The following is a 57,671-nucleotide window of genomic DNA, read 5'->3' as shown; positions in this document are numbered from 1 at the left end:
GATTTAATCCATGATTGGATAGTAGCACATCCTCAAATTGATGAACGTCCAAGCACCCGTACACTGGATACAGCAATGCGTCTTGTTCATTGGTATGATGCACAAAAATTCTTTGAATACTATGGTTTCGTTGATGAAAACCAAACGGTTGAAGTAAGTATGACGATGCAATTAGAATCACTACGAACCCGTTACATTCCCAAATATACACTCAGTAACTGGGGAAGTATCCAAACCGCTACGATAATCTACCTTTTGGGTCAAAGAAATCGTAAGGATGATGCATTATTTCAATGGGCATTGTCTGAACTTGAAACGCAAGTCGCAATTCAAATTTACGATGATGGTTTACATTGGGAACAATCAACCATGTACCATGTCGAAGTCATGATGTACCTCATGAAAGCCTATAAAGGGCATCAAGTACCCTGGCTTTATGAAGGTATCGAAAAAATGGCAGATGCTTTATTAATGCAACGGACGCCAGAAAATAAGATGGAGATGTTTGGAGACAGTGACAACAGCTCACTAACTGGAATGTTTACCTATTGTGGATTGTATCTTCAGGATGGACGATTCTTGAAGTTTGGTGATATTGAGACAGAAACATATTCGTATTTCTACGAGCATCTGGAGTTGGATGGATTACACACCCATCCCATTGATCCACAATCAATGCATTTTGATGGTGTTGCGAGTGGCATGTTTACATCCCGATCCAGTTGGGATACTGATGCTAACTTTACACTGTTTACCAACGGTTCCTTAGGGAGCGCACATGGTCATGCGGATAATTTACATGTATCTATGATTTATAAGGGCGATCCCGTTCTTATTGACTCAGGCCGTTATACATACCGCGAAGACGATTCCAAGCGTATGGAACTCAAAGCGATGGCTGCTCATAATAGCGTCATTCTTGATGGATACGAAGCGTCGATACCAACAGGGTCCTGGACCTACTCGAAGTTTGTCAATCCACAAAAAACCTATGTGCATCATATCGATAACGTTCATTACTATGAGAGTGGCTATGATGCAAAAGGGTACAGTCATACTCGGAAGCTGCAGATACATGATTCAGGAATTTGGCAAATCGTGGATGAATTACATGCTAAAGGAACTCACACTGCTACCATTCGTTGGCATCTTGACCCAATGTGTACCTATCGGGATGGTATTATCACAACCAAGCATCACCATTCCTTAGCAATCCAAAGCGATATCCCACTCCAAACCGAAGAAACCGAAATGTCATATCACTATAACGAACTTACCATGCATGATGTGTTAATAGGCAGTGTTGCGTTTGAAGATCACTGTATTCTTACAACGTTCCTGTATCCAAGTGATCAGACATTTGAACAATCGGAAATCATACAAGGCGCTGGCACCATTGCGGATGCCACCGTTATTTCAGCGTATCAAATTGGTGATTTAACGTTTGTGATGGGTCATCAAGAGATTATTAAGGGCAATAAAATACTTTATAGTGCGGGAAGACCATTCCACGCAAAAGCGATAGTATTCACTCCAGATAAACACTATCGCATGAAAACGTAGGTGGGGATATGAAATCAAATGTACGACTAACGATTAATGATATTGCGAAATTGGCAAATACTTCCAAAACAACAGTATCATTCTATCTAAATAACAAAACGGAAAAAATGAGTGATGAAACGCGAGAGCGTATTCGAAAGGTCATCGAAGAAACAAATTACACACCAAACCCTGTTGCCCGGTCATTGAACTCCAAGAGTACGAAACTTATTGGGGTTTTAATTGGGGATATCACCAACGATTTTGCAAATAAAATCGTTAAGGGAATCGATGATGTTGTGCAGCAACATCATTATCAAGTTCTGATTGGTAACACGAACTATAACCATGAAACAGAAGTTGATTATGTATCGCGAATGCTTGAAATGGGTGTTGATGGTTTCATCGTCCAACCAACGGTCTTGTTTGGCGATTTAATTGAAAAAATTCACAAAAGTGGAAAGTTTCTAGTTTTTATTGACTCACAAGTTGAGACACTCAATCTCAATGTGATCAAAGCGAATCATAAGGAAGCAGTCTACGATACAACCAAGACCCTGGCAACTATGGGGTATGAGTCTTTTGTCATGATTACTGCAAATCCTAAGATCTTGAGTACACGAATCGAGCGGGTGGAAGGATTTACGGAGGCGGTTAAAGAACTTGGTGTAGATCATCAAATTCATGTCATCGAGGAGTCTGAATATAGCCAAGACAAGCTAGAAACGGTAATAAAAACATCTGTTGATACACGTAAAAAAACGCTGATCTTTGTAGCAAACTACTGGCTCCTTCCAGAAGTGTTTTTAGTCGCACGCGCCTTAGAATTACCGCTTGCGAAAAACGTTGGGTTAATCGGTTTTGATAATACAGAATGGACAGAATATGCAACGCCATCCATCACAACGATCGTTCAACCTGCCTATAAAGAAGGCCGCCGTGCTGCCGATTTGTTAATTGCATCGATTGAAAATAATACCCGTGGCCGTGAACATACGACCTTACAATGTACCGTAAATTGGCAAGATTCCACAAAAATATGTGACTAAATGTACAAATATCGTGCATTAGAAGACATCAACTTGTTTCTCCCATTTTGAAACATTATAATTAAGCTAACTTATGTTTTATGGGAGGTGCCTATTTATGGCTAAAAAGCCAAAAGTTACCATTAATGATATTGCACGTTTAGCACAAACATCCAAAACAACCGTCTCATTTTATTTAAACGGAAAGTTTGACAAAATGAGCGCTGAAACCAAAGATCGTATTGCTACGGTTATTGAGGAACAACAATATCGACCAAGTGTCGCAGCCCGATCATTGAATGCGAAAAGTATGAAGCTCATTGGTGTTTTAATTGGAGATATCACCAATGATTTCGCAAACCAAATCGTCAAAGGTATTGATGAAATTGCGAAAACTCACAACTACCAACTTATTGTGGGGAATTCAAACTATACGTTTGAAAGTGAATCGGATTATATCGACCGGATGTTGTCGATGGGTGTCGATGGTTTTATCGTGCAACCAACCATCCAATTTAAAGCCTTAATTCCAAAGATTAGAGCTAACGGTAAATCGTTAGTGTTTATTGATTCTCAAACAGATATGGAAAGCAACGCATGGGTCAAAACAAATAATTATGAGGCAGTGCTCGAAACAACATTTGAACTGGTGGACAAAGGCTACAATGACTTTATCCTTCTTACAGCTGATCCCAGTGTCCTCAGTACACGAATGGAACGCAGTCGCGGCTTTACCGATGCCCTGACAATCCGAGAACAACGCCACCGTACCCATATCGTCGATTACGATATGAGTGCTGAAGTCATTGAAGCATCACTCAATGAGATGATTGATCCCAATCGCAAGACATTAATCTTTGCGGCAAACTGTTGGTTGCTGGGAAATGTCTTCATGGCGGTAAAAGCTCAAAGTGAAAAGATTCCAGAACAAATTGGGTTGCTCGGATTTGATAATTTGGAATGGACCAAATTTGCTTCTCCAACTGTCACAACGATTGTGCAACCATCTTATGAAGAAGGAAAAGTTGCGGCATCAATTTTGATTGACAAGATTGAAGGTAAAAATGAAATAGTTCCCACCCAGATTCTCAAATGTGATGTGAATTGGGAAGAATCAACCCAACTAAAAGTATAATTTAAAACGAGATGCATCAATGCCATGGTGAATCTCGCTTTTTTTTATGAAATGATATTTTGTTGATTTATGGTATTGCCTAAAATATCACATGATTGGTGGTATAATAATGCTACGGAGGTTCGTTTATGCAAGAAAATGTAAAATTCGCAATAGATGTCGTTTATGAGGCAGGTAAACGAATACGCCATATGATGCAAGAAGACATTAAAGTCGAAGAGAAAACGTCAAAAAGTGATCTTGTCACCAATGTGGATAAACAAACAGAAGCTTTTATCGTTGCAAAGATTCAGGAACGGTATGAAGGCCAAAACTTTTTAACCGAAGAATCAACAGTAGATATGCATGGATCTGATCATTTGTGGATCATTGACCCTATTGATGGAACCACTAATTTCATTTATCAGAAACAGCATTTCTCGATTTCCGTCGCACATTATCATCAAGGGGCACCGATTTTTGGGATTGTCTATAATGTAATGGCAGATGAGATGTTTGTAGGAATAACAGGAGTCGGATCGTTCTTGAATGGGGAACGTTTACCACAACTCAATCAAGATCAAGGGTTGTCAGATTCCGTTATTTTCGGGGACGTATACCGTCCAGACTTCTTTAAATTAAGTCCCGCGGAGTTAAAGAAAGAATTCATTACACACCGTTTTTACGGTTCTGGTGCAATTGAAATTGCTGAAGTCGGAGCCGGTCGTGCCCAAGCCTATGTCTTTCCTAAAATCAAGACATGGGATATCGCTGCAGCATTGATTATTCTAAAAGAGGTAGGGGGAACCTGGTATTTTGGAAGTGAAATTGATCATCTGACGATTGATAAAAACCCTAAAGTAATTATTGCTGCAAGTAATCAGCATGTGCGGGATAGATTGGTGAGTTTTTTATGATGGAAGTTCCAGTAACAAAATTAGAATTTACGAAAGAGTTAGTCCGTGATACCGGACGTTTAATTCAAAGTTTGATGTCACTGAATTTGAACATTGATACCAAACAAAATGCGCATGACTTTGTCACCAATGTGGACAAACAAGCGGAAGAGTTTATGGTTGCAGCCATTCAAGCAATGTACCCAGAGCAAGGCTTTATTACCGAAGAGAAAATGATTGATAACGAAGTTAAACATGATATGTGGATTATTGACCCCATCGATGGGACAACAAACTTTATCTTTCAAAAGCGCAATTTTGCGATTTCTGTTGGCTATTATGAAGAAGGACAACCCAAATTCGGGATTGTCTATGATGTCGTGGGTGATGAGATGTATGTGGGAATTACGGGTGAAGGTGCATTTCTTAACGATCTAAAACTACCATCATTAGAGCCCAATGTTGCACTCAAAGATGCGATTGTGAATGCAGATAATCGCATGTTCAAAACATTTAAAGTCGATCTGGATGAGCATATTATGGTTCAACGCTATTTAGGTTCTGCTGCACTTGAAATCGTTGCCGTTGCAGCGGGACGTACCAATTCATACATGAGTCGCCGCTTAAAGCCTTGGGATATTGCGGCAGCCGTCATTGTCCTAAAAGAAGTTGGTGGCACATGGTACTTTGGTGATAATCATGATGCGATTGCATACGATGACAAACATGAAGTATTTATCAGTGGTAGCAATGCCACGATTCTTGAATCACTCATTGCACTTCGTTAGGAGGTTAGTATATGTATTTAAAATTAGACAACACAGTAAGCTTGTGGTATCAAGTAGACGCTGTTGCAAATGCTAAAGCAGTGGTCGTTATTAATCATGGCTTTGCGGAACACACAGGCCGTTATGACTACGTAACACACCGTCTTAACAATGCAGGATACAGTGTATATCGTTATGACCTTCGCGGTCATGGACGCACCCTTGGACCGAAAGGTGATATGGATTCATACCGTGATTTTATTAATGACGCGGATCGGATTGTTGAAATTGCACATCGCGAAAACCCTGATTTACCCATATTCATGCTCGGTCATAGCATGGGTGGCTTAGTCACTGCCATGTATGGCATTACACACCCCGACACACTTCGTGGACAAATCTTTTCAGGACCTGCAGTGAATACATTGCCGAAAGCAGAAGGCATCAACAATTATATTCTTAAGATGGCCGGAACCTTGTTCCCCAAACTTAAGATAGCGAATCCGGTTGAGGATGATGTGTGTTCAGTACCAGAAGTGGTAGAAGCGTATAAAAATGATCCCATGGTCTTAAAAAAAGCAACAACGCGCTTCTTGAAAGAATTCCTGATTGAAGCACCTCATTTTGTTCGTATGAATATTCATACGTATACGTATCCCATGTTTTTAGCGCACGGTGAAGCGGATAAAATTGTTCCCGTAGCTGTTGGGGATTATCTATTCCAAAATATTGCGTCTGAAGATAAAACCCAAAAGATTTATCCGAATTTGTATCACGAAATTCTAAACGAAAATGAGAAAGATACCATCTTAGATGATATGATTCTATGGATGGATAAACATCTATAATCACAGATATTGAAAAGGATCCACGAACTGTGGATCCTTTTTTTGTCTACGTTTCATGAATCGTAAAACTCATGAGGTTTTTTATAATTTGTAATGCTTGCGAACAATATATCGTGTGAGAAGCATGATGAGAGTGGGGATGTTCGCCATAAAAAAAGCAGAAAGTGCAAACGTAAGCATAACCTCAATAGGGCCACCAAAGGTGATGAAAATCATGAACAGGGTCACAATTATGGCAGAAATGAAAAATAACAAGGGTAACATCAAACTGTACCGGCCATTGTCTTCTTTCGCTAACTTAGTTTGAAGAAAGATTGCTGCACTCATGACGATAACACTGAGAATTGGAATTAACATATTAAGGTTTTCTCCCTTTCACGACAAGGGTATGAATTCCCAATAGCATTAATGAAGGAAAGTTCGTAATGAAGAACAATTTGACTAAATCAAAATATTGAAAGTTTGCACGGTCGGCTGCCGACATGGAAGGTAAGACAAGGGTTAAAACTAATAGAATCCAAAAGATGCTCATGGTGGAAATAATTCCAGGGAGAATATACCCCATCTTTGGATTACTGCCTTTCGACAATAACACTTGAACCCAGATCAAGAAAGCAACAGCGCCAACAGGAATGAGAACGTCTTTAACGAGTGTAATCATGTGCCGCTCCTAGTATTTCAACAATTTCTGTCTGTTGAGAACTTCGAGGTTTTTCATGCGGTTCGGACCTTTAATATTCATGCGTGCAGTCATTTGGTTGGTAAAGGAATCAACACGCGTATTGCTATCGCGTAAGTCATAGTATGTCGTGACAACGGCATCATAATCTTTGAGTGCCTCGTGGTAATTTTCGAATGTTGTATAGCTGTTTTCAAAGTGCATGAAGGTTTCGGGAAGCTTTGGTTTAAGTTGCGGTTCTTGATCTGGTTCACCAATCGCAATGCCTAAAAGTGGGAAAGTATACTCGGGAAGCTTTAATAAATCAATCATTGTTTGAGAGTCGTTTTGGATACTTCCAAGGTAAACTGTACCCAAACCAAGACTTTCAGCAGCCGTCACAATATTTTGGGCCATCAAGCCACAATCCATAGCAGCCCCTAAGAAACGATCAGTACTGCCTAAGACTTCCGTATCCGTATTTGCTTTGGTCGCAATTGCGTGATTTCGGTACATGTCTAAGACAACGATAAATAGATGCGAAGCCTGTGCAACATACGGTTGTTTACACACACGTGCAATATCGTCTTTCAATTTCGTATCAGTCACACTAATCAGCGTTGCAGATTGCGAAAAATTGCTCGTCGCAGTGTGACGTGCAACCTTCACAAGCGTATCAATTATTTCCTTGGAAATAGGTTTATCTTTGAATGCACGAATTGAGCGGTGTGATAATTGTTTTTGGATGGTTGAATTCATAAGTTGAAGCCTCTTTTCTATAGGGATTATATCATAGATACGAGCATAAGGTTTTCAATCAAAATTAAAAAGTCGTACAATGTCACCGAGGTGAATACTATGAAAATACAAGTATGGTCAGATTTCCGATGCCCATTTTGCTACATCGGGAAAAAACATTTAGAAGAAGCAATTCAAAAATCAGGTCGTGATGTTCAAATTGAAATGATGAGTTTTGAGTTGGATCCAGAACACACACCAAATCCTGGTGAATCAATGACGGAACACTTAGCTGCAAAATATGGTATTAGTGTTGCGGAAGCTGAGGAAAATAATGCCCGTGTTGTTTCAATGGCGAAATCTGCAGGCTTAAACTATGACTTTGATCGTTTAATTGATGTCAATACATTTGTTGCACACAAAGTATTCCAACTTGCAAAACTCAAAGGCGTTGGCAATGAATTTGTGGAAGTCGCTATGTCAGGGCATTTTGAAAAAGGCAAAGATCTTTCCGATCTCGAAACACTGATTACGATGGGTGAATCTGTTGGATTAGAACGTATCGCTATTGAAAATGCTGTCAATTCAGACGATTTTGCAATTTCGGTCCGCCAAGAAGAGCAGTTTGCTCAAATGGTTGGTGCCAAAGGTGTGCCACATTTTGTGTTCGACAACAAAGTTTCGTTATCAGGAGCACAACCTGTAGATACATTTATGCAAGCAATGGATTATGTTGAAAACTTAGAACCAAAAGTTGAAGCGATGGACACATCTGATAATGACGATGTAACGTGCACGGATGGTTCATGCACAATCTAAATTTAAATTGCATCGCAATCGTGATGCTTTTTTTATGAAATCCGGTATTGAAGGTCGTTTCGTGGTAAAATTGATTTATTTGGAGGGTTTATGGATAAAAAAGATAAAATTACGTGGATAAGTGTTGTACTCCTTGTATTTGTCGTAATTGACCTATGGAATGGAAATACCTATCACTATACAAATGTGGCATCGATGCTTTATCTAGCATTTGTGGTCTTGGTCATTTTAGGAATTCTCTTTCTTGACCGACAAAATTATAAAAAGTTTACAACGTCATTTAGTGTGATTGCGATTGGCTTCGCAGTTGTCTTTGTCATAGGAGGCTTGATGTCATCCAAGATATTTAATGCGAAATCATATGCTAATGTCATTGGACCAGTTAAACAAGTAGAGTTTGCGGATTTATACAGCAGTGACCATCAAATTGAAATGTCTTATGTTGATAAGGAATCTGCGATTCTTGCTGCTGAAAAGAAAGTCGGGGAACTCTCGGATTTGTCATCGCGATTTGAGCTGGATGTAGCAGAGTTCTCGCAGATTAACTATCAGGGCGAAATGGTTCGAATCGCACCATTCCAGTATACTGATATCTTTAAAGAGTACTTAAATTTTGGTGCGGGCGTACCGTACTATGTCATTGTGAATACCGGTGAAGGGAATCTCAATGCTCAAGCTGAAATTGTAACGTTAGATACGCCGATGAAGTATTACCCAGGGGCACCGCTTCAATATGACCTACACCGTCATGTCGCGATGCGTCATAAGTTTAGCTACATTGATGACTGGTTCTTTGAGATTGACGATGCCGGACATCCATACTGGGTCGTACAAGGTATTACCAAACGCGTGGGGCTTTGGGGTGCCAAAGACATGAATAATTTAATTGTTGTCGATGCTGTTACCGGCGAAACAACAAACTATGGTCTTGATGAAATTCCCGATTGGGTCGATTCAGTGTATCCGACGGATATGTTGATGGATCAAGCAAAATCACATTATACATTGAAAGGGGGTTACTTCAATTCCATATTCCAACAGCAAGGTGTAATGGCTGTTGATAGTGATGAAGGTGCCTATAACTACGTCTCGATTGATGATGAAATCTATATTTTTGCAGGGATTCGTCCCATCAAACTTGATTCATCATCGACGACTGGATTGCTGTTTATGAACCGTCGAACAGGTGAAGCGATGGAGTTATCCCTTCCAGGTGTCTCACTCACAAGTGCTCAAGATACAGCGGTCGGATCAATTCAAGAAAAAGGATATGTTCCTACAACCCCGACCTTGCAAAACGTTGGGGGCTTCCCGACCTATGTTATGTCACTGAAAGACCAATCTGGTGTGGTTCGTGGTTTAGCCTATGTCAATTATCAAGATTATACCAAATCCGCTGTTGGTGATACCCCAGCACAAACTGAGAAGCTTTATCTCAGTGTGATGGGTTCACAAACAGGATTAGTGCCAAGTGATGTGGAGACAATCACTGGTACACTGACGGATGTTCGTCAAGTGATGATTGATGGCAATACACAATACCTCTTTAAAATAGAGGGCAAAGATTCAATCTATCAAGCCAGCTTTATCCTTGATGATCGTCTCGCATTCATGAATGCTGGAACTACCATCACGTTCGAAGCAACCCAAACGAAAGTTACGAAAATTGTAGCACTGCAATAATAGCAAGCAGCGTCCGTCGAGGGCGCTGCTTTTTTGTGAGAAGGGTAAGTTTACACAATCTTAATGCATGCTTATTGGATTCCAAACATAAGGATGCTAAACTGTGTAAAATTGGAGGACTGTCTGTGAAATCGATGAGTTTGTTGTTTTTAAAATTGGGAATCGTGGCATTTGGAGGACCCGCAGCACATACGGCCATGCTTGAGACAGAGGTTGTGGCAAAAAGGAATTGGCTCAGTGCCGACTCATTTCTTGAACTAATGTCGATTACGAATCTTATACCAGGACCGAATTCAAGTGAGTTGGTTATGGCAATTGGATACCGACGGTATGGCATTAAAGGACTTTTTGTCGCAGGATTATCATTTTTACTTCCGGCCATGATGATGGTCATTGCAATTACCATGTCACTATCGTGGTTTGATTTTGATTTACTGACAAACATTGGCATAGCACTTACACCCGTGATTGCGATGATTATCTTAAAAGCATTGTTAAATCTGATTAAAAAACAAGAAATGGATGTCAAAGGGATTACGATACTTGTCACTGCATTGATATTGAAATATTTTAATGTTGATGAGTTTTTAATTGTTATTGCGGGTGCCGTAATTTATATTACATGGAACCAGTTGGGAGCGAAACTATACAGTGTGGAACCTTTTAGTCTGGGAATGCTAACGTTAGCGTTTCTAAAAATAGGATCAACTTTGTATGGCAGTGGTTATGTGCTTTTATCGTACTTAGAGACAACGTTTGTCCATCAATTGGGATGGTTGACGTATCCTCAAATAATTCAAGCCTTCACAATCGGCGAGTTAACACCCGGACCGGTCTTCACAACTGCAACGTCTGTCGGAACGATGTTAGGTGGGATACCTGGTGGAATTCTTGCTACTCTAGGAATTTTCGCACCTTCCTTTTTGCTTATGATTCTTATCATGCCGATAAGTCATCGTCTCTTAGCAAACACGTGGGTAAAACAAGCACTTAAAGGCATTGCTTTTGCATCTTTGGGCTTAATGTTCTATGTTGCCTTAACACTCGCATATCAAAGCATGGGGTCATTAGCCCTTATCATAGTGTTTGCAGTCAGTGCTATCGCAATTTTAAGGTTTCAAGTGAATGCAATGTATCTGATTCTTGCTATGCCAATCTTATATAGTGTACTCAAGATGATAAGTCTATAAAAAAGTAGTGCATCATGCACTACTTTTTCATGTCAATGTTAGAACTAGAGTTCCATTTCCAATTGTGCTTCCTCGCGAAGTTCTTCAGCAGCGAGGTTTGTGAGCCATTTTTCTTTACTTACAAAGCGATACGCGATGAACATTTTGAAGATATCTGTTGATTGACCCACAAGGTAAAGACCAATGATACCAAGACTTGTAAAGTGTGTTGCGAGACCAACAGCGACTAAGTTAACCGTCCACATATAACCAGAATCGAGCATGAGTGTTGACCGTGTGTCACCACCTGCACGAAGGATAAAGTAACAGGTTGTGTTCATAACATAAATGCTAAATAACGGTGCTTGAATGCGTAGGAATGACTGCGCTGTCCACATTGCGGTATCAGACACAGAATAGATATGGGGTATTACAAATGTTGATAACATCAATAAGGTTCCAAACACAATACTCAATACGACACCAAAACCCATGAGATGATAGCCGTTCTCTCGTGCTTCATCCAAACGGTTTGCGCCAAGTGCCTGTGATACGAGAATCGTTGTTGCGACGGACATTCCTGCGTTCATCGTAAAGAACATATCAGAAACGGTGGTCGCAATTGAATATCCAGATATTACATCAGCCCCACGTGTTGCGTAAAATTTGAGCAAGAGTGCCATTCCGCTAGCCCATAATACTTCGTTAAGTGCGAGGGGCAACGCTTTTTCAACAATACGTTTAACAAGCGTTTTAGAAACTTGAAATAATTCGCGAATTCGAGTTTTAAATGCATAGCTTCCCGTAGCTAAGAAATAACCGATAAACGCCAATTCAACAATCCGTGCGATGAGTGTCCCTAAAGCACCCCCAGCAACGCCCAATGCTGGAAAGCCCATGTTTCCATAGATAAATCCATAGTTGAAGAATGCATTGGTAAACATTGAGATAACACTCGCAACTAAAGGTGTTCTTGAATCACCGGTAGCACGCATTGAACCTGCAATTGCTAATGTAATCATATTTGGTATAAAAGTCAGTGCAGCAATATAAATATAGCTGAGACCTTCTTGGATGACCAAATCATCCTTAACAAAAAATCTTATAATATTCTCAGGGAATAGTAATGCAATAACCACAAAAGTTGTCATGATAACACTGGAGGCGATCAGCACAAACCGGAAGGTTTGTTGCATATGTTTCTTATCATCTGCGCCATAGAATTGCGCCATAAAGACTGACGCGGCAGCAATCACTCCATTTGTTCCAAAAACTGCAATCATAAAGTAACGGTTAACCGTTGCGACACCTGCTAATGAGTGATCCCCCAGTTGTCCAATCATAAGATTGTCCAAGAGGTTAACAGATGTACTGATGAGTTGTTGAAGCATCAAAGGAACTGCAATCCAAAGCGCTTTTTTGAAGAAATCACGATCGCCAAAAAACTTACTTAAAACCATGGCAATTTCTCCTCCTTAAACCACTACGATAATAGTATAGAAATTGGTGTCAATAAGCAATTCAAACGCGATTAAATATATTTAATGCGGGTCATAAATAATGCAATTATCGATTTATTCGTTATAATAATTGACAGGAGGCTAGAAATGATAAATCTGAAAATTATGGTTGGTTCAATCAGTGAGAAGAATAGCAGTAAGAGTTTCGCACATCATATTCAAAAACGATATGCAGATACACTTCATGTTACGATTATTGATTTGGACTTACCTTTGTACAATGGTGATGTCGACAACGACGCCAAACGTCCTGAAAAAATTCAAGCATTTTACAACGAATTGGAAAGTGCTGATGCATTCATGATGATTACACCAGAGTACAACAACTCCGTTTCAGGTGTGCTTAAAAATGCCATTGATTGGGCGAGTCGTTCTCCACATTTTCCAGAAAAAGTGGGTTTGATTGCGACGACATCAATGGGAATGACAGGTGGTGCACGGGCTTATACCCACTTGCACGAAATTCTCCAACGCATTCCAATGCATTTGTTACCAGGACACGAGATCTTGGTATCACGCATACACCAAAAAATAAATGATGAGGGAGTCTTAACGGATCAAGAAACAATTGAGCTTGTTGATAGCGTTATGGATGCCTTTATCGCACATTATCATATGGTCAAAGCATAAGATGCCAGCGAAAGCTGGCTTTTTCATAAAAGCATAAATAAAGACAACATTCATAGGCATGGTATAATGTAAATGAATTGAAGGAGGCATAATATGATTAAAGTAGCAATGTTAGTAGGAAGTTTGCGAAAGGATTCATCATCGCTAAAACTCGGCAAGTATATTCAAAATGCGCACCGCGATAAATTTGATATCGAGATTGTAGATATTAATTTACCGCATTATAATGGCGACTTTGATACTCCTGACACACGTCCAAAAGCAGTGACGGAATTCTTGGAAACCATGAAAAATGCAGATGCAGTATTCTTTATTACACCAGAATACAACAACTCAACCTCTGGTGTTCTAAAAAATGCCATTGACTGGGCAAGTCGTTCCCCTTATTTAGCGAACAAACCAGGTTTGATTGCGGCGCAATCAATGGGGATGACCGGCGGTGCACGTGGATTCTTAAGTTTACATAGTATTTTGAATCGTTTACCAATGCGTATTCTTCCGGGTAATGACATTCTGTTGGCTGCATCCCATACAAAATTTGATGAGAATGGCAACTTGAATGACGAAGGAACCGTAAAGTTTATCAATATGGTTATGGATAACTTTGTCGAATACTATAATAAAGTTAAATAGTTTAAAAGATCAGCGAAGCTGGTCTTTTTTTTAGGGGTATGAAGATGTTGTGCGTACTTAGTGTTGAGAAGTCAGTCTCAAGAAAGGTTTGATTTAATGGAACTCGCTTTACCACAACACTACACGATGTTGGATGAATTAGAAACACACAATCTGAATGGAGGAAGTTGGGAACGCGCAGCTTTGTACGGTGCAGTCATTGCAGGTTCAATTGCTCTTGGAGCGGCCCTTGTTTATGGGCAGTATTGGCTTGCTGCACGAATGTTAGGACATTCTGTGCGTTATGTTGTTCGAAAGCACGGTATCAACTCAGTAATGCGTGTTATCGCTGCCGCGAGTGGTGTTTCAATGGGGGTTGCGTGGAAGTTTCTCGACTACATCACTTAAATGAGTTTGCGATTTTAGTTGCACAAGTTGCTGTATATACTCTGCTAAGCGTCCTTGCGGTTTTGATAAATTGGACGCAGTACCAAGAAGGACATTGCTTTGGGTTATCAATGTTTGGTTCAATCCAGATCTATATTTTATGGATCTATACGTTAATTCGGTTAATCCGCTTTCCCAAAAAGGAAGTGTTTCAACATGATTGAACAGAAACTGCCGCTCCATTACCCTTCGCGTCTTAGCCTTAAAAGTGGCATCAAAGAAACACATTTAGGTTTAGATGTGAACGATCTTCAGGGTGTTATTTACCGTTTTCTAAGTCGCTTGAAAGCATTGAAGGTAGTGGTCGATGGTCCGTTGTGGGTCAAATCATGTGGTAACGTTACTGCAGAAAATGACACAGTATATATGGACTACGTTTTTTATGTAGAAACAACGATGGCAACAGCTTTCAAATCCCAATTTCAACAATTTGAAAAGTTTGAAGTTTCACCATGTGTACAGGTTGACTATGTCGGTTCGGTTGATACGTCTCATTTAGCGCAAAGTAAGATGGATGTGTTTAGCTTTGAACGCAAACTTATGGAAAGTGGGGACATGTATACCGCAATTCATTTTGACGATGGAAAATACATCAAGGCGACCTACTTTAGAAAAATCTATGTGCAGTAAGAGGACGAGCTATCGTCCTTTTTGGTGCAACGGAAGAAATAGACCTTTTCAATGACGTTTTGACCCAAAATATTGACAAGTTAAACCGATTCTCATCTTCTTCAGGTTTGCTTTCATATAATAGGATAAGGAGGATTTGATATGGATGCAGTGATTTTTGGAGCAGTCTTTGGCATTATCGTTACAGCCATTTGTTACTTAGTTAAAATTGATCGCGATCTACAGAAGGTTCGCAAAGAATTGAGTGACCTGAGACAGCAGATTCAAGTAAAATCAATTACAGAAAAAATATGAGTTTATTATAAAAAAAGCGTGAACCACATACGTTCACGCCTTCTTAATATTTAGAAATACGTCTAGTTTAATGCAGCAATTGCAGCATCATAATTTGGCTCAGTTGCCATATCTGGGACGATTTCGACATATGTAATTGTACCTGTTTCGTCAAAGACGAAAATTGATCGTGCTAACACATTAAATTCAGGCATGAACAGTCCGTATGCTTTCGCAAATTCAAGATTTGCATCACTGAGCATTTCAGCTTCGATTCCTTCAGTTGCACACCAACCACCGAGTTGATCGATTGTATTGTTTGAGATATTCACGATATTTACGTTTGGTAGCTCTTTCGCAATTTGGAAGAAACGACGCGTTTGTAAATCGCAGACACGCGTATTGATATCTGGAAAAACCGAAACAATTGTTTTCTTACCTTTTAGAGTATCGACAGTAACTGTTTGACCATTGAGATTTGTTAGTGCAAATGCGGGAGCAGTATCACCAACTTTTGGCTGGACCCCTTCAATTGTTGTTGGGACGCCTTTACGAGTAATTTCCATATTTAATCACAACTCCTTTTCTAGCTTCATTATACGTTGAAAAGGGAACTGCCTCAAAGCATATACATCAATCTTTTCGCTTTCGCTCGCTCATTTTTCCACAAAGTTTAAAGAATGAACGATTGAGTTCATTATTTGTTATAATGAAAACAGTGAGGCACATTATGACAAAACGTATTAAAACAACGAAGCAACAAATCGTAGATTACTGGGAAACACAGATAGATTTTTCAGATACTAATGTAAGTTTGAAACAAGCCACAACCCATTGCTGGCGCTGTGGTGTAAAGCGACGTCTGGATCGTTGTCATATTCTTGCCCATGCGTTAGGTGGCTCGGATAGTCCTGAAAATTTTGTCCTACTGTGTAAGTTTTGTCATATCGATAATCCCAACATTGACGATAGTACAATCGTTTGGGATTGGATTAAGGCGTACAAATTGCCGGATGGCGTCGATTTTTGGTATCACCAAGGCCAACGTGAATTTACGTTCATTTATGGAAGTAGTTTGGATGCCATGCTTGAAACCAAAGGCTACTTTGATCGCGACGAATTTGATCGTGCATTTAAACACCAATTGACCTTAATGACGCACCATTTTGGTCAACCACGCTATAACCGTGCGACTGTTGCGGGTGCCATAAAGCGGGCACTCGATTCTCTTGAGAATAGAAGGTAAAATTTATGATTAAATTAAAAAAGAACGATACATATGATGTGGAAATTATCGACATCACTCATGAAGGTTTCGGTGTTGCGAAAATAGAAGGGTTCCCTATATTCATTGAAAATACGTTACCTGGTGAAAAAATAAAGATGAGTGTTACGAAAGTACTCAAGAAGTTTGCATATGGTCGTGTTATCAATTTCTATGAAACGTCAAAGCATCGTGTCGCGATTACTGATAAAGTAGGGACTCGAATCGGTACAATGCCCCTGCAGCATATGTCTTACGAATATCAGCTTGAATTTAAACGCAAGCTTGTTCATGACACGTTGTCGAAGATGGTTGATATTTCACATCTCGAAGTAAAACCAACACTAGGGATGGAGAATCCTTGGGGATATCGCAATAAAGCGCAAATACCGGTTCGTGAAATTGATGGAATACTCGAAACAGGATTCTTCAAACGAGGGTCTCACGATTTGATTCCTATTGAAAATTTCCATATCCAAGATCCAAAAATTGATGAAGCAATCGTTACCGTTCGTGATATTCTTCGTAAACATAAGAGTGTCGCTTACAATGAACAAGCACACACAGGTTTCATCCGTCATGTTATTGTCCGACGTGGACAAATAACGAACGATCTGATGATTATCTTGGTAACGAATGGTCACAAATTTTCCCAAGGGGAAGCAATAGTTCAAGATATTGTGGAAAATATTGATAATGTCGTAAGCGTCGTTCAAAACATAAACGATCAAAAAACGAACACGATTATGGGCCGTGAAAACAATGTTCTTTATGGTAATGATTTTTATACTGATAAATTGATGGGGAAAACTTTTAGTATTTCATCACAGTCTTTTTATCAGGTCAATTCAAAACAAACGGAAGTCCTTTACCAAACTGCAATTGAACTTGCGAACGTAACCAATAAAGATCATGTGATTGATGCTTATTGCGGAATTGGATCAATTTCGCTCAATCTTGCGGACCACGCAAAGCATGTTTATGCTGTAGAAATCGTCCCCGACGCCATTGTAATGGCTAAGTTTAATGCGATGGAAAATGGCATTGATAATGTCGATTTCGAAGTTGGAAAAGCAGAGGATGTTATGCAGCAGTGGGTCGCCGATGGCTTAAACATTGATGTGTTAGTTGTTGATCCACCGCGAAAAGGCTTAGACGATCAGTTCATTCAAGCATCCATAAAATCAAATCCAGAGCGGATTGTATATGTAAGCTGCAATCCTGCGACACTGGCACGGGACCTCGTAAGTTATACGAATGCAGGATATAAAATAGAAGCGGTGCAACCCGTGGATATGTTTCCACAGACGGTGCATGTGGAAACGGTAGTATTGCTTACGAAAAAGAAATAAAGTATCACTTTGAAATATTTGATATTTGGTTTTTTTTGCCTAATATAGTTCACTAGCAATTTTAAATAGGGGGGGCAATTACGATGTACGAAACAAAAAATGTATTAGATGCATGGATTGCAATAGAGCAGTTTTCCGAAGGAGATATTGACTTAAAAGAAGGAGGAAATGTAAAGTATAAACAATTACCGACTTCATGTGAAAACTGGACTGTTTTTTTTACAAATAAATTAAATGAGCTTAAGGAACGTAAAAAACCATCAGAGAAAAAAGCAAAAAATATCGGCTTCACTATTTTCTTTGATGTTTTTAAATTTGATGATTTAATAAATGAGTTGTCTGATAAATTTGAGTTACCTGAAGAGTATAGAGACGATAGTAATTTGAAAAAATTTACGTACTGCGTATCGTTTATAACTAGTGATGATAGCTTCAAGTTAGTTGATGAATCTTTATTTTACACAATAAGCGGATATGCGCATAGGATGGAGAGTTTCCATCTAAAATTTCAAATGAAGAAGACGCTTTGAATAAGCGTTTGGCGGAATTATTTGAATATGATTTTGAAGAAGGGATGTCCAAGCTAATTGAGCAAGAGGCTAGTCTGTCCATTCAAAACTATTACGAAATTCAGGAAGATGTTACAAAAAGAGACCCATTTTTACACTCATTCTATATTAATGATTTAAATCTAGCAAAAGACAACGAGTCTGATACTATAAATCGCTACATATTTGGATTTTCGGGAAAAGAAACTAATTTAGATAGCAACAAGGAGAGTAAGTTATTTAATGTAAAAGATATTACCGAAATACTTGAACCTAAAAACTATCCATTAGGTCGTTTTCCATCTAATCCAGAGTGGGGGTTGTCGTTAATGCAACAAGTTGCTGTTAATGTAGCAATTAATGATACAAATAGAATTCTTGGTGTTAATGGGCCACCAGGAACAGGTAAGACAACACTTCTGAAGGACATTTTTGCTGAACTCGTTGTGCGTCAGGCATATGAAATATGCGAGCTAAACGATAAGCACTTAAAAGAAACCGCTACTTACTATAAGAGTGGTAAAATTGCTCAAATGCCGAATCATATAATGGATAAAAATATTTTGGTTGCGAGTTCTAATAATGGAGCAGTTCAAAATATTGTGAATGAACTTCCCCAGCAGGCACAAATTGATAAACAATTTCTGAACAGTATTCTAGATACTGATTATTTTACGAATAGTGAAAATTGGGGGATGTTTGCAATTGAAGGCGGAAAAAGTGAAAACCGTAAAAAAATGATCGAGACAGTAAAACAGATGACTAAAGTACTTAAGTCTTCTGATTTTAGTTCGAATGAAGATGTATATCAGAATTTTACTAAACAATATAATCTCGTGAATCAAATGCGCCATGATGCACAAAAAATAGCAGATATTCATAAGAGACTTCTTCCACTAGAAGATAAACTGAACCAGAAAACAACGAAATTTCAGCTTGAACTTTCTGAGAAGAAAATTGAGTTGAATGAAAAAATAACTCGAAACGAAGAGCTGGTCCAGGAGATTGATGATGCGATTGCATTAACAGAGCCTAAATTGCACTCTTTGGAAGTTGATAAAGCAAATATTTTGAGACAATTAGAATTTTCAAAATTGAACATGAGGGCTATAAAACAGCAAAAGCCGTTTATGCTTTGGTTATTAAAAATTATCAATCATAAATCTGTTCATACTTATTTGGAACAACTTTCAAGTGCTTCTAACTCTTTAACTGAGTTACTTGAGAATTTAAAAATTATTGAAGAGAGTCATAATAATGAATTAAAAGAGTTAAATAAAATGCAACATCTGAAGGAGAAATATGGTGAAGAAATAAAATCTTCTAATATTAAGTTCCTGACTTGGAAAGATGGAAGCAAGAAAAATATAAGTGAATTGAAATACAGAATAAGTTTATTGAAAGAAGAAATTAATGCGTCAAACGTTAAACCACTTGATTTGACACAAACATACCAAGATTTGCAACTCGATAATCCATGGTTTTCCGAAGCTTATCGCGTAGAACAAACAAACTTATTTATTGCCGCAATGGCTGTACGAAAACAGTTTCTATATGAAAATGTGAAAAGTTTGAATGGTAGTTGGCTAATTTGGAGTAAAATTCAGGATTATGCGACTCCAGAGAAGAAATATTTAATTACATGGGCGTGGAGTTGGATAAATTTTGCAATTCCAGTAATAAGCACCACATTTGCGAGCTTTGGTGGAATGTTTAGACATATGGGCATAGACTCAATAGCCAATCTATTTATTGATGAAGCTGGTCAAGCAACGCCACAGTCAGCGGTTGGGGCAATTATACGAAGCAAGCGAGTTATGGCGGTTGGTGATCCATCTCAGATAACTCCAGTAGTACCGTTGAGCAACGGTGTTATTGGACTAATTGCTTCTAGCTATACTGCTTCGGAAAATACTGTTAATGGATACTCATCAGTTCAAACCCACGTAGATAATGCAAGTCAATTTGGTTATCGAAAAACAGAAGAGGAATGGATTGGAATGCCATTGTGGGTGCATCGCCGCTGTTTAGACCCTATGTTTAGCATTTCAAACGAAATTTCTTATGGAGGACAGATGGTATTGCCCCCAAATATGGCTAATCCAGGAAAAGGAACTTGGATTGATATTGGAGGGAAATCAGATAACAAGTTTGTCAAGGAGCAAGCTGAGTTTCTTAAAGCTGAGATAAGTAGTAGACTTGAAAAAAGGGAAGAAGAGCAACCGAGCATTTACATAATATCTCCTTTTAAAAACGTAGTTATTCAATTACAAAAAGCGTTGCGAACAATTGGGTTTAAAAAATCAAATATAGGTACAGTTCATACGTTTCAGGGAAAAGAAGCAGATATTGTTTATCTTGTCTTAGGTGCAAGCATGGAAGAAATTGGTGCTGCTCGCTGGGCGGTTTCTGAACCAAACTTAATGAACGTGGCAGCTACACGCGCTAAGAAAGAATTCTATATCATTGGTGATAAGAAAATGTACAAATCACTTAACTCGGAAGTTGTAGAAAAAACTTTGGCCGTTCTTGATAAGACACCGCAGGTTAGTGATAAGTAAGAAGAATCATTGAACAGTTCCTACATTGGTTCGATGTCATTAAACTGGACAGCATTTATGAAATTAATCGAATAAATTCAAGTTCTTTTTCGTTAGGTGATAGCCAATCGCTGTACGAATGAGGTTTGAACGGATTGCAAAAATCATTGATATAGCTGAACCGGCATTTCTGTCAGTTTTCGGTTTCTAAAACGAACGTCGATTTGTTTCTTTTTGTTCAAGTATTTGAAAAATGATTCTATAACCGCGTTGTCCCAAGAATATGATTTATTTGAGAAGGATTGTACTACGTTATAGTCATCCATTACTTTTCTTACTTTGAAAGAGCGATGCTGTGAAACACGACTCGAATGGAAGAGTAATTCTCCTTGAGGATTTCTTGTATTGTACGCATCTTAGAAGACATTAAGTATTAAGGTCGAATTCATTCGATTAGAAAGCCTCCATGCAATGATTTTACGAGAATACAAATCCATAATCACACAAAGATAACGAAGTCCTTTAGGCGTTCTAATATAAGTAAAATCGCTAACCCATACTTTATTGGGTTCTGAAGGACTGAATTCTTGATTAAGAAAATTTATACACTCTTCATTATTAGTATGTTGAGAAGCTTTGAATGAAGGTTCACGATTTAAAAAGTTGTAGTAAGTAGAACGGTTAACATTTAGAGCTTTACAACGACGTGATATCTTGTGTTTTGATTAAAGGAACTTGATCGCTTCTAGTCGTTGTTTGGGTGGGGTGTGAATATGGCAATTATTTTTTTAGATGAGGTTTTCTTCTTTGAGTAATGCAATTTGTTTCTGAAGTTCTCTAACTTGTTAAGCGGTAAAAATCTCTCCATTATCTGTTTCGACTTCTGAATAGAGTTTAAATCATTTTACTGCCTATAGTACCAATCCAAAATGCGTCGAATCTAGGCGCCTTTTTTAATTGTTAAGGCTAACAAAAAAGCTAATAGGTGTTAATTTACATTATTTATCGTATAATGATAGACGATTAAATTTACAAACTTGAGGTGAAACAATGAAGAAAATTACATACCCAACTGAGGTGCTTGATGTCACGATTGATCACATTGATGAATATGGATATGGATACGCACGTTATACACATGCACCGGAAAAAGGATCGCAGGGAAGACGTTTGAATCTTTTTATTACAAATGTTGTTCCAGGAGATGTTGTTCGGGTGAGTGTTCCGAATGCGAAGGGTCGTGGAAAAGCTACACTAGCTTATGATACGTTGCTCCAACCCGGCCCAACTCGTAATATGGATGTCCCAATTGATGAATCAGTTTCGGGTGGAACACCGCTACAGTACATGCAATATGACGCACAACTCCAATTCAAAGAAAACATGGTAAAACAGTATTTGGATGAAGAGGGTTTTGATACATCATTGGTTCAACCGATCATTGGGATGAAACAACCGGAGCGTTATCGTAACAAGATGGAGTTAACGTTTGGTGTGAATGGCGAGTTAGGCATGACGCAACAAGGAAACTTCCGTAAAGTTATTGACCTTAAAGATTCAGTTTTGATGCCAGAAATCATGGTGGCAGTAAAACATACCGTCAGTGCTTGGCAACATAAATATGAGCTTGCTGGATACAATAAAGAAACAGAAACAGGTTTGCTGCGAAATCTCATGATGCGTTACTCATTCACAACCAAAGAGTTAATGGTTGTTTTCTATGCAACACAATCACCAGAGGATTTCCCAGAGGCAATCAAAGAACTTATCGAAATCATGACCACACAATTTGATTCATTGGTCAGTCTGCAATGGATTGAACATGCTGAAGCGGTAGAGCGTATCCAAGCCGATGCCGTTCACATCTTGCACGGTCGCGATTATTTGGTAGATGTCCTCAATGGCTTTAAATATCGAATTTGGCCTGATACTTTCTTTCAAGCAAATCCAGTCCAGGCAGAAAAACTTGTTGATTTGGCACTTGAGATGGCAGACGTGAATGATTCCATGAAGATGTTGGATCTATTCTGTGGTGTTGGGACATTTAGTTTACCGTTTGCAGCGAAAAGCCAATCGCTAGCTGGAATCGAAATTGTGGAAAACTCAATAATCTCGGCACGCCGTAATGCCCATGATAATGGTTTAGAGAATACCTTCTTTATGACAAGTGATGCCCGCAGTGGATTACCCAAACTGAAAGAAGAATGGGGACAACCGGATATTCTACTGTTAGATCCGCCGCGTAGTGGTGCTGGTGGAAAAGTAATGCGTAGTATCGGTCGTTTTGGTACTGATAAAGTGATCTATGTCTCATGTGCACCGAAAAGTTTAGCACAAGATATTAAGTCACTTCGAGATTTTGGATATGAACTGGTATCAGTTCAACCTGTTGATCAGTTTCCACATACTGCTCATGTTGAGACGGTTGTCTTACTTCAAAAAACACAAACTGCACAATAAACTAATAAAGAATTACAGGATGATGCGTCATGATTACGGATTTTTATCGCTAGACTCGTGTTCTTAAGAGACGCTTTGGTTTACTTTCTTCGTGAAAAAACGTATTATTAATGTATTGAGTCATTCATTTGTACAAAAACATTAGTAGATGAATAAGAGTGGTCACACTCTTTTCTTTTGGTCGGAATAATTACCAAAAGATATCACAATTAGAAAAGAAAGAGAAATTATGGAATTTAAAGAATTAGGAATTATGCCTGCAATCTTAAATGCACTGCAGGACACAGGCTATACACAGCCAACACCAATCCAAGAACAAACTATCCCGGTCACATTACAAGGTCGTGATGTTTTAGGACTGGCACAAACAGGAACAGGTAAAACTGCAGCGTTTGCCGTTCCAACACTGCAACTTCTTGCAACAAATCCGCGCAAAGATCGTCGTCGCCCAATTCGAGCTTTGGTTTTAACACCGACACGAGAACTAGGGATGCAAGTCTATGAAAGTTTTGAAACATACGGCCATCACCTTCCCCTCAAATCAACTGTCATCTTCGGTGGTGTTGGTCAAGGGAAACAGGTCAGCGCTTTGCGTGCGGGTGTCGATGTATTGGTTGCAACACCCGGGCGTTTGGTGGATTTAATCAATCAAGGTTATGTTGATCTATCATCAATTGAAATCTTTATTCTTGATGAAGCGGATCGAATGTTAGACATGGGGTTTATTCATGACATTCGTCGTTTAGTGAAATTACTGCCGAAAAAGAAACAAACACTCTTCTTCTCCGCAACAATGCCAAAAGAGATTACGGACATTGTGGACGGATTACTTGTTGATCCTGTTCATGTATCGGTAGCACCTGTATCATCAACCGTTGAGACCGTTACGCAAACAGTCCAATATGTTGATCAAGTCAATAAAATTCACTTGCTCGAAAGATTTACGAAAGCAAATCCTGGACCAGTGCTTGTATTTACACGAACAAAACGTGGTGCAGACCGTGTCGTCCGTGATTTGATGCGTCGTGGTGTTTCAGCACAAGCTATCCATGGCAATAAATCACAGAATGCGCGTCAAATGGCTTTAGATAATTTTAAAAACTATGAAACCCAAGTCTTGGTAGCAACGGATATTGCTGCACGAGGTATTGATATCAATGAATTAAACGATGTTATTAATTACGATATGCCGGATGTCCCAGAAACGTATGTACACCGGATTGGTCGTACTGGACGTGCGGGTCATAGTGGAAACTCCCTCTCATATGTAAGCTATAATGAGATTCCGTTGCTTAAAGACATCGAAGCATTGACGAAACAAAAAATAACAGTGCTTGAAAACCTCGACTTCCCGTTGGAAGACAAAACACCGAAGGCTAAACCAGGTCAAGGTGGTCGTAAGAGCGAAAAGAATCCAAGCAAACGCGATCTTGAACGCCAAGCAGCAAAACGTGCCAAGCGTCGTCGCTTTGATGATTCACCACGGGTAGAATCCGTAAAACCTGCCGCAAAAGATAATGCGCGTAAATCAAATAGAAAAACTGATCGTCGTTTCTCAGATAAACGTTTTGATGCAAAAGGTGAAAAAAAATATGACCGTCGTGACAGCCAACCCGCTAAACCGAAAAAAGTAAAAGGTACTGGAAAGCCGAAAGATCTCAATATGCGTGGGGAAGCCCGTACGAAAAATGCATCCCGCTCATTCGCAGAGAAACCATTCTATGCCGATCGTAAAAAAGGCAATGGCCCGAAACGAGGTAAACGTTAATGGATCCAAAACTTCGCAAGAATATTAAACCCGGACTCCGTGTGTTGGTCGTTCAAAAGCAAGACCAACGAACAGGTAAAACAACCGAAGGTGTTGTTCAACGTCTTCTGACAAACTCCGCAAATCATCCCCATGGGATTAAAGTCATGCTGGAAAGTGGTATTGTCGGCCGGGTTTGTGAAATCTTAGAATCGTAAAAGAAGGGATGCCACGGCATCTCTTTTAATGCGTTGGGTTAACTGCTTGAAAAAAAATAAAAAAAATGTAACAATAACACGCGAGAGTTACTCTAAAATACAAAGAATAGAAGCAACAGGCATGATGAAGTCCTGTTATGAGAGGATTTCCCCATGAACCATAATTTTTGGCAAGACTTGCCCAAACCATTTTTTATCTTAGCACCCATGGAAGACGTAACTGACGTGGTCTTTCGCCATGTTGTTGCGAAAGCAGCCCGTCCTGATGTTTTCTTTACAGAATTCACGAATAGCGAAAGTTATTGCCATGCCCAAGCACGTGATAGCTTGCGTGGCCGTCTCTTATTTACTGAAGATGAACAACCACTTGTTGCACATATTTGGGGTGATCGTCCTGAGTTTTTCCGTGAAATGAGTATTGGAATGGCAGAAATGGGATTCAAAGGTGTCGATATTAATATGGGATGTCCAGCGCCCAATGTTTTCAAACATGGTCGCGGATCAGGCCTTATTAAAAGACCAGAAGTCGCTGCAGAAATAATTCAAGCGGCTAAAGCTGGAGGGCTTCCTGTAAGTGTCAAAACACGTTTGGGAACATCCCGTGTTGAAGAATGGCGCGACTGGTTAACCCATATCTTTAAACAAGATATCGCGAATTTATCCATCCATTTACGAACGAAACGTGAGATGAGTCAAGTTGATGCACACTGGGAATTAATTCCAGAAATAAAAAAACTGCGTGACGAAATTGCACCGAATACCCTTCTAACAATTAATGGTGATATTCCCAACTACCAAGTTGGCATGGAGCTGGTAGAAAAATATGGTGTTGATGGGGTGATGATTGGTCGTGGTATTTTCCACAATCCATTTGCATTTGAAAAAGAGGCAAAAGATCACAGTCCGAAAGAACTCCTCGACCTCTTCCGTTTCCACTTAGATGAATTTGATAAATATGCCAAAGATGAACCAAGTGTGTTCAAACCACTGCGTCGCTTCTTTAAAATCTATGTTCGTGATTTTCCAGGAGCGAGCGATTTGCGTGTTCAACTCATGGAAACAACAACTGATGAAGCACGTGCAATGATTGATGCCTTTGAAGCATCACACGACTTCTTTTAAGCAATTAGAAACCTGTGAACTGTTATGTTCACAGGTTTTTCTTAATTATTAAGCTACAGTTAGAATAATTGCAATACAATAAAAGTATATGGTAGACTTCACATATAGACATAATCGGGGGATAAATATGAAGAAAATAATAGCATCAATGATGATGGTTTTACTCGTATTCGGAAGTGTTGGCAATACGAAAGCTCAAACGTCAGACTATGAAATTCCTGTCATTGAATATAAAACAAATTTGATAGCAGTAAGTAAAGGTGAAGAAGTTATTGTGGTAAATCCGCTTGTTGAGGATTCAGTCGCACTAAGCCCATCCAATCCGATCTTGACTGTGAAAAGACCAGAAGTCGTGAGTCCGATGGAAACGGTAGCGAACCCATTCTATCCGACACCTGCTGACGGGACGTATGCGTTCTATTACACGCTCATAACATTTACCAACGATACAGGAATGGCTTATTATGGCACAACAATAGATTATAACGAAATAGTCGCTGATGCCGACGCAAAGGGATTGGTCATAGATGGTGTTCGCGTCATGTATGCACTCGCACCAACAAACACAGTGACTTATACCTTGGTAAATGCTAATGGGAGTGAAGAAGTACTCTTAACCGAAACAATGACAGGACGTCATTTGTTGAGTTACTATGATGTGAGCGAGCCTGCAATGCAAATAGATGTTCCAGCGGATACGATGCCATTCAATAGTATTGTGGATGACTACATTGTAGTTGGCCCAGTTGGCGAAGCACCGATTGATTTTGTTGAAGGGGATCAAACATACAATGTTCAATTGCGCCAACCTGTTAATACATTTAAGTTTGTTGATGAAGAGGGTAATACATTGATGGAAGATGTCACCATCACAGGTAAAGTTGCAAGTGCCTATGAGATACTCGCACCAAAGATTGATGGTTATAAATTAAAAGCAGGCAATATTTTAAGTGGTATTTATGAGCGTGTTGATCGCGAATATACGATTGTCTTCGAGAAGGATGCTGTAAAACCAGTCGATCCCGTCAAGCCAGTTGATCCTGTCAAGCCAGTTGATCCTGTTAAGCCAGTTGATCCTGTTAAGCCAGTTGATCCTGTTAAGCCAGTTGAACCAGTTAAGCCAGTGGAGCCTGTGAAACCAGTTGAACCAGTTAAACCGGTAACGCCAAAGCAACCGCAAGAGACGCTTCCTAAGACAGGAATGAGTGATAAACTCTTTAATATTGGAGTCACACTCGCTATTGTCGGTGTAGGAATCGTCATTTATAAAAAATGTGAATCATAAAATAAGCTCGGTTTATCCGAGTTCTTTTATGCACGGCAGTGGCTTGAATTTCCAATTTATTTTATAATGTTGCAAATGGAGGCGATATCTATGACCTATGAAGAAACGATGGAATTCCTTAAAACACATGCAAGTTCCTCTCGGCGCAAATCAATGATAAAACAAGGAGCACCTGAAACGACATTGGGTGTGACTTTGGGTCCTATCCGAAAACTTGCAAAGACAATTGGAATGGATCATGAACTGTCACTGCAGTTATGGGAAAGTGATATCGTGGATGCGCAACTTTTAGCAGTGATGCTTATGGATCCTAGCCAAATATCGGTAGCATTAGCACTCTCAATGATTGATCAAGCGACCTACGAACCGTTGCAAGATGATCTCTTGTTTCGAACTCTTGTAGCAATTCCAGATTCTGAAGCCTTGAAAAAAGAACTTAAAGAAGATGCACGAGATGCATTTGGACGCGCATACTGGAGTATGGTTGTGCATGAAATCGGTCATGATAAAACGTTAAAGGCAGATCGAATAGCGGTCATATTGGACACAATTGAAGCCGGACTTGTAGTAGCTTCACCACAAACACAGTGGATGATGAATCGGGCGTTGAGTGAAATTGGATTTCGCTTTGCCGATTACACGCAAAGATGCATTACGATTGGCGAATCGTTAGGGGTATATCGTGATATGAAGGTGGCGCCAGGATGTACTTCAGCGTATGCTCCAGCGTGGATCGAAGCGGTCCTAAGTCGAAAACGAAAATAAAGAGCTAAAAGAGACATTGCTGATTCTTAGGCAATGTCTTAAGTTGAGTTTAAATAGACGGATAGCAAAAAGGGATAAAACTTCGAAAATTATCCCTTTTTCTTTGTCCAATATGGCAAAAGCGTTCTAAACTCGTGGAAATTATAATTAGAGTACAAGGAGTATAGTCGCAAGCCTATACAAAGTCATGGTGATACTTATGAGTCAGATACACAAACTACCCGCAACGCCCCACACGGTACATTGGGGATATTATGACAAGAGTTGGCAACCAGCGCTTGTAGTGAAATCAGGAGATATAGTAGAAATTGAAGCAATATGCCACCAATCAGGAGACGCCCCCGAACTCTTGATGGATGAAGCAATTGCTGCAATTTATGATGCGTTTCCAGATCGGAATATGGGAGATCATATCGTAACGGGACCAATTTATATCGAAGGTGCAGAACCTGGGGATGTGTTGGAGGCAAAAATACTTGACCTTCAACCTCGGATGCCTTACGGTTCAAACGTTCTTGCGAATTGGGGAGAATTGGCAGATGCATTTGACCAAACAGAATACATCTACATCTATAAAATCAATGAAGATGGGGTAACTGCATCTCCAGAATTTATGTATACATACCCTGGAAAGATTGAAAAACCAGGACAAATTCGTTATGAATCTGAAGTTGAGCGAATCGCAGTCACAGACGCCGTCAAGATTCCGCTTAACTTACATTTCGGGATTGCCGGAGTCACGCCGAAAGAGACAGGTAAAGTAGACACAACCCATCCCAAGTATTTCGGTGGGAATGTTGATAATAAAAATTTTGTAGTGGGAACGTCCATGTACTATGAAGTCAACAATCCCGGCGCTGGTTTTTATGTTGGCGATAGTCATTTTGCGCAAGGTGATGCCGAACTTAGTGGAACAGCGATTGAAGGCAGTGTTAATGGCCGGATTCAACTCATTCTTCATAAAAACATGAAATTAAAAGAGAATCCAGTATTAGAAACTGATACGCATTGGATGGTCCACGGATTTGATGCAGATTTAGATAAAGCAACACACCAAGCAGCCCTAGAAGGTGTTGCATTCTTAGCCCAACACTACGGTGTATCACGCACCCTGGCATACTCAATTTTAAGTGTTCATGCTGATTTTCATATTAGCCAAGTCGCAAATGGTGTGAAAGGTGTCCATTGTCGGATTCGAAAAGACATCTTCCAGTAATACAGGCCTGGAATGGTCTTAGATTTATTTTTAAACACGCAAAATTGCGTGTTTTTTTCTAAGATAGGTTATAATACGTACAAGAGGTATAAATATGACATCATTCAATAAATTTGGACTGGATCCAAAAACATTACAAGCACTAGAAACATTAGGCTATACAGAGCCAACAGACGTACAATTAGAAACGATACAACCCATTCTTGATAAACGTGATGTACTCATTAAATCACAAACTGGGAGTGGAAAAACGGCAGCATTTGGTATTCCGGTTGTCGACAGAACATCCTGGGATATTCGAACACCACAAACCATTGTCTTAACACCAACCCGTGAACTTGCATTACAAGTTCGTGATGAACTGACAAATATTGGACGCAATAAACGGCTAAAAGTCCAAGCGGTTTATGGTAAGGACTCATTTGAACATCAACGCCGTGACTTGGCACAACGAACACATATTGTGGTGGCAACACCCGGTCGTCTTTTTGATCACTTAACACAAGAAACAATCAATGTTTCTGAAGTAACAACAGTTGTCTTAGATGAAGCAGATGAAATGCTCAGTATGGGTTTCTTAGAACAAATTGATGATGTTTTACAATATATGCCAGAGGGAATCCAAATTATCCTATTATCAGCGACATTCCCTGAAGCAATTAAGACATTTGCAGAAAGTATTCTGCACGATCCAATCACCGTCAGCATTGATGCCCAAAATGATGTAAGCACACGGATTGTGCAAGAGGCATACACCGTCGATGAAGCAGATAAAATTGCGCTCCTTGAATCCGTGTTAATTGTAAAAAATCCGGATCATGGTCTCATCTTCGCAAACACCAAAGAAAAAGTAGATCAGATTGAATCACAACTTCAAGAAGCAGGAGTTGATATTCGCAAACTTCATGGTGGCATGGATCAAAAAGAGCGCACAAAAACAATTCATGCATTTAAGACGGGTCAATTCCGCTTCTTAGTTGCGACAGACGTTGCATCACGCGGTCTTGATATTGATGATGTGAAGATTGTCGTAAACTTTGATACACCACATCATTTGGAAACATACACCCACCGTATTGGCCGTACGGCACGCTTAGATAAAGAGGGACTTGCCGTTTCGTTATTGAGCCGTGATGATCAATATTGGATTCAAGAAAATGGCACGGACTCAATGTATGAAATCCTTGATATGAAACATCCGAGTGCGTCACTAGTAGAAGCACGTAAAGAAATGTTCCTAAATAAACAGAATCGAAAACAAAAACCACGCAAAACAAAGGGTGCGAATTTTGATGCCGAAATTATGAAGCTCCATATCCGTGGTGGAAAAAACCAAAAAATTCGTCCTGGAGACATTGTTGGTGCAATCACAAGCCTTGCAGGAATGAATGCGGATGATATTGGCGTTATTTCAGTGTTGGAAGATTCTTCGTATGTTGATATTCATAATGGTAAAGGCGAGCAAGTTCTCAAACATCTTAAAACACATTCTATAAAAGGGAAACCACGCCGCGTTCAAAAAGCGGTCAACGCGTCCTTACGATAATATGTATACGCCTGTTCAAATACCTACGTATCTTCATGATACCTTCTCTAAATATATTAATTACTACGAAACCGAATTGCCGTCATTCGATGCGTGGGTTATTTGTATGTGGCATTTTCATCAAGTCAAGCCAATACCTAAAGGCCATTCCGTTACAAATATCATTGTTGCGGATGCCTGTATAGATTGTATTGTTGATCAAAAAAACCAGACAATCTTTTTGTCTGGTTTATCGACGATGTATCATGATGTCATTACCGAACACCCGGGTGATTCATTTGGTATCAGAATGCGTCCAGGGGCTGCACACGCGCTTTTTGATATCCATGCAACCGAAGCCATGGATAAAACGTTTGACGTGACAGACCGTCTAGTAGACTCATCATTTTGGAGTCTTAGTTCTCAAGAACAAGAAGGCGTGCTCACAACAAGTCTTGAAGCACTAAGTATCGAAACAACCTCGCATCAAGCACTCGAATGGTTTGAGGTACTTTTCAATGATCTTTACTTGAGTAGTGTGGATGCAATTTCAGCACATTTTGGTTATAGCTCCAAGCATATGAATCGTCTGTTCCTCCAATATTATGGAATGAACGTTAAGGCAGTGGTGATGGTTATCCGAATGCAAAAAGCGCTGTCTCATCTAATCAATGACCCCTTCGAAGCGTTAACGACATTAGCATTAGAGATGGGCTACTACGATCAATCCCATTTCATCAATGACTTAAAGCTAAATTTAGGAATGACTCCTTACGCCGTATTAAAACGGCTTGAAGATGTCCATTTTTTCCAATAGAATTTAATAGTAATCTGCGATACTAATATTAAGGAGGAAAACGATGAAACTAGAACGAATGACACCGAATTTAATGGTAAGCAGCATTGAACAAAGCATTCACTTTTATCATAATACGCTTGGATTTGACGTTGTGGATCGTGTCGAAAATAATTTTGTCATTTTGGGGCGTGACGATGTCTTGATTATGATGGAATCAATGGAAGCAATGGTCCAGGAGTATCCAGTACTCAAACATGACGCCCTAAAGGCTAGTATTGCGCTCTATTTTCGATTTGATGACATTGAGGCACTTGTAGCAACCTTAAAGGAAAAAGGCTATCAAATGCCAGATATCTATGAAACGTTTTATGGAACGTTGGAAACTTATTTAGTTGATCCGGATGGTTATGTATTGACACTCTCAGGTGAAAGACAATGAGCCCGCAAGCAGTAAAAGCGCTTTGTGAATCATTTCCAAGTGCGCGATTTGAGTTTAAAATAGAGTGGGAAACGGAAGTCGCACTGGTAACGGATAAGTTATTTGCGATTCACGGTTTTGACAAAGAAAACTATCGTATACTTACATTAAAAGCGAAGCCAGAAGATGGTGAATACTTGCGTCAGAATTATGAAAATATTATTACGGCAGGATATCACATGAATAAACGCCATTGGATATCCGTGCGGTTAGACGAAATCAATGATGATGAATTGGTACGAAAGCTTGCGAGAGACTCATACACACTTATTGTGGATAAGTTACCGCGTCGCATCAAGGATACCTTGTAAAAAGAGAGATTCCCAATACGGAAATCTCTCTTTTCTTTATAGTGTTGTTATTCTTTTGTGTTTGCAAGAAGGCGTAAGCCATTAAAGATAACGACTAAAGTACTTCCTTCGTGGACAATAACGCCTAAAGGTAACGACATCATTCCAAATATATTAAAGATAACTAAAGTTACAACAACGAGCATTGAGAACCAGATGTTTTGCATAACAATCTTATCAAGGCGTTTGGAAACACGGTGTGCATACGCGAAGTTCGTCATATCATTTTGCATGAGAACGGCATCTGCAACATCGATTGCGATATCAGTACCATCACCCATCGCGACTCCAATATCTGCTTTAACAAGAGCTGGTGCGTCATTGACACCATCCCCAAGCATGGCGACAACACCATATTTTGCTTGTAATGATTCAACAATTGCTGATTTGTTTTCAGGTAAGACATTTCCAATAACTTCATCAATTCCGATTTGACGTCCGACAGCTTGACCAGTCAGTTCGGAATCACCAGTAATCATGACTGTATGAATTCCTTGGCTGCGTAAGTATTTGACAACAGCAACTGATTTTTCATTTGGAACATCCATCATCGCAATCATTCCCACGACGAGATCATCAGCGGAGAAATATACAACCGTCTTACCATCATTTGAGTAGCGGTCATTGTGATCGTCGATTGATTCTGGAACATTATCAAATGATTCGGGTTTTCCAATTCGGTAGAGCACCCCTTCATGACGGGAAACAAGTCCTTTTCCAATAATATTCTCAACTTCAAGCTCATAATCGTATGTAGCTGAGTAGTAATTTAAAATTGCATTTGCTAATGGATGGTTTGCTGTTTTCTCCATTGCAACAATCACGTCTTCATAGAGTGTCATTGTTTCTTGATCAATGTCTTCTGTAAAGTAAATATCTGTTACAACAGGTTTACCAGCTGTTAAAGTACCCGTTTTATCGAAAGCAACAGCTTTCACTTCACTAAGGTTTGATAAGTATGATCCACCTTTGAAAAGAACACCGCGTTTGGCTAAGTTTGAAATTGCGGATAGTGTAGCAGGAATTGCGGCTGCGGCGAGCGCACAAGGCGAAGCAACAGTTAAGAAGACCATGCCTCGATAGAAGCTAACATCCCATCCCCAACCCAATACAAAGGTACCAAGTAAGATAAAAATCGGAACAATAATCAGAACCGCAGTAACATAAAGGGGTTCGAGCTCTTTAATTTTTGTAGCAGTTTTAGATAAGTTAGATTGTGATTGGTTTACCAATTCGACAATTTTAGCGAAAACAGTGTCGGAGCTATCTTTTGTAACTTCCATGATAAATGTCGAATTCCCGTTAATAGTACTTCCAAAGACGGTGTCCCCAGTTGTTTTTTCGCGGGGAATGCTTTCTCCATTAATGGATGATTCATCAATAGTAGCAACACCTGAAATGATTACGCCATCTGTTGCGATTTGATCGCCATTCAAGACTTGGAGCTGATCACCAATTTTTAAGGCGTCAACTGCAACGATTTCAATACTACCATCAGCAAGCATGCGACGAGCTTCTGTTGGATTCATCTTGAGAAGATTTGTAATCTCGCGTTTACTTCTATTTTCTGCATAGTCTTCAAGGAAGTGTGCTGCAGCAAAGATAACAATAAGTAATGCGCCTTCTTCAAAATTTCCAATTAATGATGCTCCGAATGCAGCAAGGGTCATTAAAATATGGATGTTAGGTGCAAATTTCTTTAAACGTCGCGTTTCCGTAAATGTTTCTCCAAAGCCTTCAAAAATAATGTGGTATCCTGATGCCAACATTGCTACGAAGTAGAATGAATTTTGTAATATTCCGGCTTGCAAGAATAATGCGCCGATGAAAAATGCCAATCCGATAAAGAACATAACGACCGGTAGTTTTCCATGGTTGTGTTCATGTCCGTGGTTGTGATCATGGTTATGATCGTGTCCGTGTTCATGTGAATGTTTGTGAGCCATATGTTTAACTCCTTACATATGAGTGTGTGTTCATATGTTCATTATAAACGATGATATTGGAAATTGCAACTTTTCTCGAAAATCTGTTAAAAGTTTTTCATAATCAATGAAAAGCATCGGGTTAAAATCGCGAGTATGCTATAATATATAAGAATTTAACAAACAAATTTAAGATTGGAGATTATGACATATGGGAATGAATAAAGAATGGAATGATGTAAAGCTTTTCCACGAAAAGTTTAACCATCCCGTTGCCGATAAACCTACATTCATGGCAAAAGAACGTGCAGAAAAACGTTATAAGTGGATGCTTGAGGAAATTAATGAATTCTTGGAAGCCGATGAAATTGTTGAACAAGCTGATGCAATGATTGATACAATCTATTTTGCGCTGGGAACATTGGTTGAAATGGGCGTTGAGCCGGAAACATTATTTGAAATAGTTCAGCATGCAAATATGTCGAAACTTTGGGAGGATGGGAAACCTCACTATAATGAAGACGGGAAAACGATTAAACCACAAGGTTGGGAAGATCCCCATCCAAAATTAAAAGACGCAATCGAAAAAATGAAATAATCATAAACCAGCATTGCATCGCAATGTTGGTTTTGTTGCATAGGGAGGTAAGGCAATGATTAAATTAATAGCAAGTGATATTGATGGAACTCTAATAAACAGCAATCATGAAGTGAGTGATTACACCAAAAAGATTATTCATGAAGCGCGAAAACAAGGAATACAGTTTGCGTTAGCAACCGGTCGTGATCATGAAAGTGCCAGTGGTATTGCACGACAACTGGGTATTGAAGGTGATGATACAGCTATCATCTGCTTAAACGGACTCCGTGTGGATAATGATACACGAGATTATCATTATCATGCACCGACCATGACCTATGAAGATTGCGAGCTAAAAGAAGCAATCGGAAATAAATATTTTATGGGTGTACTCTATTGCTTTGAGGACAAAATCTATTATCATATGGATGATGTAGCATTCCAAGATTACCAATTGGGGATTTCGGAACAACAATTTAAATTCTTTAACGAATCTCTCAACGCTGAAAAAATTACAGGATTAAAAGATATTAAACATCTCTTTGAAACAGGACATCAAATTCTAAAAATGGTTTATATTCAAAATGGCGATTATACCGAATTGGTAAAAGAACGCATTGCGAAAGAATTTGACTCCCGATACAATTTGTTAATTGTTGGAGATGGATGGGCAGAAATTATGCCGCGTTCAGTGAATAAAGGAGATGCCATTCTAAACTATGCTGCTTCTTTAGGCATCAAACCAGAGGAAGTCATGACATTTGGTGATAGTGACAATGATCTGACGATGATCGCTAAAGCCGGATGTGGTGTCGCCATGGCTAATGCCCGCGAGAATCTCAAAACGATTGCAGATGCAATTACACTTTCAAATGATGAAGATGGTGTAGCAGATTATATTGCCAAACATGTGCTTCATCAATAATAAAAAACGCCGTGATCAGTCATGGCGTTTTTAGGATTAATTTATACCATCCACAATGGATTCTAGAGACCAAAAGAGGCGGTCCAAGGGTCCATTTTTTATATCTTGCTTCACTTGGTTTGCAGTTTCTGGGTCATCGGTAATGATACCATTCACGTTTGTACGGATATACACTTCCATAAGATCAGAGGTATTGATTGTCCATGCATAGAGGGCTTTTTTCTGATTCTTAATATCGTTGACAGCACGTGTTGTAATGGAAGTATCTTCGATTGAATAGAAATCAACTGGCATCGGTTCAATGCCACCAAGGTTAAATCCAATAATATATCCCGTGTATGCATTGGGGAACATTTCCTTAAAGGTTACAATGGCCTTCTTATCAAGGCTTTGGAATGAAACCATATGCTCCATATCTGCATCGCGAATGATTTGCATGATGTTCGCAAGATATTCAGGACTGTCTGTTTTATGTGCTTTAATTTCGACCATAATCTTTTGATTGAGAGAACGAGCAAGTTCCATATATTCTTTGAAAGTTGGGATTGTTGATTCGTGTCCCTTGCTAATAAGCTTCTCTTTTGAAAGGTCTTCCCATGTGTAAGGGTAGATAGCGTTGGAATTTGTTCCAACACGTTTTAAATCAGGATCATGGAAAACAACAATAGTTCCATCTGAAATCTCTTGAACGTCCATTTCAACGTAATCTGGCTTGAATTCACTCGCGTATTGCAGGGACTCTAAAGAGTTCTCCACAGCACGTTTCGTATCACCGCGGTGGGCAACTATTTGCGTATCGTTTCGAAGTTCATTATTGGGCATATCCAAATACAACAGTGCAGAAAATCCAAGATAAACAAAGATGACGCCAACGTTAATGATCTGCAATCGACGCCGCGATTTTGGTGTTAACGTATGGATGTGAATTTGTGTGCCCTTAAGTTCGTGATAGCTCACTGTAACGGTTTGAATGAGCCAGACACTCGCGAATGCGATCGTGGTAAATGTCCAAAAGATGACTAAGGTATTTGTAATAGTCTCGATGATAAATTGATATTGTGGTAAGACTGTTTCGATAAAGGATCCAGCAACAAGGAGTACCATAGAACCAACTAAAATAGATAAGACCGAAAGGAAACCAATTGCCGCTACGATTTTAAGTATGGTGAACTCTTGGCGACGGGTCATTTTCCAACTACGCTTGAGTGCTTCATAGAAATTGACATCTTCATTGTAGAAAATGATGATCGCATAGAAAAGTCGCAAGTTGAGATAGAAGAGAATCCACCCCAAAGTAATATACGCATACTTCATCCATGCAAATTCATAGATAAAATCAATTAAGAAAAGTGGTATTTGCAAACTGGATGTTACCGTAGACGTTAATCCGATATTTCCAAATGGCATAATTATAAAGATATAGATTAAGAAAATTGGAATGTCTTTAACACGGAGCCGTTTTAAGGGTGCAAAGATGGATTTTACGGTTAAGGATTCGGGGTGGTATTTCCGATCAGCAAACGCAAGAATTGCAATTAACTGAACAACACCAATACTTCCAAGCACGACGACCATTACCAGTAATAGAATAATGGCAATAGGATTGAATAAGATGCCTAAAAAGTTCTCATTGTTGATTCCGTGAACTTTCGCACTGACAAGTGCCAGGTCGAAGAGTCGGTTTGTAATTTGTTTGGTTAATAATATAACCATGGTTTCTGCTAAAATCGCAACGACTAAATAACGCCACATGTCAAAACGTATGTATTTAAAGGTCGATTTAAAGATATCGCGCACTTTTATTTTCTGTTTCATAGCTACCTCATCTCTACTTTAAAGGATATGCCTGTTTAAAATATTCAGGAATATCGACGTGATACGATACACGTTGGCGTGTTCGCGGATGGATAAACTGGAGTTGATAAGCAACAAGATAATGCCCTGATGATTTGTCATCATCAATTCCATACAAAGGATCCCCTAATAAAGGATGACCAGCATATGCTGCATGGACTCGAATTTGATGTGTTCGTCCGGTATACAAATGACATTCAACAAGGGTCATTGTATCAAAACGTTGTTTGACAATAAAATCGGTCTTAGCATATCTACTATTCTTTTCGGTAACACTCATTTTCTTCGTATTTAAAGGATCCATACCAATGGGTGCTTCAATCGTAATCATAGCGTCTTCAATAACACCATGGACCAAGGCGAGATATGTACGGGCCATCGTCTTATCCACAAGTTGGTCTGCTAAAAATGTATGAGCTTTATCGTTTTTTGCAATGACAAGAAGACCTGAGGTATCGCGGTCAATACGATGCACCATCCCAGGTTTCACAACATCATCCCCTTGATTCAAGTAATGAACTAAACCATGCAAAAGTGTGGGTTCATGAACACCTTTCCCGGGGTGAACTACGAGCCCACGTTGCTTATTAAGGACCAAAATATCACGGTCTTCAAAAACTATATTCAAAGGCATCGCAACACCTTCAAGTGTTGCGGCTTTGACATGATAGTCTTCCGCCTTGATTATATCATTCAATTTCACTTTATACTTCGATTTTAAGCAGGTATTGTTACCGTATACGATACCATCTTTAATCATCTCTGATGCCTTACTTCGCGAAAGATTTAATTTCTCACTGATAAACACATCAATGCGTTTGCCAACATCGGCTTTGGTTACTGTCCATTGATTCATAGTTCGACTCCGTTTTCTCTTTATTTTATCCTATGAAAGTCAGTGAATCAAGGTAGTCAACCAAGCAATAATTGTGTACAATAGTTGAGGAAAGCTGAGGAAATATAATGAAGAAATTAATCACTTTGGTGACATTAATGTTTGTACTTGTTGGTTGTGGATCAAAAACAGTAACAACGTCACCAGCAGAAATTGGTAAAGCAGTTGAGGGAAATGCTTTATCTTATGAAATAATCTCAATTGAAGCAAATACAGGTTTAAAACCAACAGCAGCACCTTCAGATAAATTGGAATACCCAATTAAAGAAGAGGGTAAAGTTTGGGTCAGTGTAAAAGCTAAAGTAACCAACAATACTAAAGATGAGTTAGATTCAAAAACTGACCTTTTAGGAACACTAAAAGTTGGTTCAGAAGTCATCAAAACAACAACATTCTTCGAGATTAATAATCAAGAAAAATTCAGCCAGTTTGAACGACTCCAACCGAAAGCAGATGCTGTAATTCAATTTGCAGCACAAGTTCCTGCTGATGTTTTAAACCAAGAACTGACCTTTGACGTTAATGTTAAAGATGCATTAGCAATCAGTAATACATTTAAAGTTGCACCATAAAGATTATAATTGGGCCCTATCACCCGTAAAAAACACCCCAGTGGAGAAAAGTTCCAATCGGGGTGTTTTATTTTTGTTAGTTATTATTGTGACCGCACTTACAATTATCTGTTTCACAGTTACATTTTGTTGTTTGATTGGGTAAGCAACTGCAGGGTACAAAATCAACAAACTCTTTAGCTTCGAGAGCTGCGAGAATAATTTCTCGGTCTTTTTTTGACAGGTTGTGGGTGTCGATTGCTTTTGCGATAGCGCCGCCAACTGCGCTATTACAAATTGATGTGAATAGTTTGTCAACGCGATTGGACACACTTTCCGCTTCTGTTACAAGCGGCAAGTAAATGAAACGGTTACCATCTTTGCGCGTATCTAAGTATCCTTTTTTGACGAGTCGTCCCAAAAGGGTTTTAGTCGTTGCTACTTCCCAATTTTGTGTGTCTTTGAGAACTTTTGAAACGCTGCGGCTGGTTGCTTCATCGAGGCTCCAAATGACCCGCATTACTTCCCATTCAGCTGAGGAGGCTGTTGTTATATCTTCCATAGTTATCACTTCCTTACTATTAGTTTACAGTTGTAGACAAAATGTGTCAAGAAATTCACTTTATTTCCTAATCATCAGTATTTACAATGAATAACATCACATGCTGAGGTTGTATTGATCAAAAACAGTTTACTTCCGAAATGTCATACTTAAGTCACGATTAATGATTCGTACTTTGCTACGATGAGGGTAGTAACGATACACTTAAACGATAAAAAGGCATGTAATTTGACATATATCGTTTACAGTTGTAAACTATAAGAAAGTGGAGGGAGTAATATGACAGAAAAAAATAAGAGTAAAAGCAAAGAAGTAATGCACGATCATAGCCATCATGGCCATTCAAGTGATGGAAAAGGCGCTATGAGTCATGATAATCATTCGAAACATATGGATCATTCGAAACATATGGATCATTCGAAACATATGGATCATTCGAAACATATGGATCATTCGAAACATATGGATCATTCAGAACATATGGATCATTTAGGACATGGAGATCATTTAGGACATGGAGATCATTTAGGACATGGAGATCATTCAGGACATGACCATTCGGGTCACGGTACAGCATTCAAGCAAAAGCTTGTCGTTTCTCTGTTCTTTGGTGTACCAATACTCTTTTTTGCACCAATGATGGGGGTAACCCTTCCCTTCCAATTTACATTTCCAGGAAGTGAATGGGTTGTCGCAATTTTAGCGACCGTTCTATACTTTTATGGTGGACAGCCGTTCTTAGCAGGAGCGAAATCAGAGTTAAAATCCAAAAATCCAGCAATGATGACATTAATTTCATTGGGGATATCCGTCGCATACATCTATAGTATGTATGCATTCGTAATGAATACGGTGCTTGGCAGTCCCGTGCACATCATGGACTTCTTTTGGGAACTTGCGAGCTTAATTCTCATTATGCTACTCGGTCACTGGATTGAAATGGAGGCAATTTCGAATGCCGGTAATGCGTTACAACGTATGGCCGAATTGCTTCCAAGTGATGCAACTGTGCTCCTTGAAAATGGAACGACAGAAGTTCGTTCATTGAAAGATATCACAATCGGCGACAAAGTCATCATTAAAGCAGGAGAAAATATGCCGGCGGATGGTGTGATTGTAGATGGAAAGACATCCGTCAACGAATCAATGATTACCGGTGAATCACGAGCTGTTCAAAAGAAACCAGGTGATAAGGTTATTGGTGGATCTGTTAATGGATCTGGAACACTTACCGTTGAAGTAACAGGAACTGGTGAATCAGGTTTCCTTGCACAAGTAATGACGCTCGTCGATCAGGCATCTAAAGATAAATCTAAAGCAGAATCAATGGCTGATGTGGTTGCAAAATGGTTATTCTATATCGCAGTTGTCGTGGGTATCTTAGCACTGATTATTTGGTCAATACTCACGAATGTGAATACCGGAATTGAACGCATGGTTACTGTCCTTGTTATTGCGTGTCCGCATGCATTAGGATTGGCAATTCCATTAGTAACGGCACGATCAACATCATTAGGAGCTCAAAACGGCTTACTTATCAAATCACGCCAAGCGCTTGAAGTCGCACAAAATATTGACGTCATCATGATGGATAAAACAGGAACATTAACTGAAGGAAACTTCGTTGTTACAGATTACCGTTCATTTGATGAGTCATATTCCAAAGAAAAAGTACTACAATACTTCGCAACCTTAGAACAATCATCATCCCATCCATTAGCAGTTGGAATTCTTGATGAAGCAGAAGCTCAGGAGATCACACTCTTGAAGGCAGAAAATGTCACGACAATTGCAGGGATTGGTCTTGAGGGAACGATTGAAGGTCACGATGTGAAAATCACAAGTGTGAAATATCTTCAAAACAATAATATTCCATATGATGATGCAGCATTTAAGGCGTTATCGGGCGAAGGTTATTCTATTAGTTTCTTACTCGTGGATGATCGCAACACGGGTTGGATTGCTCAAGGAGACGAAATCAAAGAAGACTCTCGTGAGATGATTCGTCAACTCAAAGCACTTGGCATCAAACCAGTAATGCTAACGGGTGACAATAAACAAGCGGCACAAGTGATTGCTAAGAATCTTGGTATCAATGATGTTCATGGTGAATTGATGCCAGAAGACAAAGAACGTATTGTTCGTGAGTATCAAGATCAAGGACTGACAGTCATCATGGTCGGCGATGGTGTTAACGATGCACCAAGTTTAGCACGTGCCAACGTCGGTGTAGCAATTGGTGCTGGAACGGATGTAGCAATCGATTCTGCGGATGTTATTCTTGTTAAGAGTAATCCTTCGGATATTCTTCATTTCGTGTCATTAGCACGTAACACGTCACGTAAGATGAAAGAGAATCTACTTTGGGGAGCTGGATATAACTTCATTGCAATTCCATTGGCGGCTGGTATACTAGCGGGCATTGGATTTATTCTATCTCCAGCAGTTGGAGCCATATTAATGTCACTCTCAACAGTTATCGTCGCAATCAATGCAATGCTTCTTAAAATAAAATAACTCGCTTCGGCGAGTTTTTTATTTAGATAGGAATGTGGCGAACGGTTACTTATTTAAAAATATGACCGTTCGCCATACATAAACGACCACTAATACAAAGAATCTTTACAATAAAACTGGTTCATATTAGATTATGCAAAAATCGAGGAGAGATGCCAGTGATTCGAGTTCAATTAAACATCCGAAATCGGAATTCAAACATACGTATTAAAGAAATTTTAGTGCTATATCAAGATTTGTTCAATCAGCCCTTCACCGTTATTGATTCACCAGAAAATGTAGATTTAATGATTGCAGATTGTATTATGAAATATCATGACCCCTGTAAGACAATTTTAATAGGGTTTGATGTTCCATCCTATCAATGCATTCAGTCCTGCCACCACAAAGAACAGATTCTCAAAGCAATTCGAAAAATTATTGACCGACCAAAGTATGAACCCCAAGAGATAACGCTTGGTAAACGTCGTGTTGTGCGCATTGATGTTGGGATGATTTGTGTTATTGAAACAAGAGGGCGCCGCCTGTCGATTAAAACAGCGACTGATGAATATCTTGATACGAATACAATTTCATATTGGCAAGATTATCTTGAAGCATGGCCTTTTCTGGAAATTTATCGAGGGGTTCTGGTAAATCTATGCCAAGTTGTAACCGTTAACAAGGATCATGTCATTCTAAAAAATGGCTTAAAACTTCCAGTCGCACGTCGTCGCTATCAGGAAATACTAACGAAAATGCGCTATTTGACGAAAGAATAAAAACATTGCGTCTTACATTGAATCTCATTACAATACTACTATCGGGAACATAGGATACTACAGCATGTTAGGTGCTGAAATAGCGGATTATTCATAGTAAACCTATAAAATTAACTTGCTGGATACGAACTTTTTGATGTCAATGAACTTTTGAAAGGAGTCCAATGATTCATGTCCATGTTGATTTGCGTGACCGCTTTTCGCGTCGTTGCGTAAAAGAAGTGCTTGACTTATATTCCGAACTTAATGAAGAAGCAATAATATATACCAAAGAGCCGCCGGTAGGTCTATACATTGTTGATTATGCAAATCACCGTTATGATCGCCGCAAAACGCTCCTCATCGGTTTTAAAATACCAAGGCATCATTGTCTTAAGAACTTAGATAACTGTCAGATGACCTTACGGGTTGTGTCGCGCTTGATTCAACGCCCACTTTACAACCCGGAGTTTGTCCAAGTGGGACGCCGTGAGTGCTCGGTCGTGGATGTTTCTGAAATTTGTACAATTGAAACATGCAAACGCCATATTTTGATCCGAACACAAACAAGAGATTACAAGGATCGGCGCCCGATTCATTACTGGATTCATTTATTACGAAAATCGCCATTCATAGAGATCTATCGCGGTGTCGTTGTTAACTTGACGGCTGTAGAGCGCTTAGAAACAGATTTTCTAGTCCTGAAAAATGGGATAAGACTACCGGTAGCGCGACGTCGTTACGCAAAAGTACAGAAAAGGTTAGGTCTTATTCAACAAATAAACTTGCACAAAAAATAATTACTCATTACAATAGAATTAACATGGAGGTGGCTGATATGATCCGTAGAGCTACAGTAGAAGACATTGATATTCTAATGGAATTGGACACACACGTTGAACGTGAAGAATTTGAATCAAAACTCGAACTTGGACGTGTTCTGGTGTACGAAGTCGACGATAAAATTGTAGGTATCATTCGATACAATATGTTCTGGGATCAGTATCCATTCCTCAATTACTTTAAGATTCTAGAGCCTTATCGTCACCGCGGTTATGGTACTGAAATGATTAATTACTGGGAAACGGAAATGATGGCATTGGGGAATTACCTAGTTATGACTTCCGGAAGAGCAGACCAAGATGCACAGCATTTTTTTCGAGCACTAGGCTACCAAGATTCGGGAAATATACTCTTCCCGGGTGAAAATCTAGAACTCATCTTAATTAAGAACCTTATTAGATAGCAGCTGAGCTGCTATCTTTTTAATAAAAAAAGCACCTGTTTAGGTGCTTATATAAATTGGACAAACTAGGTGTTCGATTTAACGGAATTAAACATCTCAGTAAGTCTAATTTGTAAGAATTTTGCTTGATCTTCTGTCAATGGGTCAACTGGCGCATTGTGTCCAGGAACTGTTCCGATGTTAACTTGGATTGATCCATCCCCACCAATAATGACAACATAAGGAACACCAGTCATGCGTTGCTCTTCAGGTAATGAATTTGAGAATGCTTCAATACGTTTTTGAGCATCTGCATTTTGTGTGTAATCGTTGCCGCGTGTATCAACATAGTTGATTGTGTGGTTTCCTGCTGCTGCAGCTTCTTCCATAACAGGAACAAGGGCGACACACCATGGGCATGTTTCAAATCCTAAATAGTAAATACCTTCAGTTTTGTTTTCAAGTGCTGTTGCCATATCACTAGCACTCATTGCTTGGTAATGATGGTCTTTTTTATCAAAGCCTTTGTAACCTTTCATAATGTTTGTATTTGCCGATGTACATCCGACAAGTACCAACAACGAAACAACTGCTGTAAGCAATATTTTTTTCATAAATTAATTCTCCTTGTGTTTATTATAAGTAAAGTGGTACAAATTTCAACTAAATCAAAGTAAAATTGTGTGATATAATTGTGAAGACAAGATGAGGTAAAACTATGAGCTTATTTCAATGCCCGGTCTGTAAAAAACAACTGGTACTCCAAAACAAATCGTATGTGTGCGAAACAGGTCATCAATTTGATAGGGCAAAGGCTGGATATGTGAACCTATTACAGTCACAAAGTTCTAAATCTAAACAACACGGCGATGATGCCAAAATGATTCAAGCGCGAACTCAATTCCTAAATGACGGATACTACGATGTGTTTCGAGAAGCTCTTAAAGAAATTGTAACAAAATATTCAGCGAATAGCTTGGCAGATGTTGGTTGTGGTGAGGGTTGGTATGCCGAACCGTTGCTTCAGCAGGAAAAAACTGTCTATGGAATCGATATTTCAAAACAAGCAGTCACCAGTGCTGCGAAACGAAATAAGAAAATGATGCTTGCTGTTGCATCGACTGCGAAGTTACCACTGATGGATAGTGCATTTGATCTCGCATATAGTATTTTTGCACCATTTTCATCAGATGAGGTCTATCGTATTCTGAAAAATAATGGACATTTCGTCGTGGTTTTTCCACTCGAAAAACAATTGTGGGGACTTAAATCGATCCTCTATGATAAGCCCTACGAGAACGAGGTTGTATTGCCTACATATGAAGGGTTTGAATTGGAAACTCTCATTCGTGTTGAACATACCATTCATTTAACAGGACAAACGACCATCAACAATCTTCTGGCGATGACTCCTTATTATCATCGTACTCCAAAACATGCAATAGCGACCCTAGCGGCGTTGGAAACACTCTGCACACCCATTCAATTTGGGTTCGCAATCTATAAAAAAAACGTGTAGCAATAGATTATTTACACCGACAAATAGAACCACGTTGATAACTAGCGTGGTTTTTTAGAATAGTTTACGTTTGGAAATTGACAATTCAAACCAAAACACATAAGATAGAGGCATAGCGATGAAAAGAAATAGTATTTGTTGAAAACTATAAGAGAGCTGATGGGTGGTGCGAATCAGTAAGTGGACAATAAAGAACTCATCTTGGAGCAGAATTTCTGAATTCAGTAAGAAATTCCGTAGCCCCGCGTTAAGGGATAGAGCGCTTGTCTCAAACATGAGATGAGAAATTAAGGTGGTACCGCGAGACATTCGTCCTTTGCAGGTGCTTTTTTTATTTTACAGGAGGAAAAACGATGTATAACCATTTAAAAATTGAACAAAAATGGCAACAATACTGGGAAGAAAACGAAACATTTAAAACAGACATTCGAAATTTTGATATCCCCAAATATTACGTCCTTGATATGTTCCCATACCCATCAGGGAATGGACTTCATGTTGGACATCCCCGTGGCTATACAGCCACAGATGTGTTAGCACGATACAAACGTATGAAAGGATTCAACGTTTTACATCCAATTGGGTGGGATGCTTTTGGCTTGCCAGCAGAACAATTTGCATTAAAAACAGGAAATCATCCAGATGCTTTTACGAAGGAAAATATTCAAAACTTTACGAAACAAATTAAGTCACTAGGACTTTCTTATGACTGGTCTCGTGAAATCTCAACGACGGATCCTCACTACTATAAGTGGACACAGTGGATTTTTACGAAACTCTACGACATGGGCCTAGCATATGTTGATGAGAAGCCTGTAAACTTCAGCCCTGACTTGGGAACCGTTCTTGCGAATGAAGAAGTTATCAACGGGAAAACGGAAGTCGGTGGATTTGATGTTATCCGTATTCCAATGCGTCAGTGGGTTTTACGTATTACAGAATACGCAGAACGCTTACTTGAAGATTTAGATTTGGTCGAATGGCCAGCATCAACTAAAGAAATGCAAATCAACTGGATTGGAAAATCGGTAGGAGCAAATGTAATCTTTAAAGTTGATAACCATGATTTAGAATTTACGGTGTTTACAACACGTGCAGATACACTTTTTGGTGCAACCTATACAGTCCTTGCTCCGGAACATCCATTTGTAAGTCAAATTACGACTCCTGAGCAAAAAGAAGCGGTGGATGCGTATGTAGATCAAGTTATGCATAAGTCAGATTTAGAACGTACCGAGCTAAATAAAGACAAAACAGGTGTCTTTACTGGTGCCTATGCGATTAACCCGGTTAATGGGAAACAAGTGCCTATCTATATTGCAGACTATGTGCTCGCAGCCTATGGTACTGGAGCAATCATGGCAGTACCAGCACATGATCAACGCGATTATGAGTTCGCGAAGAAATACAATATCGAGATGATTCAAGTACTTGAAGGCGGAAGTATCGCGGAAGCTGCGTATACAGAAGATGGTAACCATATTAATTCAGGCTTCCTTGATGGTTTAAACAAAGAAGAAGCCCTTGTAATCATGAATAAATGGTTAGAAGACAATAAATACGGTGAAGCAAAAGTTACCTATAAACTACGTGATTGGTTATTCTCCCGTCAACGCTACTGGGGAGAGCCAATTCCTATTGTTCATATGGAAGACGGAACCATGCGTACAGTTGATCTTGAAGATTTACCACTTGAACTTCCGGAAGTTGAAAACTATAAACCTGCACCGGATGGTCAATCACCACTAGCGAATGCCGGTGATTGGTTAGATGTTACATTCCCAGATGGATCAAAAGGTCGTCGTGAGACCAATACAATGCCGCAATGGGCGGGATCTTGCTGGTATTACTTACGCTATATTGATCCAACCAATGAAGGAGCAATCGCCGATCCAGAACTTATTAATCACTGGATGGAAGTAGATCTTTACATGGGAGGTGCAGAACATGCAGTTCTTCACTTACTATATGCACGTTTCTGGCATAAAGTACTTTATGACATTGGTGTTGTGAATACGAAAGAGCCATTCAAGAAACTCTTCCATCAAGGTATGATTTTAGGTGCTAATAACGAAAAAATGAGTAAATCTCGTGGTAATGTCGTCAATCCTGATGATATTGTTCGCAGTCATGGAGCTGATACACTACGCGTTTACGAAATGTTTATTGGACCGCTTGATGGTGCAACTGCATGGAGTACACAAGGACTTGATGGAAACCGTAAATGGTTAGATCGTGTCTGGCGTTTGCTTGTCGAATCAGGGAAAATTGTTGATACGAATGATGGATTACTCGATTTCTCATATAACCAAACAGTCAAAAAAGTTACTGAAGATATTGAATCATTTGGCATGAATACAGCATTAGCACAATTAATGACATTTATTAACGATGCTTACAAAGCCGAAACAATTTATAAAGAATATGCGGTTGGATTTGTTAAAATGCTAGCAGTTTTTGCGCCTCATATCGGGGAAGAGCTATACACAATTTTAACGGGTGAAACGGGAATCAGTTATGCCGAATGGCCAACATTTGATGAAACGAAACTTGTGAAATCCGAGACTGAGATTGTCGTACAAATCAACGGTAAAGTCCGTGCGAAATTCATGGCAGCTACTGGACTTGATGATGATGCTCTAAAAGCACTCGCATACGAGCAACCTCAAGTTCAAAAGAACCTTGAAGGAATGCAAATTCTAAAAGAAATTATTATCAAGAATAAAATCGTAAATATAGTTGTGAAACCTGCCTAAGGTTTTGTGAACAAAATACACAACTTTCACAAACTCATGTCTTTTTCGAAAGGAAACTGCATGAGTTTTCTTTTGGGGCATGAAACATCTCGATGTAACAAACCACAAGATTGTGAACAAATTAGCGATACGCTATAATATGAAGGCAAAAGTAATTAAAGGAGAAATAGAAAATGGGAAAGAGAGTAGTTGTTGTAGGAGCAGGATACTCTGGGATTTTAGCTGCGAAAAAGTTAGCTAAAAAATTCAAAAAAGATCCAGAAGTATCAATCACTATTATAGACCGCAATCCATTCAGTACGATGTTGACAGAACTTCATGAAGTTGCTGCAGGCCGTGTTGATGAATATTCAATTCGCATGGATTTGAAAAAAATCTTTGCTGGACGTAATGTCAACGTAAAACTTGATACAGTTCAAAAAATTGACTTTGACAAAAAAATCGTTGAAGGTGCAAATGAAAGCTACGAATACGATTATGTTGTAATCGCAGCAGGTTCAAAACCAACATTCTTTGGAATTGAAGGCGCTAAAGAAAATACATTTACACTGTGGTCATATGATGATGCAGTTCGTTTACGTGACCATATCAATGATGTATTTGTTAAAGCATCACAAGAACCAAACCTTGAAAAGCGTCGTTTCTTGCTAACATTCTATGTTGTAGGAGCAGGATTCACGGGTGTAGAAATGATGGGAGAGCTTGCAGAATACGTTCCAGTATTATGTGACAAATTCTCAATTGACCCAAGTGATGTCACAATGGTAGAAGTTGACGCAATGCCACGTACCGTTATGACATTACCAGAAAAACTCGCAAATAAAGTACAAAACCGTTTAGAAAAAATGGGCGTTCAAATTAAACTTAACGCAAAAGTTATCAAAGTTACTGAAGATGCTATTCATTTAGATATCAACGGTAATATTGAAGAAAACCTTGTTCACACAGTTATTTGGACAGCTGGTATTGAAAGTACAGACATTACAGCACAATCCGGTACAGAACTTGAAGCTGCACAACGTGGTGGCCGTATTGAAACAGACCAGTACTTACGTGCAAAAGGTCGCGAAGACGTTTATGTTATCGGTGATAACACATATTTCGTGCTTGAAGGTGAAGAACGTCCATTACCACAAATGGTTGAAAACGCCGAACAAAGTGGTGGTCTCGTTGCGAAAAATATTGCTGAACAAATTCGTGGCGGTAAAAATCTAACAGCATACAAGCCAGCATTCCATGGAACGATGGTATGTATCGGTGGACGTTGGGGAACTGCAAATATTAAACTTGGAAAAGTTGAGTTTAATCTTGTATCATTCTTTGCAATGTTTGCAAAACACATGATGAACTGTGTTTACTTCCTCCAAGTTTTAGGTTGGAACAAAGTATTCAGTTACTTGAAACATGAAATCTTTACAATCCGTAACCGTCGTAGTTTTGTCGGTGGAAACTTCTCAAACCGTACTCCAAGTTTCTTACTCTTCCCACTTCGTGTGTGGTTAGGAGCAGTTTGGTTATTTGAAGGAATTAAAAAAGTTAATGAAGGCTGGTTAGCAGGAGATCCTAAACTTTCAGGATTCTTCGGTGGTGCACAACAATGGTATGATAGCTTACTTGGTGCCGGTGGAGCCGATATCAATGCAGGATCATCCGTCATTGGTAAAGTCGTTGAAGCAACTCAAGCAGCTACAACAACTGTTGTGAACGCTGGAGCTTCAGTCGTTAACGGTGCTGGTAAAATCGCTGCTGATGTAACAGCAGGTGCTACAGGCGCTGCTGACGCAGTCGCAGGTGCAACAGGTTCCGGTGGTGGCGAAGCTGCTGGATCTGTCTTGTTACACTGGAACTTCTTAAACATTATTCAACCAATCTTTGTAACTGGAAAACCATTATTAGAATCAGGTCTTGAAGACTTTGCTTTCAAGATTGACTTCAACTTGATGACATGGTTTGTAAATGACGTCATCATTCCTAATCCACAATTACAAGTATTTATGCAAACAATGGTTGTTGTTATGGAAATAGGAATTGGTTTAGCATTAATTGTAGGACTCTTTACGACGCTGGCAGCAGGGATGTCAGTTGTATTACAAGTGATGTTCTTAATGACAACTGGTTTATACTTAAATACTGTATGGATGGTAGTAGCAGGTATCGCATTAATCTTCGGTGGAAACACATTAAGCTTAGATTATTGGGTAATGCCAAAACTCAAAAAATGGTGGTCTGGAATACCGTTTGTTAAGAAGTGGTACATCTACCACGATTAGTAGGTAATCTTAATGAACATATTTGAAGAATACTTAGAATATGTTAAACGGGAGGTTGGTGTAACAATATCAACCTCTCCTTTAATAGTTAGAAAGTATATAGAACACCTTTTAAAATCCGAAGGAAAATACATCCGCGCAGCAGCAGTCCTTGCAGCGGCACAAAACAAAGATGGATCAATTCATCACGATGCTGTAATTTTTGCTGCATCGATTGAGTTATTACATTTGGCAACACTGGTTCATGATGATGTCATGGATGATGCAGATACACGCCGCGGCGTAACAACACTCCATAAAAAATACGGACGTAAAACAGCTGTTATTTGTGGAGATTACCTTATGGCAGCGTCAATGTCATTAGCTAATAAAACAGAGAAAAAAGAAACCTATCTCGGTTACAGTTTACCGACATATATGGAAGCCATTGCATTGGGTGAACTTAATCAACATATTAATAATGGAAATTACAAATTAAAAGTTAAAGATTATTTATCAATTATTGATGGTAAAACAGCGAAACTCTTTGAGGCTGCAATGTACTCAGGAGTCGCAACATCGGATGATGTTCGGGAACAACAAGAAACCTATCAAACAATTGGACATGCGATAGGTATGATTTTTCAATTGTTGGATGATGTGATGGACTTTGATGATAATGAGTCTGTTGCAAAAAAACCTGTACAATCAGATTTTGAGCAAGGTGTTATTACACTACCATTAATTCATGCTTTTAGTACTTACCCAGAAGCATTACAAAAAGCGGAACAACATGAGCTTACACGTAAAGATGTAAACCAGTATGTTCGCAATTCCAAAGGTGTTGAGATTACAATTGCGAAAGCCGAAACATATTATGCAACAGCCAAGACAGCAATTGAAAATCTTGATATCATAGATACCAAACGAGAGGAACTCATGCGTATCTTAAACTTAGCAATGAGAAAGTAATACATGAAAAAAATATTAGAATATACTGAAATACAAACTAAAATAACAAGTTTGTTTCCCTTTGCCTTAACGCTTGGCGTAATGGTATTTAATGGATCACAGATTCGTTGGGATGCAACACTTGTTTTCTTTGTTGGTATGTTTGTCTTTGATTTAACGACAACTGCCATCAATAATTACATCGACTCAAAAGAAAATGGCCAAGATATTGGTTATACACGAAACCAAGGGCGTGCAATCATTTATGCAATGCTTACGATTGCTACTCTATCTGGTCTATATTTAGTATACTTGACTGATTTTGTCATCTTGATTTTGGGAATGCTTTGTTTTGGGATTGGAATTTTGTATACATGGGGTCCGGTTCCGATCTCTCGCCAACCGTACGGAGAAATTATTTCTGGCGTACTCTATGGTTATGTTATTCCATTTATCTTGATTCATGCTAACAACCCAGGGCTACTGGTCGATTTCAACTTTGTAGCTCCAAATGTCACGATGCACTTTAATCTCGTGAATATTATCTATTTCTTGATAATTTTTTTACCACCGACACTTCTCACCTCAAGTATCATGCTTGCGAACAATACATGTGATATTGATGCAGACGTACTTGTTAGGCGGTATACGTTGCCGTACTATATTGGTAAGGAAAATGCAGTAGTTTTGATGAAGATACTTTATATCGGTGTGTATGTAGCGATTGTAGCCGCCGTTGTACTAGGTGTGATACCTTGGCTTGCATTGCTAACGTTAGTCACAGCACCACGTGTCTTAAAGAATTATAATGCATATACTAAAGATTTGGTAAAACGTCTATCATTTAAATATATCATCAAAAATTTTATAACAATCATGTTTGTTTATGATTTGATGGTCATCATTGGGAACTTCTTATAAAGAAGTTCTTTTTATATAAAAACCGAACTTCCATATCCTTGTTCAAGATTGGCGGTTCGGTTAGATTTGTTTGCGTTATTTATTTGCAAAAGCGGAATATTGTTTAATGTTGCCAGTGAAAGTAAAGTCATAGTCTTCCAATTGATACCATTCAGGATGATCTTCCGAAACCCACAACACATCAATTGATTTGTCAGGGTATTTTGTATTGAAGTCTTGAATGAAAATCTGTGCTTCTTCATATGACATCATGTAGACAGCAGTTGAAAGTGCGTCTGCCATGGTCGAATCCGGTGTAAATATTGTTACTGAACGGAATACTGATTGCGGTTGCAATGTTTTCGGATTGATTAAATGTGAATAAGTAACATCATTTGGGCCTATGTAGTACCGTTGGTAATCACCTGATGTAACAATTGACATTGAATGTGGAATACGGAATACATCAAGACTTTCATTTTTGACAAGCATTGATGGTTTTTCAATACCGATTGCCCATGCTTCACCATCTGGCTTCGTATTGATGGTACGAACGTTTCCGCCCCCACTTACAACACCGTATTCTAATCCAGCTTCTTCTAGTTCCAAAGCAACAAGTTCCGTTGCGTAGCCCTTTGCAATTGCACCTACATCGAGTCTTGTTTTGGCATCGGTAAGAAAGACGGTGTTATTTGCTTTATCAATTTCGACAAATTGCCATCCTGCGTGGAGTGCCGCTTCTTCGAGAACATCTTGTGTTGGGATTTCGCCAGGTTCGCCAGATGCATTTTTTTCAATACCATCCTCTCGATAGTAATGCCAAATTTCCATAACAGAGCCATAAGTAATATCGAAATAACCATTTGAAACTTCAGTATAGTCGCGTGAGCGTTCGAGCATTTCTATAATTAGAGGATCAACGGTTACGGGTGCAATTCCAGCGTTGTCGTTGATAGTTTTAATGTTTGCGACTCCTTCATAGTCATTATACTTATCAAATAAAGCATTATAACGCAGAAAAGCTGCTTTAACTTTACTAAAGTAGTCGTTAAAAGTTGCCTCATCTTTTGTATATGCGACGAAGGTCATGACAGTATCAAATCCAACTTCGGAGGTACGGGCTTCGTATTTTGTGTAGTTATCACCAGACTTTATTGAACAACCCGTTAAGATCAATAGAGTCGCCATGATGAATGCGAATTTTTTCATATGTGTATTATACCATAGATATTTTTAGGATATTTAGGTATCACTTCATACTTAGTTATGTCAGGGAAAGAAGATTGGTTAAAAATGACATTGAATCCAATTCTGTGAAAAATGGAACTGAACTAACGAAAGGTTGAAACTATGAAACATATATTTTGGAGTGTTGGTCTCATCACGATTGTTGCGTGTATAAGTGGGTTCGCAATGTTTGTGGCTATATTGGCATCTCATCATTTTCAAATTCGTTTTGCCCACCATCAAGCAATGCGAAGAAATATAACGAGTGACTATCCTAAAGAGACATTACTGGTAAATGTTATGAACGTATTTCATGAGAATTATGGCGGAGAAATCACAGTTAAGAGATTTGAAACGTCTTTATTCCCTAATGCGATGCGCTTTGGGATTGAAAGAAAAATTGGTGGGTATACATATTCTTTAGATAGGCTTATGGTTGAGGAGTATTATGCTTCTTAGATTTGATTTCGAGATGTTCCAGATGTATGTTGATCAAGAGGATGTGACTGATCTCAATTACAATGGCAAAGATTTGTGGGTTGATGACCTAAATAAGGGGCGTTATGTCGTTAAAGATTTTAGTGATAAAGACGCAGTATATCGATTAGTCTTGCGGCTTTCAAATGCTGTGAATCTTCCTTTTACAGTGAGTAATCCGATTTTTGAAACAGAAATTGGTTTTTTAAGAGTAAGTGTTCTTCATCCAACAATTTCTAAAGAGGTTTGTATTTCAATTCGTAAGACAAGTGGACAATGCCGTTACGATTTCAAATCCATAACTGAAAAAGGATACATATCGCAAGCGGCTTTGGACTTTCTGGTGAGTAGCATACAGTGTCGTTGCAATGTAATGATAAGTGGAATGCCAGGATCGGGGAAAACGGAGTTGTTAAAATTTTTAACACAGTTTATTGGGGACACAGAACGGGTGATTACGCTCGAAGACAGTATGGAAATTCACTATGATGTGCTCCATCCAAGTCGTGATTGTGTTGCGCTGAAAACGAATAAGGTTATGTCATATGATGATGCGATTAAAGCATCATTGCGCCAAAGGCCTGACTGGTTACTACTTAGTGAAGTAAGGGGTTCGGAAGCCTTCGAATTGTTAAAATGTGTTTCAACAGGACTACATTTAATAAGTACTATTCATGCTCGAAGTGCTAAAGAGATACCCAACCGTATATTATTCATGATGAATGAGGCATCATTTGATAGTGGACGCATGTTAGCGCAGATAGAGACACTCTTTGATGTTGGAATACATATTGATTTACTACACACGAGTGAGGGCATTATGAGGCGTGTACGGGAAATTGTCGTTTTTAATCAGGAATCAACAGTGACAATCTATCAACATGGGGGAGTTGTTGATTTGGATACACTTCCTGAGAAAATCAAAAGTCGTGCAAAACTGTATGGTGTCCAGTGGTAAAGGTAAAGAGTATTTGCGTTTATGCATGCGCACAATTGATTATCCTCATGATGTTTAAGTTTTCGATAGTTCTAAATGGTGTGTATCTACTTGTTTTAATCGTTTTTATCAAAGATATTGTGACATCTCTTACGACTTTTGAGATAAATAAAGAAAGGGTTACGGCGCAATATCAAATGACACTAAGTTTGATAATAAGATATCGCTTTACACACAACATTTTAGTGAGCATGAGAAATATTGAAAATAATTCTGGGGAACTCCCACTCTTAGAATTTGAAAGAGGAGATTTCGATTTCAAAAAACTCGCGTTGATTCATTCTCATTATTCATGGAAAACGTTGATTTCTGTTTTAGCTGTGGACATCATCCATGGGGACAAGGATGTCGACAATAAACTTTATGATTTAGAAGCTGAAGTTGACTATTGGTACGATGCTGTAAATGGGTATAGTGGACGTTTGATTCAGACAGTTAAAATGCTAGTGTTACTTTCAACAATAAGTATTTTAGTTACCCATTTTGTATGCGAAATGTTGATGCAAGCAACTCCACGATCAATACTTCCTAATTATGAAATAATGCTATTCCTATTCTTAGTCCTAATCAATAGTTTTATCTGTGTCGTTTTTAGAATTCTTCGGCGTGACCTAACTTTAAGGAGGGAACATGTTTTTTAATATTCTTTTGCTTACATTTTGGATTATTTTTGGCACAAAACTTATACGTAGCCTGTTGTGGCACACCATTCGAGCAAGAAATGATTTGATTGGCGTACCTTATGAACGGACTGTGTATGTCGTGGTGGGCATGTGTCTAGTGTGCACCTGTTTCTCAGATAGATTTCTAGTCGTAATTCCACTGTTTATTCTATTTTATGAAAAAAAATTGAATTCTGTATATCGCAAAACATGCGCTACACTTCAATTCTCGTTCACGATTTGGATTCAATCAATTTTGACATTTATTCAGGCGAATACACTCCTTCATGCATTGAAATTAAGTTTAGAAACGGTACCTAGGAATTTAGAACAAGATGTGGAAAACTTAATTAAAACAATTGAAGCAAATCCGGAAGATCGTGGAGCATTTGTTGGTTTCATGACGCGGGCGTCAACGCCAGAGATGCGTCAAACGATGAAGTATCTGTACCGATATTGTGTGGAATCAACTGCTGATGCGACCCGGCAGTTACAACGTATCATTGAAATCAATAATGGGAGACTTCGACAGCAACGCTTACTTGCATATACGCAAAATGTCGAAATGTATACTCCTTTGGGTTTAGTTCCGTTGATTTCGGTCGGATGCTTGTTTTTGGTTTTGATGATGCAAGTAATCGTTGCCTTAATGGAAAGGGGGTGGGGCATTTGAAGTCTTTTTTTGAAGAATTTGGTATGGTTCTTGTTGTAACAATTATTGCGACAGGAATGATTGTCTTTTCGAACGAATTTAAGGATATTTTAAGAACTACACTCGTAGGGAAGTGGAATGGAATGGCAGAAGTACGTAAATGAAGATATCAATTGAATTTTATGTATTAATGGTTTTCTTTGGACTTGGAGTATTAGTTACCTTGGATTTTTGTAACTTGATTATTGGTATTCAACAAGTTCACACACTACGAGATATAATTGTTCATGAGATTGAAGTTCATGACCGGTACGATTCGCTGGTGAAAGAAAGAATACAATCGAAAAACAACTGTAAAAATTGTACATATTTTGTGAAAAATGAAGATAGAAAATTCAAAGTGTGGATTCAATATGTACATAACTTTAGTTATATTCCACAAACAGTTGAAATATCTGCCTATG

Annotated in this window: 59 protein-coding genes and 1 other annotated feature (2 of these 60 cut by a window edge); of the genes, 47 read left to right on the top strand and 12 right to left on the bottom strand. The window is 39.0% G+C overall.

Going from position 1 to position 57,671, the window contains the following annotated elements; translation table 11 throughout:
• The 6 genes from GVV22_RS04630 to GVV22_RS04605 form a co-directional block, all read left to right on the top strand.
• Positions 1-1,563, top strand: the 3' portion of a protein-coding gene (locus GVV22_RS04630) for an alginate lyase family protein (protein WP_159648980.1). Its footprint begins 291 nt before the window's first position; only the last 1,563 of its 1,854 coding nucleotides appear in the window; its start codon lies off the left edge, out of view; its stop codon occupies positions 1,561-1,563.
• Positions 1,564-1,571: 8 nt separating this feature from the next.
• Positions 1,572-2,591 (top strand): LacI family DNA-binding transcriptional regulator, encoded by a 1,020-nt coding sequence (locus GVV22_RS04625; RefSeq protein WP_159648979.1) that lies wholly within the window; start codon positions 1,572-1,574, stop codon positions 2,589-2,591.
• A gap of 97 nt (positions 2,592-2,688) precedes the next feature.
• On the top strand, positions 2,689-3,705 hold the full coding sequence (locus tag GVV22_RS04620; protein ID WP_159648978.1) for a LacI family DNA-binding transcriptional regulator: 1,017 nt from the start codon (positions 2,689-2,691) through the stop codon (positions 3,703-3,705).
• A gap of 128 nt (positions 3,706-3,833) precedes the next feature.
• Positions 3,834-4,601 (top strand): inositol monophosphatase family protein, encoded by a 768-nt coding sequence (locus GVV22_RS04615; RefSeq protein ID WP_159648977.1) that lies wholly within the window; start codon positions 3,834-3,836, stop codon positions 4,599-4,601.
• A complete protein-coding gene (locus GVV22_RS04610) occupies positions 4,598-5,368 on the top strand; it encodes an inositol monophosphatase family protein (RefSeq protein WP_236261919.1) in 771 nt (256 codons plus the stop codon). The genes GVV22_RS04615 and GVV22_RS04610 overlap by 4 nt, the downstream gene beginning before the upstream one ends.
• A gap of 11 nt (positions 5,369-5,379) precedes the next feature.
• Positions 5,380-6,195 carry an alpha/beta hydrolase gene (locus GVV22_RS04605; protein ID WP_159648976.1) on the top strand — a complete coding sequence of 272 codons (816 nt, stop codon included), beginning with the start codon at positions 5,380-5,382 and terminating at the stop codon, positions 6,193-6,195.
• Between the two features lie 81 nt (positions 6,196-6,276).
• Here the strand turns inward: GVV22_RS04605 and GVV22_RS04600 are convergent, their stop codons facing one another.
• From GVV22_RS04600 to GVV22_RS04590, 3 genes are read right to left on the bottom strand one after another with little or no spacing between them, the layout of a single operon-like run.
• Positions 6,277-6,552 (bottom strand): hypothetical protein, encoded by a 276-nt coding sequence (locus GVV22_RS04600; RefSeq protein WP_159648975.1) that lies wholly within the window; start codon positions 6,550-6,552, stop codon positions 6,277-6,279.
• Between the two features lies 1 nt (position 6,553).
• On the bottom strand, positions 6,554-6,856 hold the full coding sequence (locus GVV22_RS04595) for a hypothetical protein (RefSeq protein WP_159648974.1): 303 nt from the start codon (positions 6,854-6,856) through the stop codon (positions 6,554-6,556).
• Positions 6,857-6,865: 9 nt separating this feature from the next.
• The gene (locus tag GVV22_RS04590) at positions 6,866-7,612 is read right to left on the bottom strand and encodes an NADPH-dependent oxidoreductase (protein ID WP_159648973.1); all 747 of its coding nucleotides are present in this window, start codon (positions 7,610-7,612) and stop codon (positions 6,866-6,868) included.
• Between the two features lie 99 nt (positions 7,613-7,711).
• On the opposite strand from GVV22_RS04590, the gene GVV22_RS04585 reads away from it, so the two are divergent.
• The 3 genes from GVV22_RS04585 (at position 7,712) to GVV22_RS04575 (ending at position 11,283) form a co-directional block, all read left to right on the top strand.
• Entirely contained in the window at positions 7,712-8,410 is a 699-nt protein-coding gene (locus GVV22_RS04585) for a DsbA family oxidoreductase (RefSeq protein WP_159648972.1), read from the top strand.
• A gap of 90 nt (positions 8,411-8,500) precedes the next feature.
• Positions 8,501-10,093, top strand: coding sequence for a hypothetical protein (locus tag GVV22_RS04580; protein ID WP_159648971.1), 1,593 nt, complete (start codon positions 8,501-8,503; stop codon positions 10,091-10,093).
• Between the two features lie 134 nt (positions 10,094-10,227).
• A complete protein-coding gene (locus GVV22_RS04575) occupies positions 10,228-11,283 on the top strand; it encodes a chromate transporter (protein ID WP_236261929.1) in 1,056 nt (351 codons plus the stop codon).
• 44 nt (positions 11,284-11,327) lie between these two features.
• Here GVV22_RS04575 and GVV22_RS04570 read toward each other — a convergent pair whose 3' ends face one another.
• On the bottom strand, positions 11,328-12,722 hold the full coding sequence (locus tag GVV22_RS04570) for an MATE family efflux transporter (protein WP_159648969.1): 1,395 nt from the start codon (positions 12,720-12,722) through the stop codon (positions 11,328-11,330).
• A 147-nt stretch (positions 12,723-12,869) separates the two neighbouring features.
• On the opposite strand from GVV22_RS04570, the gene GVV22_RS04565 reads away from it, so the two are divergent.
• From GVV22_RS04565 to GVV22_RS04545, 5 genes are all read left to right on the top strand, one after another.
• Positions 12,870-13,412: an NADPH-dependent FMN reductase gene (locus GVV22_RS04565; RefSeq protein ID WP_159648968.1), complete on the top strand. Its 543-nt coding sequence runs from the start codon at positions 12,870-12,872 to the stop codon at positions 13,410-13,412.
• 93 nt (positions 13,413-13,505) lie between these two features.
• A complete protein-coding gene (locus GVV22_RS04560) occupies positions 13,506-14,045 on the top strand; it encodes an NADPH-dependent FMN reductase (protein ID WP_159648967.1) in 540 nt (179 codons plus the stop codon).
• A gap of 96 nt (positions 14,046-14,141) precedes the next feature.
• Positions 14,142-14,432, top strand: coding sequence for a hypothetical protein (locus GVV22_RS04555; protein WP_159648966.1), 291 nt, complete (start codon positions 14,142-14,144; stop codon positions 14,430-14,432).
• A 195-nt stretch (positions 14,433-14,627) separates the two neighbouring features.
• A complete protein-coding gene (locus GVV22_RS04550; RefSeq protein WP_159648965.1) occupies positions 14,628-15,101 on the top strand; it encodes a hypothetical protein in 474 nt (157 codons plus the stop codon).
• A gap of 141 nt (positions 15,102-15,242) precedes the next feature.
• Positions 15,243-15,395 (top strand): hypothetical protein, encoded by a 153-nt coding sequence (locus GVV22_RS04545; protein WP_159648964.1) that lies wholly within the window; start codon positions 15,243-15,245, stop codon positions 15,393-15,395.
• A gap of 62 nt (positions 15,396-15,457) precedes the next feature.
• Here the strand turns inward: GVV22_RS04545 and tpx are convergent, their stop codons facing one another.
• Positions 15,458-15,940: a thiol peroxidase gene (gene tpx, locus GVV22_RS04540; RefSeq protein ID WP_159648963.1), complete on the bottom strand. Its 483-nt coding sequence runs from the start codon at positions 15,938-15,940 to the stop codon at positions 15,458-15,460.
• Positions 15,941-16,104: 164 nt separating this feature from the next.
• Between tpx and GVV22_RS04535 the strand changes: the two genes are divergently transcribed.
• The 4 genes from GVV22_RS04535 to GVV22_RS04520 all read left to right on the top strand — a co-directional run bounded on the left by GVV22_RS04535 (position 16,105) and on the right by GVV22_RS04520 (position 21,099).
• On the top strand, positions 16,105-16,620 hold the full coding sequence (locus GVV22_RS04535) for an HNH endonuclease (protein ID WP_159648962.1): 516 nt from the start codon (positions 16,105-16,107) through the stop codon (positions 16,618-16,620).
• A 5-nt stretch (positions 16,621-16,625) separates the two neighbouring features.
• Entirely contained in the window at positions 16,626-17,990 is a 1,365-nt protein-coding gene (gene rlmD / locus GVV22_RS04530; RefSeq protein WP_159648961.1) for a 23S rRNA (uracil(1939)-C(5))-methyltransferase RlmD, read from the top strand.
• Positions 17,991-18,073: 83 nt separating this feature from the next.
• A complete protein-coding gene (locus GVV22_RS04525) occupies positions 18,074-18,520 on the top strand; it encodes a hypothetical protein (protein ID WP_159648960.1) in 447 nt (148 codons plus the stop codon).
• Positions 18,517-21,099 (top strand): DEAD/DEAH box helicase, encoded by a 2,583-nt coding sequence (locus tag GVV22_RS04520; RefSeq protein WP_159648959.1) that lies wholly within the window; start codon positions 18,517-18,519, stop codon positions 21,097-21,099. The genes GVV22_RS04525 and GVV22_RS04520 overlap by 4 nt, the downstream gene beginning before the upstream one ends.
• Before the next feature lie 395 nt (positions 21,100-21,494).
• Here the strand turns inward: GVV22_RS04520 and GVV22_RS11170 are convergent, their stop codons facing one another.
• On the bottom strand, positions 21,495-21,683 hold the full coding sequence (locus GVV22_RS11170; RefSeq protein WP_419178508.1) for a DDE-type integrase/transposase/recombinase: 189 nt from the start codon (positions 21,681-21,683) through the stop codon (positions 21,495-21,497).
• Between the two features lie 445 nt (positions 21,684-22,128).
• Here GVV22_RS11170 and rlmD (GVV22_RS04510) point away from each other — a divergent pair, with 445 nt between their 5' ends.
• From rlmD (GVV22_RS04510) to GVV22_RS04460, 11 genes are all read left to right on the top strand, one after another.
• Positions 22,129-23,538 carry a 23S rRNA (uracil(1939)-C(5))-methyltransferase RlmD gene (gene rlmD / locus GVV22_RS04510; protein WP_159648958.1) on the top strand — a complete coding sequence of 470 codons (1,410 nt, stop codon included), beginning with the start codon at positions 22,129-22,131 and terminating at the stop codon, positions 23,536-23,538.
• Between the two features lie 229 nt (positions 23,539-23,767).
• Positions 23,768-25,306: a DEAD/DEAH box helicase gene (locus GVV22_RS04505; RefSeq protein WP_159648957.1), complete on the top strand. Its 1,539-nt coding sequence runs from the start codon at positions 23,768-23,770 to the stop codon at positions 25,304-25,306.
• Positions 25,306-25,503: a YwbE family protein gene (locus GVV22_RS04500; RefSeq protein WP_159648956.1), complete on the top strand. Its 198-nt coding sequence runs from the start codon at positions 25,306-25,308 to the stop codon at positions 25,501-25,503. The genes GVV22_RS04505 and GVV22_RS04500 overlap by 1 nt, the downstream gene beginning before the upstream one ends.
• A gap of 153 nt (positions 25,504-25,656) precedes the next feature.
• Positions 25,657-26,625, top strand: a complete 969-nt coding sequence (locus GVV22_RS04495; RefSeq protein WP_159648955.1) for a tRNA dihydrouridine synthase — start codon at positions 25,657-25,659, stop codon at positions 26,623-26,625.
• A gap of 127 nt (positions 26,626-26,752) precedes the next feature.
• Complete coding sequence (locus tag GVV22_RS10965) at positions 26,753-27,910, top strand: MucBP domain-containing protein (RefSeq protein ID WP_201290687.1); 1,158 nt, start codon at positions 26,753-26,755, stop codon at positions 27,908-27,910.
• 90 nt (positions 27,911-28,000) lie between these two features.
• Positions 28,001-28,675, top strand: coding sequence for a DNA alkylation repair protein (locus tag GVV22_RS04485; protein ID WP_159648954.1), 675 nt, complete (start codon positions 28,001-28,003; stop codon positions 28,673-28,675).
• Between the two features lie 199 nt (positions 28,676-28,874).
• Positions 28,875-29,891: an acetamidase/formamidase family protein gene (locus GVV22_RS04480; RefSeq protein ID WP_159648953.1), complete on the top strand. Its 1,017-nt coding sequence runs from the start codon at positions 28,875-28,877 to the stop codon at positions 29,889-29,891.
• Positions 29,892-29,985: 94 nt separating this feature from the next.
• The gene (locus tag GVV22_RS04475) at positions 29,986-31,437 is read left to right on the top strand and encodes a DEAD/DEAH box helicase (protein ID WP_159648952.1); all 1,452 of its coding nucleotides are present in this window, start codon (positions 29,986-29,988) and stop codon (positions 31,435-31,437) included.
• 1 nt (position 31,438) lies between these two features.
• Positions 31,439-32,233 carry a helix-turn-helix domain-containing protein gene (locus GVV22_RS04470; protein WP_328603015.1) on the top strand — a complete coding sequence of 265 codons (795 nt, stop codon included), beginning with the start codon at positions 31,439-31,441 and terminating at the stop codon, positions 32,231-32,233.
• A 43-nt stretch (positions 32,234-32,276) separates the two neighbouring features.
• A complete protein-coding gene (locus tag GVV22_RS04465; RefSeq protein WP_159648950.1) occupies positions 32,277-32,654 on the top strand; it encodes a VOC family protein in 378 nt (125 codons plus the stop codon).
• A complete protein-coding gene (locus tag GVV22_RS04460) occupies positions 32,651-33,004 on the top strand; it encodes an MmcQ/YjbR family DNA-binding protein (RefSeq protein WP_159648949.1) in 354 nt (117 codons plus the stop codon). Before GVV22_RS04465 ends, GVV22_RS04460 begins: the two co-directional genes overlap by 4 nt.
• A 47-nt stretch (positions 33,005-33,051) precedes the next feature.
• On the opposite strand, the gene GVV22_RS04455 is transcribed toward GVV22_RS04460, so the two are convergent.
• The gene (locus GVV22_RS04455) at positions 33,052-34,989 is read right to left on the bottom strand and encodes a heavy metal translocating P-type ATPase (RefSeq protein WP_159648948.1); all 1,938 of its coding nucleotides are present in this window, start codon (positions 34,987-34,989) and stop codon (positions 33,052-33,054) included.
• Positions 34,990-35,179: 190 nt separating this feature from the next.
• On the opposite strand from GVV22_RS04455, the gene GVV22_RS04450 reads away from it, so the two are divergent.
• A complete protein-coding gene (locus GVV22_RS04450; protein WP_159648947.1) occupies positions 35,180-35,566 on the top strand; it encodes an HAD family hydrolase in 387 nt (128 codons plus the stop codon).
• Positions 35,567-35,621: 55 nt separating this feature from the next.
• Complete coding sequence (locus GVV22_RS04445; RefSeq protein WP_159648946.1) at positions 35,622-36,473, top strand: Cof-type HAD-IIB family hydrolase; 852 nt, start codon at positions 35,622-35,624, stop codon at positions 36,471-36,473.
• A gap of 36 nt (positions 36,474-36,509) precedes the next feature.
• Here the strand turns inward: GVV22_RS04445 and GVV22_RS04440 are convergent, their stop codons facing one another.
• Both GVV22_RS04440 and GVV22_RS04435 read right to left on the bottom strand, forming a co-directional pair.
• Positions 36,510-38,288: a glycerophosphoryl diester phosphodiesterase membrane domain-containing protein gene (locus tag GVV22_RS04440; RefSeq protein ID WP_159648945.1), complete on the bottom strand. Its 1,779-nt coding sequence runs from the start codon at positions 38,286-38,288 to the stop codon at positions 36,510-36,512.
• Between the two features lie 13 nt (positions 38,289-38,301).
• A complete protein-coding gene (locus GVV22_RS04435; RefSeq protein ID WP_159648944.1) occupies positions 38,302-39,183 on the bottom strand; it encodes an RluA family pseudouridine synthase in 882 nt (293 codons plus the stop codon).
• Positions 39,184-39,290: 107 nt separating this feature from the next.
• Between GVV22_RS04435 and GVV22_RS04430 the strand changes: the two genes are divergently transcribed.
• Positions 39,291-39,794, top strand: coding sequence for a hypothetical protein (locus GVV22_RS04430; protein WP_159648943.1), 504 nt, complete (start codon positions 39,291-39,293; stop codon positions 39,792-39,794).
• Positions 39,795-39,870: 76 nt separating this feature from the next.
• Here GVV22_RS04430 and GVV22_RS04425 read toward each other — a convergent pair whose 3' ends face one another.
• Positions 39,871-40,335 carry a CopY/TcrY family copper transport repressor gene (locus GVV22_RS04425; RefSeq protein ID WP_159648942.1) on the bottom strand — a complete coding sequence of 155 codons (465 nt, stop codon included), beginning with the start codon at positions 40,333-40,335 and terminating at the stop codon, positions 39,871-39,873.
• A gap of 279 nt (positions 40,336-40,614) precedes the next feature.
• Between GVV22_RS04425 and GVV22_RS04420 the strand changes: the two genes are divergently transcribed.
• The 4 genes from GVV22_RS04420 (at position 40,615) to GVV22_RS04405 (ending at position 44,838) form a co-directional block, all read left to right on the top strand.
• Entirely contained in the window at positions 40,615-42,852 is a 2,238-nt protein-coding gene (locus GVV22_RS04420) for a heavy metal translocating P-type ATPase (protein WP_328603014.1), read from the top strand.
• Positions 42,853-43,010: 158 nt separating this feature from the next.
• Positions 43,011-43,613 (top strand): LytTR family DNA-binding domain-containing protein, encoded by a 603-nt coding sequence (locus GVV22_RS04415; RefSeq protein WP_159648941.1) that lies wholly within the window; start codon positions 43,011-43,013, stop codon positions 43,611-43,613.
• Between the two features lie 164 nt (positions 43,614-43,777).
• Positions 43,778-44,392, top strand: a complete 615-nt coding sequence (locus GVV22_RS04410; RefSeq protein ID WP_159648940.1) for a LytTR family DNA-binding domain-containing protein — start codon at positions 43,778-43,780, stop codon at positions 44,390-44,392.
• Positions 44,393-44,430: 38 nt separating this feature from the next.
• Positions 44,431-44,838 carry a GNAT family N-acetyltransferase gene (locus tag GVV22_RS04405; protein WP_159636130.1) on the top strand — a complete coding sequence of 136 codons (408 nt, stop codon included), beginning with the start codon at positions 44,431-44,433 and terminating at the stop codon, positions 44,836-44,838.
• A gap of 65 nt (positions 44,839-44,903) precedes the next feature.
• On the opposite strand, the gene GVV22_RS04400 is transcribed toward GVV22_RS04405, so the two are convergent.
• Positions 44,904-45,431: a thioredoxin gene (locus tag GVV22_RS04400; RefSeq protein WP_159648939.1), complete on the bottom strand. Its 528-nt coding sequence runs from the start codon at positions 45,429-45,431 to the stop codon at positions 44,904-44,906.
• Between the two features lie 104 nt (positions 45,432-45,535).
• On the opposite strand from GVV22_RS04400, the gene GVV22_RS04395 reads away from it, so the two are divergent.
• The 5 genes from GVV22_RS04395 (at position 45,536) to GVV22_RS04375 (ending at position 53,213) form a co-directional block, all read left to right on the top strand.
• Positions 45,536-46,336, top strand: a complete 801-nt coding sequence (locus GVV22_RS04395) for a putative RNA methyltransferase (protein ID WP_159648938.1) — start codon at positions 45,536-45,538, stop codon at positions 46,334-46,336.
• A 109-nt stretch (positions 46,337-46,445) separates the two neighbouring features.
• Positions 46,446-46,656 (top strand) — a binding site (T-box leader).
• 33 nt (positions 46,657-46,689) lie between these two features.
• The gene (gene leuS / locus GVV22_RS04390; RefSeq protein WP_159648937.1) at positions 46,690-49,092 is read left to right on the top strand and encodes a leucine--tRNA ligase; all 2,403 of its coding nucleotides are present in this window, start codon (positions 46,690-46,692) and stop codon (positions 49,090-49,092) included.
• A 173-nt stretch (positions 49,093-49,265) separates the two neighbouring features.
• Positions 49,266-51,362 (top strand): FAD-dependent oxidoreductase, encoded by a 2,097-nt coding sequence (locus GVV22_RS04385; RefSeq protein ID WP_159648936.1) that lies wholly within the window; start codon positions 49,266-49,268, stop codon positions 51,360-51,362.
• Between the two features lie 12 nt (positions 51,363-51,374).
• Entirely contained in the window at positions 51,375-52,313 is a 939-nt protein-coding gene (locus GVV22_RS04380; protein ID WP_159648935.1) for a polyprenyl synthetase family protein, read from the top strand.
• A 3-nt stretch (positions 52,314-52,316) separates the two neighbouring features.
• On the top strand, positions 52,317-53,213 hold the full coding sequence (locus tag GVV22_RS04375) for a UbiA family prenyltransferase (RefSeq protein WP_159648934.1): 897 nt from the start codon (positions 52,317-52,319) through the stop codon (positions 53,211-53,213).
• Between the two features lie 75 nt (positions 53,214-53,288).
• Here the strand turns inward: GVV22_RS04375 and GVV22_RS04370 are convergent, their stop codons facing one another.
• Positions 53,289-54,401: an FAD:protein FMN transferase gene (locus tag GVV22_RS04370; protein WP_159648933.1), complete on the bottom strand. Its 1,113-nt coding sequence runs from the start codon at positions 54,399-54,401 to the stop codon at positions 53,289-53,291.
• A 141-nt stretch (positions 54,402-54,542) separates the two neighbouring features.
• On the opposite strand from GVV22_RS04370, the gene GVV22_RS04365 reads away from it, so the two are divergent.
• From GVV22_RS04365 to GVV22_RS04345, 6 genes are all read left to right on the top strand, one after another.
• Positions 54,543-54,878, top strand: a complete 336-nt coding sequence (locus GVV22_RS04365; protein ID WP_159648932.1) for a hypothetical protein — start codon at positions 54,543-54,545, stop codon at positions 54,876-54,878.
• On the top strand, positions 54,868-55,854 hold the full coding sequence (locus tag GVV22_RS04360; RefSeq protein ID WP_159648931.1) for a CpaF/VirB11 family protein: 987 nt from the start codon (positions 54,868-54,870) through the stop codon (positions 55,852-55,854). Before GVV22_RS04365 ends, GVV22_RS04360 begins: the two co-directional genes overlap by 11 nt.
• Before the next feature lie 230 nt (positions 55,855-56,084).
• Complete coding sequence (locus tag GVV22_RS04355; RefSeq protein WP_159648930.1) at positions 56,085-56,534, top strand: hypothetical protein; 450 nt, start codon at positions 56,085-56,087, stop codon at positions 56,532-56,534.
• Positions 56,535-56,811: 277 nt separating this feature from the next.
• Positions 56,812-57,228 (top strand): hypothetical protein, encoded by a 417-nt coding sequence (locus tag GVV22_RS04350; RefSeq protein ID WP_159648929.1) that lies wholly within the window; start codon positions 56,812-56,814, stop codon positions 57,226-57,228.
• Positions 57,225-57,371 (top strand): hypothetical protein, encoded by a 147-nt coding sequence (locus GVV22_RS10960; RefSeq protein ID WP_166083462.1) that lies wholly within the window; start codon positions 57,225-57,227, stop codon positions 57,369-57,371. The genes GVV22_RS04350 and GVV22_RS10960 overlap by 4 nt, the downstream gene beginning before the upstream one ends.
• Positions 57,368-57,671: the 5' portion of a hypothetical protein gene (locus GVV22_RS04345; protein ID WP_159648928.1), read on the top strand. It continues 32 nt past the right edge of the window; 304 of the gene's 336 nt are visible here — the first part of the coding sequence; its start codon is at positions 57,368-57,370; its stop codon lies beyond the right edge, outside the window. Before GVV22_RS10960 ends, GVV22_RS04345 begins: the two co-directional genes overlap by 4 nt.

Source organism: Erysipelothrix aquatica (genome assembly GCF_009828825.1).
GTDB classification, from domain to species: Bacteria; Bacillota_I; Bacilli_A; order Erysipelotrichales; family Erysipelotrichaceae; genus Erysipelothrix; species Erysipelothrix aquatica_A.
The sequence above is the reverse complement of the archived record's forward strand: the minus strand, read 5'-3'. Positions and strand labels throughout refer to the sequence as shown.

Coding starts and splice junctions, on each gene's coding strand:
- GVV22_RS04555 (WP_159648966.1), top strand. CDS start 14,142: ATGGAACTCGCTTTACCACAACACTACACGATGTTGGATGAATTAGAA.
- GVV22_RS04625 (WP_159648979.1), top strand. CDS start 1,572: ATGAAATCAAATGTACGACTAACGATTAATGATATTGCGAAATTGGCA.
- GVV22_RS04620 (WP_159648978.1), top strand. CDS start 2,689: ATGGCTAAAAAGCCAAAAGTTACCATTAATGATATTGCACGTTTAGCA.
- GVV22_RS04560 (WP_159648967.1), top strand. CDS start 13,506: ATGATTAAAGTAGCAATGTTAGTAGGAAGTTTGCGAAAGGATTCATCA.
- GVV22_RS04595 (WP_159648974.1), bottom strand. CDS start 6,856: ATGATTACACTCGTTAAAGACGTTCTCATTCCTGTTGGCGCTGTTGCT.
- GVV22_RS04365 (WP_159648932.1), top strand. CDS start 54,543: ATGAAACATATATTTTGGAGTGTTGGTCTCATCACGATTGTTGCGTGT.
- tpx (WP_159648963.1), bottom strand. CDS start 15,940: ATGGAAATTACTCGTAAAGGCGTCCCAACAACAATTGAAGGGGTCCAG.
- GVV22_RS04545 (WP_159648964.1), top strand. CDS start 15,243: ATGGATGCAGTGATTTTTGGAGCAGTCTTTGGCATTATCGTTACAGCC.
- leuS (WP_159648937.1), top strand. CDS start 46,690: ATGTATAACCATTTAAAAATTGAACAAAAATGGCAACAATACTGGGAA.
- GVV22_RS04435 (WP_159648944.1), bottom strand. CDS start 39,183: ATGAATCAATGGACAGTAACCAAAGCCGATGTTGGCAAACGCATTGAT.
- GVV22_RS04500 (WP_159648956.1), top strand. CDS start 25,306: ATGGATCCAAAACTTCGCAAGAATATTAAACCCGGACTCCGTGTGTTG.
- GVV22_RS04405 (WP_159636130.1), top strand. CDS start 44,431: ATGATCCGTAGAGCTACAGTAGAAGACATTGATATTCTAATGGAATTG.
- GVV22_RS04425 (WP_159648942.1), bottom strand. CDS start 40,335: ATGGAAGATATAACAACAGCCTCCTCAGCTGAATGGGAAGTAATGCGG.
- GVV22_RS04450 (WP_159648947.1), top strand. CDS start 35,180: ATGGGAATGAATAAAGAATGGAATGATGTAAAGCTTTTCCACGAAAAG.
- GVV22_RS04505 (WP_159648957.1), top strand. CDS start 23,768: ATGGAATTTAAAGAATTAGGAATTATGCCTGCAATCTTAAATGCACTG.
- GVV22_RS04590 (WP_159648973.1), bottom strand. CDS start 7,612: ATGAATTCAACCATCCAAAAACAATTATCACACCGCTCAATTCGTGCA.
- GVV22_RS04370 (WP_159648933.1), bottom strand. CDS start 54,401: ATGAAAAAATTCGCATTCATCATGGCGACTCTATTGATCTTAACGGGT.
- GVV22_RS04600 (WP_159648975.1), bottom strand. CDS start 6,552: ATGTTAATTCCAATTCTCAGTGTTATCGTCATGAGTGCAGCAATCTTT.
- GVV22_RS04385 (WP_159648936.1), top strand. CDS start 49,266: ATGGGAAAGAGAGTAGTTGTTGTAGGAGCAGGATACTCTGGGATTTTA.
- GVV22_RS04380 (WP_159648935.1), top strand. CDS start 51,375: ATGAACATATTTGAAGAATACTTAGAATATGTTAAACGGGAGGTTGGT.
- GVV22_RS10965 (WP_201290687.1), top strand. CDS start 26,753: ATGAAGAAAATAATAGCATCAATGATGATGGTTTTACTCGTATTCGGA.
- GVV22_RS04610 (WP_236261919.1), top strand. CDS start 4,598: ATGATGGAAGTTCCAGTAACAAAATTAGAATTTACGAAAGAGTTAGTC.
- GVV22_RS04440 (WP_159648945.1), bottom strand. CDS start 38,288: ATGAAACAGAAAATAAAAGTGCGCGATATCTTTAAATCGACCTTTAAA.
- GVV22_RS04525 (WP_159648960.1), top strand. CDS start 18,074: ATGTACGAAACAAAAAATGTATTAGATGCATGGATTGCAATAGAGCAG.
- GVV22_RS04360 (WP_159648931.1), top strand. CDS start 54,868: ATGCTTCTTAGATTTGATTTCGAGATGTTCCAGATGTATGTTGATCAA.
- GVV22_RS04470 (WP_328603015.1), top strand. CDS start 31,439: ATGTATACGCCTGTTCAAATACCTACGTATCTTCATGATACCTTCTCT.
- GVV22_RS04495 (WP_159648955.1), top strand. CDS start 25,657: ATGAACCATAATTTTTGGCAAGACTTGCCCAAACCATTTTTTATCTTA.
- GVV22_RS04480 (WP_159648953.1), top strand. CDS start 28,875: ATGAGTCAGATACACAAACTACCCGCAACGCCCCACACGGTACATTGG.
- GVV22_RS04395 (WP_159648938.1), top strand. CDS start 45,536: ATGAGCTTATTTCAATGCCCGGTCTGTAAAAAACAACTGGTACTCCAA.
- GVV22_RS04455 (WP_159648948.1), bottom strand. CDS start 34,989: ATGGCTCACAAACATTCACATGAACACGGACACGATCATAACCATGAT.
- GVV22_RS04575 (WP_236261929.1), top strand. CDS start 10,228: ATGAGTTTGTTGTTTTTAAAATTGGGAATCGTGGCATTTGGAGGACCC.
- GVV22_RS04485 (WP_159648954.1), top strand. CDS start 28,001: ATGACCTATGAAGAAACGATGGAATTCCTTAAAACACATGCAAGTTCC.
- rlmD (WP_159648958.1), top strand. CDS start 22,129: ATGAAGAAAATTACATACCCAACTGAGGTGCTTGATGTCACGATTGAT.
- GVV22_RS04585 (WP_159648972.1), top strand. CDS start 7,712: ATGAAAATACAAGTATGGTCAGATTTCCGATGCCCATTTTGCTACATC.
- GVV22_RS04445 (WP_159648946.1), top strand. CDS start 35,622: ATGATTAAATTAATAGCAAGTGATATTGATGGAACTCTAATAAACAGC.
- GVV22_RS04400 (WP_159648939.1), bottom strand. CDS start 45,431: ATGAAAAAAATATTGCTTACAGCAGTTGTTTCGTTGTTGGTACTTGTC.
- GVV22_RS04355 (WP_159648930.1), top strand. CDS start 56,085: ATGAGAAATATTGAAAATAATTCTGGGGAACTCCCACTCTTAGAATTT.
- GVV22_RS04460 (WP_159648949.1), top strand. CDS start 32,651: ATGAGCCCGCAAGCAGTAAAAGCGCTTTGTGAATCATTTCCAAGTGCG.
- GVV22_RS04615 (WP_159648977.1), top strand. CDS start 3,834: ATGCAAGAAAATGTAAAATTCGCAATAGATGTCGTTTATGAGGCAGGT.
- GVV22_RS04420 (WP_328603014.1), top strand. CDS start 40,615: ATGACAGAAAAAAATAAGAGTAAAAGCAAAGAAGTAATGCACGATCAT.
- GVV22_RS04375 (WP_159648934.1), top strand. CDS start 52,317: ATGAAAAAAATATTAGAATATACTGAAATACAAACTAAAATAACAAGT.
- GVV22_RS04535 (WP_159648962.1), top strand. CDS start 16,105: ATGACAAAACGTATTAAAACAACGAAGCAACAAATCGTAGATTACTGG.
- GVV22_RS04580 (WP_159648971.1), top strand. CDS start 8,501: ATGGATAAAAAAGATAAAATTACGTGGATAAGTGTTGTACTCCTTGTA.
- rlmD (WP_159648961.1), top strand. CDS start 16,626: ATGATTAAATTAAAAAAGAACGATACATATGATGTGGAAATTATCGAC.
- GVV22_RS04430 (WP_159648943.1), top strand. CDS start 39,291: ATGAAGAAATTAATCACTTTGGTGACATTAATGTTTGTACTTGTTGGT.
- GVV22_RS04570 (WP_159648969.1), bottom strand. CDS start 12,722: ATGGTTTTAAGTAAGTTTTTTGGCGATCGTGATTTCTTCAAAAAAGCG.
- GVV22_RS04550 (WP_159648965.1), top strand. CDS start 14,628: ATGATTGAACAGAAACTGCCGCTCCATTACCCTTCGCGTCTTAGCCTT.
- GVV22_RS04465 (WP_159648950.1), top strand. CDS start 32,277: ATGAAACTAGAACGAATGACACCGAATTTAATGGTAAGCAGCATTGAA.
- GVV22_RS04565 (WP_159648968.1), top strand. CDS start 12,870: ATGATAAATCTGAAAATTATGGTTGGTTCAATCAGTGAGAAGAATAGC.
- GVV22_RS04475 (WP_159648952.1), top strand. CDS start 29,986: ATGACATCATTCAATAAATTTGGACTGGATCCAAAAACATTACAAGCA.
- GVV22_RS04605 (WP_159648976.1), top strand. CDS start 5,380: ATGTATTTAAAATTAGACAACACAGTAAGCTTGTGGTATCAAGTAGAC.
- GVV22_RS04410 (WP_159648940.1), top strand. CDS start 43,778: ATGATTCATGTCCATGTTGATTTGCGTGACCGCTTTTCGCGTCGTTGC.